53 protein-coding genes, 5 tRNA genes, 1 other RNA gene and 1 pseudogene (1 of these 60 cut by a window edge) are annotated in these 55162 nt (G+C 65.4%); 18 read left to right on the plus strand and 42 right to left on the minus strand.

Annotated features, from left to right (window positions below; translation table 11 throughout):
• Positions 1–374: 374 nt before the first annotated feature.
• The 3 genes from B0684_RS07865 to B0684_RS07875 are packed head-to-tail and all read right to left on the minus strand — an operon-like array spanning position 375 to position 4061.
• On the minus strand, positions 375–881 hold the full coding sequence (locus tag B0684_RS07865) for a transposase (RefSeq protein ID WP_018650043.1): 507 nt from the start codon (positions 879–881) through the stop codon (positions 375–377).
• A 46-nt stretch (positions 882–927) separates the two neighbouring features.
• The gene (locus B0684_RS07870) at positions 928–2298 is read right to left on the minus strand and encodes an ATP-binding protein (protein ID WP_018650044.1); all 1371 of its coding nucleotides are present in this window, start codon (positions 2296–2298) and stop codon (positions 928–930) included.
• Positions 2298–4061, minus strand: coding sequence for an EAL domain-containing protein (locus B0684_RS07875; protein WP_018650045.1), 1764 nt, complete (start codon positions 4059–4061; stop codon positions 2298–2300). Before B0684_RS07875 ends, B0684_RS07870 begins: the two co-directional genes overlap by 1 nt.
• 304 nt (positions 4062–4365) lie before the next feature.
• Here B0684_RS07875 and B0684_RS07880 point away from each other — a divergent pair, with 304 nt between their 5' ends.
• Positions 4366–5259 (plus strand): response regulator, encoded by an 894-nt coding sequence (locus B0684_RS07880; protein WP_018650046.1) that lies wholly within the window; start codon positions 4366–4368, stop codon positions 5257–5259.
• A 685-nt stretch (positions 5260–5944) separates the two neighbouring features.
• Here the strand turns inward: B0684_RS07880 and dinB are convergent.
• The 4 genes from dinB to B0684_RS07905 form a co-directional block, all read right to left on the minus strand.
• Positions 5945–7201, minus strand: coding sequence for a DNA polymerase IV (gene dinB / locus B0684_RS07885; RefSeq protein WP_018650047.1), 1257 nt, complete (start codon positions 7199–7201; stop codon positions 5945–5947).
• Between the two features lie 118 nt (positions 7202–7319).
• Positions 7320–7396: transfer RNA gene (locus B0684_RS07890), tRNA-Arg, on the minus strand.
• Positions 7397–7669: 273 nt separating this feature from the next.
• Positions 7670–8221 (minus strand): hypothetical protein, encoded by a 552-nt coding sequence (locus B0684_RS07895; RefSeq protein ID WP_018650048.1) that lies wholly within the window; start codon positions 8219–8221, stop codon positions 7670–7672.
• A 522-nt stretch (positions 8222–8743) separates the two neighbouring features.
• On the minus strand, positions 8744–9298 hold the full coding sequence (locus B0684_RS07905) for an outer membrane beta-barrel protein (RefSeq protein ID WP_026182098.1): 555 nt from the start codon (positions 9296–9298) through the stop codon (positions 8744–8746).
• 386 nt (positions 9299–9684) lie between these two features.
• Between B0684_RS07905 and B0684_RS13945 the strand changes: the two genes are divergently transcribed.
• Complete coding sequence (locus B0684_RS13945; protein ID WP_026304820.1) at positions 9685–9897, plus strand: CsbD family protein; 213 nt, start codon at positions 9685–9687, stop codon at positions 9895–9897.
• A 250-nt stretch (positions 9898–10147) separates the two neighbouring features.
• On the opposite strand, the gene B0684_RS07915 is transcribed toward B0684_RS13945, so the two are convergent.
• Both B0684_RS07915 and B0684_RS07920 read right to left on the minus strand, forming a co-directional pair.
• Positions 10148–10648, minus strand: coding sequence for a PRC-barrel domain-containing protein (locus tag B0684_RS07915; protein WP_018650050.1), 501 nt, complete (start codon positions 10646–10648; stop codon positions 10148–10150).
• 274 nt (positions 10649–10922) lie between these two features.
• Complete coding sequence (locus B0684_RS07920) at positions 10923–11630, minus strand: MBL fold metallo-hydrolase (protein WP_018169912.1); 708 nt, start codon at positions 11628–11630, stop codon at positions 10923–10925.
• A 72-nt stretch (positions 11631–11702) separates the two neighbouring features.
• On the opposite strand from B0684_RS07920, the gene B0684_RS07925 reads away from it, so the two are divergent.
• Together B0684_RS07925 and B0684_RS07930 are read left to right on the plus strand one after the other, a co-directional pair.
• Complete coding sequence (locus B0684_RS07925) at positions 11703–12323, plus strand: methyltransferase domain-containing protein (RefSeq protein WP_018650051.1); 621 nt, start codon at positions 11703–11705, stop codon at positions 12321–12323.
• A 182-nt stretch (positions 12324–12505) separates the two neighbouring features.
• Positions 12506–13027 carry a DUF302 domain-containing protein gene (locus B0684_RS07930; RefSeq protein ID WP_018176691.1) on the plus strand — a complete coding sequence of 174 codons (522 nt, stop codon included), beginning with the start codon at positions 12506–12508 and terminating at the stop codon, positions 13025–13027.
• 76 nt (positions 13028–13103) lie between these two features.
• On the opposite strand, the gene B0684_RS07935 is transcribed toward B0684_RS07930, so the two are convergent.
• Positions 13104–15059: a DEAD/DEAH box helicase gene (locus B0684_RS07935; protein ID WP_018650052.1), complete on the minus strand. Its 1956-nt coding sequence runs from the start codon at positions 15057–15059 to the stop codon at positions 13104–13106.
• 255 nt (positions 15060–15314) lie between these two features.
• Here B0684_RS07935 and B0684_RS07940 point away from each other — a divergent pair, with 255 nt between their 5' ends.
• Positions 15315–15668: a metalloregulator ArsR/SmtB family transcription factor gene (locus B0684_RS07940; protein ID WP_018650053.1), complete on the plus strand. Its 354-nt coding sequence runs from the start codon at positions 15315–15317 to the stop codon at positions 15666–15668.
• A gap of 103 nt (positions 15669–15771) precedes the next feature.
• Here B0684_RS07940 and B0684_RS07945 read toward each other — a convergent pair whose 3' ends face one another.
• Both B0684_RS07945 and B0684_RS07950 read right to left on the minus strand, forming a co-directional pair.
• Positions 15772–16851, minus strand: a complete 1080-nt coding sequence (locus tag B0684_RS07945; protein ID WP_018176693.1) for a lipoate--protein ligase — start codon at positions 16849–16851, stop codon at positions 15772–15774.
• A 44-nt stretch (positions 16852–16895) separates the two neighbouring features.
• Positions 16896–19034, minus strand: a complete 2139-nt coding sequence (locus B0684_RS07950; protein WP_018650054.1) for a TonB-dependent receptor plug domain-containing protein — start codon at positions 19032–19034, stop codon at positions 16896–16898.
• A 144-nt stretch (positions 19035–19178) separates the two neighbouring features.
• Between B0684_RS07950 and B0684_RS07955 the strand changes: the two genes are divergently transcribed.
• Entirely contained in the window at positions 19179–19811 is a 633-nt protein-coding gene (locus tag B0684_RS07955; protein WP_018650055.1) for a MarC family protein, read from the plus strand.
• A 70-nt stretch (positions 19812–19881) separates the two neighbouring features.
• Here B0684_RS07955 and B0684_RS07960 read toward each other — a convergent pair whose 3' ends face one another.
• Together B0684_RS07960 and B0684_RS07965 are read right to left on the minus strand one after the other, a co-directional pair.
• The gene (locus B0684_RS07960; protein WP_018176695.1) at positions 19882–20382 is read right to left on the minus strand and encodes a GlcG/HbpS family heme-binding protein; all 501 of its coding nucleotides are present in this window, start codon (positions 20380–20382) and stop codon (positions 19882–19884) included.
• 213 nt (positions 20383–20595) lie between these two features.
• A complete protein-coding gene (locus B0684_RS07965) occupies positions 20596–21366 on the minus strand; it encodes a hypothetical protein (protein WP_018650056.1) in 771 nt (256 codons plus the stop codon).
• Positions 21367–21667: 301 nt separating this feature from the next.
• Here B0684_RS07965 and B0684_RS07970 point away from each other — a divergent pair, with 301 nt between their 5' ends.
• A complete protein-coding gene (locus tag B0684_RS07970; protein WP_018650057.1) occupies positions 21668–22723 on the plus strand; it encodes an NAD(P)-dependent alcohol dehydrogenase in 1056 nt (351 codons plus the stop codon).
• Here B0684_RS07970 and B0684_RS07975 read toward each other — a convergent pair.
• The 8 genes from B0684_RS07975 to B0684_RS08010 all read right to left on the minus strand — a co-directional run bounded on the left by B0684_RS07975 (position 22713) and on the right by B0684_RS08010 (position 29925).
• Positions 22713–23360, minus strand: a complete 648-nt coding sequence (locus tag B0684_RS07975) for a dienelactone hydrolase family protein (protein WP_018650058.1) — start codon at positions 23358–23360, stop codon at positions 22713–22715. The genes B0684_RS07970 and B0684_RS07975 overlap by 11 nt on opposite strands.
• The gene (locus B0684_RS07980; RefSeq protein WP_018650059.1) at positions 23344–24000 is read right to left on the minus strand and encodes a phosphoribosyltransferase; all 657 of its coding nucleotides are present in this window, start codon (positions 23998–24000) and stop codon (positions 23344–23346) included. Before B0684_RS07980 ends, B0684_RS07975 begins: the two co-directional genes overlap by 17 nt.
• 131 nt (positions 24001–24131) lie before the next feature.
• Positions 24132–24335: a YgaP family membrane protein gene (locus B0684_RS07985; protein ID WP_018145532.1), complete on the minus strand. Its 204-nt coding sequence runs from the start codon at positions 24333–24335 to the stop codon at positions 24132–24134.
• 114 nt (positions 24336–24449) lie between these two features.
• Entirely contained in the window at positions 24450–24653 is a 204-nt protein-coding gene (locus tag B0684_RS07990) for a YgaP family membrane protein (protein WP_018169900.1), read from the minus strand.
• Positions 24654–24971: 318 nt separating this feature from the next.
• The gene (locus B0684_RS07995) at positions 24972–26276 is read right to left on the minus strand and encodes a citrate synthase (protein ID WP_018169899.1); all 1305 of its coding nucleotides are present in this window, start codon (positions 26274–26276) and stop codon (positions 24972–24974) included.
• Between the two features lie 138 nt (positions 26277–26414).
• Positions 26415–27386, minus strand: a complete 972-nt coding sequence (locus tag B0684_RS08000) for a GGDEF domain-containing protein (protein ID WP_018650060.1) — start codon at positions 27384–27386, stop codon at positions 26415–26417.
• 56 nt (positions 27387–27442) lie between these two features.
• On the minus strand, positions 27443–28393 hold the full coding sequence (locus B0684_RS08005; RefSeq protein WP_018650061.1) for a GGDEF domain-containing protein: 951 nt from the start codon (positions 28391–28393) through the stop codon (positions 27443–27445).
• A gap of 35 nt (positions 28394–28428) precedes the next feature.
• The gene (locus B0684_RS08010) at positions 28429–29925 is read right to left on the minus strand and encodes an FAD-linked oxidase C-terminal domain-containing protein (protein WP_018176702.1); all 1497 of its coding nucleotides are present in this window, start codon (positions 29923–29925) and stop codon (positions 28429–28431) included.
• A gap of 81 nt (positions 29926–30006) precedes the next feature.
• Between B0684_RS08010 and crcB the strand changes: the two genes are divergently transcribed.
• From crcB to B0684_RS08030, 4 genes are all read left to right on the plus strand, one after another.
• Entirely contained in the window at positions 30007–30417 is a 411-nt protein-coding gene (gene crcB / locus B0684_RS08015) for a fluoride efflux transporter CrcB (RefSeq protein ID WP_018145538.1), read from the plus strand.
• Between the two features lie 85 nt (positions 30418–30502).
• Positions 30503–31789, plus strand: a complete 1287-nt coding sequence (gene serS, locus B0684_RS08020) for a serine--tRNA ligase (RefSeq protein ID WP_018650062.1) — start codon at positions 30503–30505, stop codon at positions 31787–31789.
• A gap of 55 nt (positions 31790–31844) precedes the next feature.
• On the plus strand, positions 31845–32885 hold the full coding sequence (locus B0684_RS08025; RefSeq protein ID WP_018650063.1) for a thioredoxin family protein: 1041 nt from the start codon (positions 31845–31847) through the stop codon (positions 32883–32885).
• Positions 32886–32914: 29 nt separating this feature from the next.
• Positions 32915–33337 (plus strand): hypothetical protein, encoded by a 423-nt coding sequence (locus tag B0684_RS08030; RefSeq protein WP_018169893.1) that lies wholly within the window; start codon positions 32915–32917, stop codon positions 33335–33337.
• 21 nt (positions 33338–33358) lie between these two features.
• Here the strand turns inward: B0684_RS08030 and cyaY are convergent, their stop codons facing one another.
• Genes cyaY through B0684_RS08045 form a run of 3 tightly spaced genes read right to left on the minus strand, consistent with a single transcriptional unit; the run spans position 33359 to position 34456 of the window.
• Positions 33359–33682, minus strand: a complete 324-nt coding sequence (gene cyaY / locus B0684_RS08035) for an iron donor protein CyaY (RefSeq protein WP_018145542.1) — start codon at positions 33680–33682, stop codon at positions 33359–33361.
• Between the two features lie 52 nt (positions 33683–33734).
• Positions 33735–34121, minus strand: coding sequence for a DUF423 domain-containing protein (locus B0684_RS08040; RefSeq protein WP_018176707.1), 387 nt, complete (start codon positions 34119–34121; stop codon positions 33735–33737).
• Positions 34121–34456 carry a hypothetical protein gene (locus B0684_RS08045; RefSeq protein WP_018145544.1) on the minus strand — a complete coding sequence of 112 codons (336 nt, stop codon included), beginning with the start codon at positions 34454–34456 and terminating at the stop codon, positions 34121–34123. The genes B0684_RS08040 and B0684_RS08045 overlap by 1 nt, the downstream gene beginning before the upstream one ends.
• A gap of 386 nt (positions 34457–34842) precedes the next feature.
• Here B0684_RS08045 and B0684_RS08055 point away from each other — a divergent pair, with 386 nt between their 5' ends.
• Positions 34843–35403 carry a Rieske (2Fe-2S) protein gene (locus B0684_RS08055; RefSeq protein ID WP_018169891.1) on the plus strand — a complete coding sequence of 187 codons (561 nt, stop codon included), beginning with the start codon at positions 34843–34845 and terminating at the stop codon, positions 35401–35403.
• Between the two features lie 129 nt (positions 35404–35532).
• On the opposite strand, the gene B0684_RS08060 is transcribed toward B0684_RS08055, so the two are convergent.
• From B0684_RS08060 to B0684_RS13825, 7 genes are all read right to left on the minus strand, one after another.
• Positions 35533–36303, minus strand: a complete 771-nt coding sequence (locus tag B0684_RS08060) for a class I SAM-dependent methyltransferase (protein WP_018176708.1) — start codon at positions 36301–36303, stop codon at positions 35533–35535.
• A gap of 5 nt (positions 36304–36308) precedes the next feature.
• On the minus strand, positions 36309–36527 hold the full coding sequence (locus B0684_RS08065; RefSeq protein WP_018145547.1) for a SlyX family protein: 219 nt from the start codon (positions 36525–36527) through the stop codon (positions 36309–36311).
• 5 nt (positions 36528–36532) lie between these two features.
• Positions 36533–37504 (minus strand): D-2-hydroxyacid dehydrogenase, encoded by a 972-nt coding sequence (locus B0684_RS08070; RefSeq protein WP_018169889.1) that lies wholly within the window; start codon positions 37502–37504, stop codon positions 36533–36535.
• Between the two features lie 103 nt (positions 37505–37607).
• The gene (locus B0684_RS08075; RefSeq protein WP_018145549.1) at positions 37608–38297 is read right to left on the minus strand and encodes a Bax inhibitor-1/YccA family protein; all 690 of its coding nucleotides are present in this window, start codon (positions 38295–38297) and stop codon (positions 37608–37610) included.
• 122 nt (positions 38298–38419) lie between these two features.
• Positions 38420–40492, minus strand: coding sequence for a SulP family inorganic anion transporter (locus tag B0684_RS08080; protein WP_018169888.1), 2073 nt, complete (start codon positions 40490–40492; stop codon positions 38420–38422).
• A 489-nt stretch (positions 40493–40981) separates the two neighbouring features.
• Positions 40982–41071 (minus strand) — tRNA-Ser (locus B0684_RS08085).
• 60 nt (positions 41072–41131) lie between these two features.
• Positions 41132–41294, minus strand: a tRNA-Ser gene (locus B0684_RS13825).
• Positions 41295–41445: 151 nt separating this feature from the next.
• Here B0684_RS13825 and B0684_RS08090 point away from each other — a divergent pair.
• Positions 41446–41520: transfer RNA gene (locus B0684_RS08090), tRNA-Val, on the plus strand.
• A gap of 272 nt (positions 41521–41792) precedes the next feature.
• On the opposite strand, the gene B0684_RS08095 is transcribed toward B0684_RS08090, so the two are convergent.
• The 3 genes from B0684_RS08095 to pdxH all read right to left on the minus strand — a co-directional run bounded on the left by B0684_RS08095 (position 41793) and on the right by pdxH (position 42796).
• Positions 41793–41926: non-coding RNA, RtT sRNA (locus B0684_RS08095), on the minus strand.
• 53 nt (positions 41927–41979) lie between these two features.
• Positions 41980–42069: transfer RNA gene (locus B0684_RS08100), tRNA-Ser, on the minus strand.
• Between the two features lie 82 nt (positions 42070–42151).
• Complete coding sequence (gene pdxH / locus B0684_RS08105) at positions 42152–42796, minus strand: pyridoxamine 5'-phosphate oxidase (protein ID WP_018650064.1); 645 nt, start codon at positions 42794–42796, stop codon at positions 42152–42154.
• Between the two features lie 119 nt (positions 42797–42915).
• Between pdxH and B0684_RS08110 the strand changes: the two genes are divergently transcribed.
• The 3 genes from B0684_RS08110 (at position 42916) to B0684_RS08120 (ending at position 47442) form a co-directional block, all read left to right on the plus strand.
• A complete protein-coding gene (locus B0684_RS08110; protein ID WP_018650065.1) occupies positions 42916–44478 on the plus strand; it encodes a glutamate synthase-related protein in 1563 nt (520 codons plus the stop codon).
• A gap of 116 nt (positions 44479–44594) precedes the next feature.
• Positions 44595–44993: a globin gene (locus B0684_RS08115; RefSeq protein ID WP_018145553.1), complete on the plus strand. Its 399-nt coding sequence runs from the start codon at positions 44595–44597 to the stop codon at positions 44991–44993.
• A 139-nt stretch (positions 44994–45132) separates the two neighbouring features.
• Entirely contained in the window at positions 45133–47442 is a 2310-nt protein-coding gene (locus B0684_RS08120; RefSeq protein WP_018650066.1) for a YgiQ family radical SAM protein, read from the plus strand.
• Between the two features lie 12 nt (positions 47443–47454).
• On the opposite strand, the pseudogene B0684_RS08125 reads toward B0684_RS08120, so the two are convergent.
• From B0684_RS08125 to hpnD, 3 genes and pseudogenes are all read right to left on the minus strand, one after another.
• Positions 47455–48227, minus strand: a pseudogene (locus B0684_RS08125) (SDR family NAD(P)-dependent oxidoreductase).
• Positions 48224–49570, minus strand: a complete 1347-nt coding sequence (gene hpnE / locus B0684_RS08130; RefSeq protein WP_018650068.1) for a hydroxysqualene dehydroxylase HpnE — start codon at positions 49568–49570, stop codon at positions 48224–48226. Before hpnE ends, B0684_RS08125 begins: the two are co-directional and overlap by 4 nt.
• A 4-nt stretch (positions 49571–49574) precedes the next feature.
• A complete protein-coding gene (gene hpnD, locus B0684_RS08135) occupies positions 49575–50435 on the minus strand; it encodes a presqualene diphosphate synthase HpnD (protein WP_018169881.1) in 861 nt (286 codons plus the stop codon).
• 175 nt (positions 50436–50610) lie between these two features.
• Between hpnD and hemN the strand changes: the two genes are divergently transcribed.
• Positions 50611–51999, plus strand: coding sequence for an oxygen-independent coproporphyrinogen III oxidase (gene hemN / locus B0684_RS08140; protein WP_018650069.1), 1389 nt, complete (start codon positions 50611–50613; stop codon positions 51997–51999).
• A 301-nt stretch (positions 52000–52300) separates the two neighbouring features.
• Positions 52301–52498: a DUF2283 domain-containing protein gene (locus B0684_RS08150; protein ID WP_018145559.1), complete on the plus strand. Its 198-nt coding sequence runs from the start codon at positions 52301–52303 to the stop codon at positions 52496–52498.
• Positions 52499–52546: 48 nt separating this feature from the next.
• Here B0684_RS08150 and hpnC read toward each other — a convergent pair whose 3' ends face one another.
• The 4 genes in view from hpnC to B0684_RS08170 are tightly spaced (at most 49 nt apart) and all read right to left on the minus strand, a layout consistent with a single transcriptional unit that may run on beyond the window.
• A complete protein-coding gene (gene hpnC, locus B0684_RS08155) occupies positions 52547–53410 on the minus strand; it encodes a squalene synthase HpnC (RefSeq protein WP_018176716.1) in 864 nt (287 codons plus the stop codon).
• A 49-nt stretch (positions 53411–53459) separates the two neighbouring features.
• Positions 53460–54149, minus strand: a complete 690-nt coding sequence (locus B0684_RS08160) for an HAD hydrolase-like protein (protein WP_018650070.1) — start codon at positions 54147–54149, stop codon at positions 53460–53462.
• Positions 54146–54892, minus strand: coding sequence for a bifunctional 2-polyprenyl-6-hydroxyphenol methylase/3-demethylubiquinol 3-O-methyltransferase UbiG (gene ubiG, locus B0684_RS08165; protein WP_018145562.1), 747 nt, complete (start codon positions 54890–54892; stop codon positions 54146–54148). Before ubiG ends, B0684_RS08160 begins: the two co-directional genes overlap by 4 nt.
• Before the next feature lie 22 nt (positions 54893–54914).
• Positions 54915–55162 carry the 3' portion of a TRZ/ATZ family hydrolase gene (locus B0684_RS08170; protein ID WP_018169877.1) on the minus strand. Its footprint extends 1087 nt past the window's final position, so the window shows 248 of its 1335 coding nt (coding positions 1088–1335); the start codon falls outside the window, past its right edge; it ends in the stop codon at positions 54915–54917.

Consider the following 55162-nt stretch of genomic DNA (forward strand, 5'->3'; position numbering starts at 1 on the left):
AAATCACTTGACCACCACAGCAGGCGCTGGACAGGGCGTAGCCAGGGTTTCATCGCCGACATCCCGTTCCACGTGGGGTCGACTGCCGGAGAAAATCGACCCAAAGTGGAGCAAATAGGTGCTGCAGGGGGGCAGTCCGGTGGGCATGGCGCTTCGTGAACCATGCCGGCAGCCGACGCATGCCACCCAGCTGAGTGTGACCTGCCGGTGGTCTGGGCCTGACATGAGTGCGGTGGATGGCGCGTTTCCTCGAGTCGCGGCTAGGCATGTCGAGTCTCCGTGTTTCCGAATGCTCGTCCTGCTTCCAGCATGTTGCCGCCGCAGCCAATCATCCAGGCATGTTTGTCCCAGTCTGGTGGGATGCCCTTGGCGCATTAAGCACGGTCCATGGGGACGGAGGTTTGCGGACGCGGGGAGAGTGCGAGGGGATCGCCCAGCCCGGCTGCCACCGGGTCGCGCAAAAGGACCGGATCCTCGACCCGCCCGGGCTTGAGGGTCAGGCCGGCGCCTTGTAGCGTCTGGTTCACTCGATCATGCAGTGAGTCGAGCAGTCCAAGCCCGTCCAGGGTGTCTCTGAATTCGTTGATCCGTTTGCCTTCGACCGATGTTTCGGTCCCGCAGAAGGCACAGAAAAGGGGAATTTCGTACAGGGCTTCTTCGACTGCCGGGTCGGTATAGGTGAACCACTGTTGCAGGCAATGGATGCGCAGGTGGGTGTTCAGCCCTGCCGGGAAGTGATCCTCGGCAACGCCGGCATCGATCAGCTGCTGGATCAGCGTCTCCCACGGAAGCAGGCGTTCGATTCGGTCCAGAAAAAGCGCACGATGGGTCATGCAGGCCGGGTCATCGGTCAGCGGGCGGGGCCAAGTGAGCAAGGCCATCGGTTTGGGTTCCTCGAATGGTAGAAGGCGGACGGAAAGGATGTTTTTACGGTTGTGCGTTGGGGGGCAGCGGTAGATAAACCGAGACGCGGGCGCCACCGCTCGTGGATGCCAGTTCGACATGGCCACCGCGCGCCTGTGCGATCCCCTGGACGAGCGTGAGGCCCAGTCCGAGGCCCTGCTCCTTGGTCGTGTAGAACGGTTCGAACAGGCGCGCCGAAGGTCCCTCGGGGAGACCACAACCGGTGTCCTGGATCGCAAGCACCGCCCAGGGGGCACCGTTGTATATCTCGCGGGACGTGGTGATCCAGATGGTGTCCTGTCCATTGCGCATGCGGGAACCAGGCTTTGTCTCCAGCGCATCGCGGGCATTGAACACGAGGTTGGCCACAATGTGTTCGAGATCACCGCGTGCGGCGTGGACTGCGGGTAGCTCCGCGAACTGACACTGCACCCGGATGTCGCGCATCTCGAGTTGTTGCCCCATCAACGTGAGGACATGGTCAACCGCATCCCGCAACTGGATGGCTTGAAGGGCTGTCGCCTGCGGTCCGAACAACCGCAACAGGCGGATCAGTTCGGCCGCCCGCTCGGTCTGCTCCATGATCCGTTCGAGCCGTGCAACGGCGTAGGAGGGTGGCTGACCGCCACCGGGTTTGCGCAAGAATTCCTGGGCATTGTCCGCCGCTAGCTGGATGACCTGAAGCGGCTGGTTGAACTCGTGCGTCAATCCCAGTGCGATCTGGCCCATGGTGGCCATGCGAGCGTTTTCGAGCAGGCGTTGCGGACCGAGGCGGGCGCCCGTGACATCCAGGGCGAGCCCGGCGATGGTCCAGGGTCCGTCCGTTGTTTTGTCGCAAATGGCCAGTCGCTCGTGGATCCAGCGCAGGGTCCCGTCAGGAAGCTGGATACGATAGTCGACTTCACAGCGGCCCTGTGCGCGCAGGGTTTCCAGGGCGCACTCGATGTTCGATGCGTCCTCTTCCACGGCCGTCCCGAACCAGTCGTCCGGAGGTTCATTCAGTCCGGTGAGGCTGGTATAGCCATCGCTGACGGAGTCCACCCTGGGGCGCCCCTGCGGCTGCAGCGTCCCGCTCCACAGGGCGAGGGGGGCGGGGAGGCCGGTCAGGCACGCCAGTTGATGACGTTGCGTTGCCTCGACTGTGGAAGGCCGATCGGCGGACCCGGGCCTGTCACTCTCTTGCCCGGCGGTATGGGGGCTCGTTACGTCGAAGCCCAGAAACCCGATCAGCCAGGCTGTGGCAAGCCCCGCCACCAGGCCCCCAAGTACGTACCAGGGGCCCCCGGTCGATGGAGGCGAAGCCATGACGGTGTGGCCGGCCCAGGGGATCCCGAACATCACGATCGGGATCACAAGTGCGAGCAACAAGCCGATGCGTAGCAGGCGGGGGTTCATCAGTGGTGCAGCGCCGCGGTGGCAGAGGATCGACAGGTGTTTCGCGACGGCGAGCGCGCGCAGGCCTGCCTGAATGCCGTGCGGATCTGTTCTCGCGATACCGGTTTTTCAAGGTATTCGGCGTGGTGCTCGCGGGCCTGGTTGGCGGTCGTCTCGTTGCCATGCCCGGTCAGGATGATGGGAATGGGTGCGAGCTGACGGTCGAGAAAGACCGGATGCTGAAGTAACTGCAGCCCGTTGCCGTCGGGCAGGTCGATGTCGATGAACATGACCGCCACATCGTCGATGTTTGCCAGTTGCCACTCGGCATCGCTGACGCTGCCGGCCAGCCAGCACGTCACGCCTTCGCCGGTAAGAATCGCGGACATCTCTTCGCGAATATGGGGGTCGTCGTCGACGATCAGGCACCAGGCGGATGGTTCGTGGGTCGTCTCTGCATGCGATGAAACGAGGGCCTCGGGTTCCAGGGAGACCTCCGTCGTGCGGATGGTCCGGTTCGGGGCGTCGCTCTTCGTGGTGGATTCCGTGTTCAGGGCGAAGTGATCGGCGCACTCCATGGCGTGCTCGATCGGCACTGGATGCCCGAACAGGTATCCCTGTGCGACACCGAAGCCAAACCGCTGGGCCATCTGCAGCATTGCCTGGTCCTCGATCCCTTCGATGACACTCTCGATGGCCCGGTGGTTGCAAAGGATGGCGATATCCCGCAACAGGGCCTGACGGCGCCGGTCGCTGGTGGCGTTGCGGATGAACCAGCTATCCACCTTGGCTTCGGTCAAGGGCAACTGGGCCAGCCGTGTCAGACCTGCCGAGCCGGCACCGAAGTCATCCAGAGAGATCCCGAACCCCGCGATGCGTGCCTGGGCGAGACCCAGGCGCTGCTCGACGCTGAGTGACGGTGCGCTCTCGGTCAGTTCGATGGTGAGTGAATGAACGGGCAGCGCTGCCTCGGTGCATGCCCGAACCAGATCGCCCGGGAAGCGGGCGTGTCCAAAGATCGTTGCACCGGCGTTGACGGCAAAGCGCAGGTGAGCGCCGAACCGTTGTTGCAGGGCGGAGGCGTGGTGCAGGACCTGGCGGAAGATCTGTTCGAATACGGGCCATGCGAACTCAGGGTCATCCAGGTAGGCCGCAAATGTAACGGGCGTCAGCGTTTGGCCGAGTTCCCAATGCTCCCAGCGGGCAAGGCTCTCGAATCCGAGCAAACGCCCGCTGCGAAGACAGTATTGGGGTTGAAGGTAGGGGATCAGCCGCCTTTGTGCGAGCCCTTCGGTGAATTCACGCCGGCCAAGGACGGCTGGGAGCTTGACCCCGGGGCGGGAGCGAGGCTCTTGTTCCAGTTGCCGAAACAAAGCGGTCAGGGATGCGTGCCGGATGGGCTTGCCGAGTGGGGCGAGCACGTCCAGCCCGAGTTCGGCCGCCACGTCGCCCGCGGCACCCAGGATGTCCTCGTGGAGTCCGGACAGAAACGCCAGCGCGGGTGCCGCTGATTCCATCCGCGCGAGTTCGGGCAACAGGGCGAGCCCGTCCCCTTCCGAGAGCTTCAGGTCGAGCAGGATCAGGTCGTAGCGAGCCGTTCTCAGGCGGCGCCGTGCTTCCGCCAGATCGGGGGCTCCATGGGCCGCGATGCCATGAAGGCCGGCGCTGGCGATCAGTTCCTCCCGAATCTCGCGCACATCGTCCACAATCAGCATGAGTGGCGCGCTGGGCATGGTGGCAGGCTGCGTGTGGTCCACTGGCGTCATGCTGAGCCCCGGGGTCATTTCGACGATCGTTTCGTGTCGGCTCCAGCATACGGAACCAGCCGCCAAGCGGAAGCGAGCGACAATGAGACTTCTGCCAGAATGGGGCCATTGTGGCGATGCGATGCAAGGCACCTTCGTGGGATTGCCCCGCGCGGGTCCGCTTATCCAGTGGCTTTAGCCGGCAAATAGAGGCGGGTGCTGCTCGCGGTACCTTGTGAGCGTCTTTCCAGAATGAAAGAAGTGCTTTTGACGAGCCAATGCATTGATGATGCATTGAGCGCGCAGGTACAACACTTCAACTCGGCAATGGATAACGCTCCGCATGAACACGACGTCACTTGCCGAATCGGCGGTTGCCCCGATTGCGCTACTGGTCGATGACGACCCCGATGTCCTGGATGAACTCCAGGGCAGCCTGTCGCTTTCGGATATCCCGTGCGTTTCGGCGAGGGACGGACGTGAGGCCCTGCGATGGCTGCAGGGACACCCCGGCATTCTGGTCGTTGTCGTGGACCTTCGAATGCCGGGCATGGATGGCTTCGCGCTCATCCGCGCCATACATGACATCGCGGAGGATGGCGCGCGCCCTCGCATCGTCGTGATGAGCGGTCACCTGGATGCGGATGCGGCCGTGACGGCGCTGCGCCACGATGTTGAGGACGTGCTCAGCAAGCCGGTCAGTCGCGAAGTCCTGCACGGAGCGGTCACCCGGGCGATCCGCCGGGCACGCGAAGAGCGCGAGAGAAGTGGCTTTGTCGATAACGTGTCGTCCGCGATGGAGCATCTGCGCAAACAGATGCGCGATATGGACCGCCAGTTGAAGGCATTCGGATCGACCAGCCACAGGCGCGGGGCAGGCTCGACGCAACCGGACGAAGTCGAACTGTCGGACGGCGAGATGCTGGAGCGTGTCGGAGAGGTGTTGGCCCTGCAGCGACGACGGCTACAGCATTTTCCGTCCGATCTCTTTTCCGATCCGGCCTGGGACATGCTCCTCGATCTGACCCATAACCACCTGACTGGCCATGCGACTTATGTCTCCAGCCTCGCGGTAGGCGCGCGAGTGCCGTTGACGACCACCTCCCGCTACCTGGATACCCTCGAGCGTCTCGGTCTGACGAGTCGGTATCCCGATCCAGGAGATCGCCGGCGAATGCGAGTCGCTTTGACCGACAAGGGCCTGGCCTCGATGCGCGCCTACCTGGCATCGCTGTGACGTGACTCTCCCTGGCATCTCATTGGGTCTTGGCGTGAGTGGTTACAGATTCCCTGCAGCCCGAAGAAAGGAAAAAACGCACCGGATGTGGATGCCCTCTTTCGAAAATATGGCGCGCCCGACTTCGTTCGTAGCCAGAATTTTCCATACTTCGGGAAACAGGCTAAAGCGACCTCAAGTGGGATCGCGGTACCCTGGTAATAACGTAACCCCCGGAAAATCGGCGCGGCCTTGTTCTTGAGATGGGACAAACAAGAACGGAAGACGTCGACTACGGTGTCACAGGGGGTGTCCCGCCCAAACGAGTATCTAGCGCTCGTCGGACACGAGTCGGTCGACCATTATGTGGAACCGTCTGGACAGGGAGGTGAGCGGACTGAGAGCATCCCTTCCGGTCGCCCCAACGGGTTGGGGGCTACCCAAGCCATCCCTCGCCGAACCTCCAGGCCAAAAAGGTAACGCCGCCCGGATACCCACTGATGTGGCACGGCTACGCCAAACTCACCACGACGGCCTACGCCTACGCTTTGAGAGATGAAATCGGATGACATCGCCCTGCATTGATGGGTCTGCGCGACGTATGGGTAAAGGGCAGGACTAGCGCGGAACCGCGTCGATAGCGTGCATTCCCCGGCGCAACGCTTTTTGCGACTCGGCGTCCGCGCCTTGCCAGACGCCAAGCGCTTCACTCCTCGAAGGCCAACTCGCCCTGGGCCCAGGGTCCCGGATCTTCACCGCCCTTGCCAACCGGCACCAGGGCGCTGACATGTACGCCCAGCAGCCGCAGTGGCCGCTCCAGAGGCGCCCGGCGCAGGCACTCCCGGCTCGCGGCCAGCAGGCCTTCCGGTTCGTCGATTGGCTCGCGCAGCGTGTGGTCGCGGGTCAGCGTGCGGAAGTCCTCATAGCGGAGTTTGATGCCCACGGTCCGTCCGCGCACGCCCAGCGCCTGGAGATCCACGGCCACCCGTTCGCAGAGGGCCACAAGGGTTTCGGTGAGTTGCGCGCGGTCATGACGCGGATGCAGGTCGCGTTCGAACGTCGTTTCCCGGCTGACCGACTTGCGCCCGGCCTCTGTCACCACCGGCCGGTCGTCCCGCCCGCGTGCGGCCGCGTGTAGCAAGGTGGCGTAGTTGGACCCGAAGTGTTCTTGCAGAGACCCGAGCTCTGCTCGGGCGAGATCGCCGATGGTGTGAATGCCCAGACGCGCCAGGCGCTCTGAGGACTTCGGCCCGACCCCGTTGATCTTGCTCGCCTTCAACGGCCATATCCGGCCAGCCAAATCCGCCGGACCCACCAGCGTGAGACCATCCGGCTTGTCGAACTCCGAAGCCATCTTCGCCAGCAGCTTGTTCGGAGCGATTCCGATCGAGCAGGACAACCCCGTCGCGGCACGCACCGCCTCTTTGATCCGGCGGGCGATCCGCGCAGGGCCGCTGCGGTAGGACGTCAGGTCGATGTAGATCTCGTCGATCCCGCAGTCCTCGATCTGCGGCGCCAGGGACGCGACGGCCATCTTGAATCGCCCCGAGTAGTGCCGGTAGGCCGTGAAATCGGCCGGCAGCAGGAACGCATCCGGCGCGCGACGGGCAGCGGTCATCAATCCCATGCCGGAATGCACGCCGAGGGCCCGCGCCTCGTAGGTCGCGGTGGTCACCACGCCCCGGCCGCGGTAGTCGCGCAGGCGGGTGAACTGAACCCCGCCGTCGTCGCCCACAACCGGGGCTTCGATACGGCGCCCACCGACCACGAGCGGCTGGCCCCGCAGTTGCGGGTAGCGCAGCAACTCCACGGAAGCGAAAAAGGCGTCCATGTCGAGATGTGCAATGCAGCGGTCCAGAACACTCAGAGCGGTCTCCTCCCGTTGACGGTATTTTCCATCAACCGAAAAGGCCTGGCGTGTTTCGCGTTCCGCTTTCACCACAGTGCAGCCAATATCCTTCATGTTGTGTTTGATTTTCGGGGGGGCACAGAAGTGGCACGAGAGTGTCACGGGGCGTGACCTGGCCCAAAACGAAAAAAGGACCAGCGACGGTAAGTCACTGATCCTTTTCTCTGGAATATGGCGCGCCCGGAAGGATTCGAACCTCCGACCACCTGGTTCGTAGCCAGGTACTCTATCCAGCTGAGCTACGGGCGCATCGACTGAAGGCGCGCATTATCGCGATTGGTCCCGAAGGATGCAAGTCGTCGCGGGGTATTCTTTGCGTTCGGCTTGGTCTGCCTGGCTCTCCCAGCCGTGCACGATCGGGCGATATAGCGTACTTCGCACTCCGTCGCGTTCACGAATGCGGACGTGGGCGAAATTCTGCATGTCGCCGAAGCCCACGGAGGCATGGCCGGTGCGCCGTTGTTCCGGTGTGGATTTCACGATTCGAGCGTGCGCCTGAAAAGCCCCGGTCCCGGACGCGAATCAGAAGTTGTAGCCAAGTCCGACAGTGTACGAAAAGTCACTATCGAGGAGCGCATTCTCTGCGTCATTCGAGCCGCTGAAGAACCACTGGTATTCAATGCGACCCAGGGCGTAGGTGTCCTCCAGGAGGTAGTACTTCAAGCCCCCATCCAATCCGGCGAACCCGCTGTTGTTGACCCCGTCGCCGTAGACTGCGCCCAGGCTCCCGCCAGCGAAGGGACGGATCCGGCCGTCTGTGTCTTGAAGGTTGAGATAGCCTCGCGTGGCGCCGCTCCAGAAGTCATTGGTCAGGAAGTCGCCCTCGAGGTCGGCGTAGTGGATGCTCTGGCGGACGCCGAGGACCAAGTGACCACGCAGATACCAGCCTATATCACCCGTGATGCCGAGGTTGGTGTTGTCGAACCTCCGGTCACTGCTGCCACTTCCGGAAAGCGAGAATTCGCGGTCGCCTATGGAGGGGCCAAAGTTGGCGGCTGATCCTTGTTGAGCCTGGACGGAAAGGGTGAACGGTCCAGCCAGGCAGAGCATGACTGCGGCTACCTTTTTCATCATTACCTGCCTCCTGAAACGTTACCCGCCGCGTTGGCATGGCGCAGAGCACTTTGGAGTGCGACCGCGACCGGGAGGGCCCGCTTTGCATCCGAAACGGCAGATTGCGGTCGCAACCGAGAGGGCATCTGTACGTTGCCGCACATTCGCCCCCGGGCGCGTTGGGTTTCAGGTAACGGGAGACAGAAAAAATACGAGGGATCAATGGCGTAACGATGATTTCGATACGTCATATGAGGTGTTGAAAAGGATCTTCAGCGAGACGCTGATTGAAGCGCGTTTGCGTGTTCTCGCGGTGTCGCCCCATGTCGTCCGAGATAAGGGCGCTGTGCATTGGGTAGTGAACGAAAGGGGCCTGATCGAGGACGCACAGAAGTCTCTGTCAACCTGCTCTTCGAGCAGTTATGAAGCGACTTTGCGGCCCGATTGGATGGTGGCGGGCGGCGGCTGCCCCCTGACCGTGGTGTGCCTCGGGGCAGGGCAGCAGGCGTTCTTTCGAACTGCCCCTACCCCGGGCAAGAAGGCTCAGAAGTTGTAGCCGAGGCCTACGGTGTAGGCGAACGCACCATCGCGGAAGGCATCTTCTGCATCGCTGGAGCGGCTGAAGAACCACTGGTATTCGACGCGGCCCAGGACGTAGGTGTTTTCCAGCACGTAATACTTCAGGCCGCCTTCCAGGCCGGCGAACGCGCTGTCCTTGACGCCGTCGCCGTAGATGAAGCCCAGGCTGCCACCACCAAAGGGACGCAGACGGCCGTCCGTCGTCTGGAAGTTGAGGTAGCCGCGCGTGGCGCCATTCCAGAAGTCATTGGTTATGTTCTCGCCCTCGATGTCGGCGTAGTTGATGCTCTGGCGGACCCCGACGATCAAATGATCGCGCAGGTACCAGCCCATATCGCCCGAGATACCGAAGTTGGTGCTGTCGAACTTGCGGTCACTGCTGCCGCTTCCGGAAAGCGAGAACTCGCGGTCGCCCATGGAAGGTCCAAAGTTCGCCGTTGATCCTGCTTGCTGGGCCTGGACGGCGAGGGGGAGTGTTCCGGCCAGACAGAGCGTGAGCGCGATTAGCCTTTTGGTCATTAGGTTTCTCCTGATTGGTTCCCATCCGGGGCGGGATAGGGTGGTTGTCTCGGTGGGTTCTGGGCGTGGCCGGGATGGTCCCGGTCGATACTCGGGATCAGATTACTTTTCCAGAGATCGGGTATCTGTACGTTGCCGCACATAGACATCCGGACGCGCTGTGTTCTGGTTGGCGAAAATCAACAGAGCCCTGGGTTCTGCGGAACCGTGGATCGAAATCGTGCTTTTCAAGATGGGAAGGACCCTTGATGGGTAGAACGGAGGCGGACGTTGCGCGTGAAGTTCGGGCGGGTTTGTGCGGTCGCGCACAGACGGGGACGGGTGTGCTCCGCAGGGTTCTGGATCGGGCGGCAATCAGGCCGACCAGCCATTCGGAGGAGTGCGAGATGAACTGGAATATCGCGAAAGATCACTGGAAGCAGTTCAAGGGCAAGGTCAAGGCGCGTTGGGACAAGCTGACCGACGATGAACTGGAAACCGTGGCGGGGGAACGCGACGAGTTGGTGGGCTGCATCCAGGAGCGGTATGGCGTGAGCCGGGCCGCGGCCGAGGGGCAGCTCGTAGAGTTCGAGAGGAAAGTGAGTCGGGTCCACCACTGAACCGCCAGCCGTGGGTGGGGCCTGGCCCGCCGGGGCTCACCTCCAGGGTTCGGTGATTGGCGTGTGTCCGGGGCGGTGGCGTAGTGGTGGGCGGCCCTGCTAGCCGGAAACTGGCTACGCGGTTTGGGTGGCGCACTGGGTTTGCGCAAGCGCAGGGCCCCACCCGGACGCGCGAGATAACCAATGGCTGCGTAGCGAGTCGGTGGCCCCGAGGAGTGTGGTACCCCTCGGGGCGAGGATAACCAACGCGTTAGTCGCGTTCGTATTCCGGTATTTCCTGCAGCGTGTCTTCATTCATGTCGATGTAAAGCTTGACCTCTCCGTCTTCGGACGTACGCTCGATACGGTCCCAGGCGATCGCCACGTCCTTTCCGCCGAGGCCGAGAACGCCGCTGCCCGTGCCGATCACGACCGCGACGATACGGCCGTCCTGATCGACGACCAGGTCATGGACTTCCCCGATCTCGTCCTGGCTTTCACGGCTATGGATCTTCTGGTCCATCAGGTCCGAGACGTGCAGCCCCTGGTCCGGCATGCGCTGGATATGGGGGGCATCGTCACGGGCATCCGCACGTGGTTGTTCCATGGCGTCGCGGTCGTGGCCTTCGGCGCCACGTTCTTCCATCATCTCGTGGTCGTCCGAGTCCTTCTCGTGTTCGCCGGCCATCGCGCCGGTCATGACACCGCCCAGGCCAAAGACGAAGATGGGGACCGTGGCCGCGGCGAGTTTGAGTGAGGCAAGTTTTTTCATGGTGTCGCTCCTTGATGGGTCCGGCGTTCAATCCGGAAGTCGATGTCGCGTGCATCACGCGGGCACTTGGACCCAGCGATGCGAACGCACCAACGATGTTGCGGAGCGCTGTCACCCACGTCTGTACGTTGAGGCACACACCTGGTTCGTAGCCAGGAAGTCTATTCAGCTGCGCTCGCATCGACGGGATGCACGGTGGACCCGATGGGCCCCGAGGCAGCAAGCAAGCCGTCGCGGTGAGTGTGTTGTGGCTTTCCGGCCCCGTCCGCCGTCCTTATCCCCTCGGGATGGGGTGATAGGGCGTACTGCGTACTCGGTCGTGTTCATGCATGCGGTAATGGACGAAGGCGTCCTTGTCGTCAAAGTGCAGGAAGGGGTTGCCCGCATCCTCCTCCGCCAGTGTGGATTCCGCCTTTTCCGCGTAGTTGTGGCCCGGGTGGATGCAGGTATGGGCCGGAAGCCCCTCGCGCAGGCCGTTGAGGGTGTGAAACATCTGTTCCGGATCGCCGCCGGCCAGGTCGCAGCGGCCGCAGCCGAAGACGAACAGGGTGTCGCCGGTGATCAGGTCGTCGCCCGCCGGCATGTGGAAGCAGGCGGAGCCGGGGGTGTGGCCGGGTGTATGCAGGAAGCGGATCTCGGTGTCGCCCAGACGCATCTCGTCGCCACCGTGGTGCAGTTCCGGACGTTCCAGCTCCTTGCCCCAGAACTCGGCCTCGGGCTTGAGCAGGTGCAGTCGCGCATTTGGATACTGTTCAAGGATTGCCTCGACCCCGTTGATGTGGTCGTGGTGGCTGTGCGTCAGCAGGATGTCGGAGATGTCGACTTCATTTTCGCGGGCCTGACGGATGATCGCCTCCGGATCCCAGGCTGGATCGACCACCGCACCACGATGGCTGGCGCGGTCCTCGATCAGATAGACGAAGTTCTCCATCGGGCCGAGTTCCTGGCGGTGGATGCGATAGGGCAGTTGGGTACGGTCCATCGAGGTCTCCGGGAGTTATTCGTGGTTTGGTAGGGTCTATGCATTTCCTATCCTGTGCCGAGAAGGGGAGTGATGCCAATTTCCGAAGGTTCGCCAGTTGATTCCGAAGTTCTGGATGCCGAGACCGACTGGGAGGCGCGCTATCAGGCGGGTTCGACCCGTTGGGATCGCGGCACGCCCAGCCCTTCGCTGGAGCGTTGGTTGGAGGTCACCGCGCTGGGGCCCGGCGCGCGGATCGTGGTGCCCGGTTGTGGCTTTGGTCACGAGGTGCCGGCTCTCGCTGCGCGGGGTTTCCGTGTGACCGGGCTGGATGTGGCGCCAACGCCGGTAGAACAGTTGCGCCGCGATCTGGCGCAGGCCGGGCTGGAAGCGGAGGTGGTGCAGGCGGACATGCTCGCCTGGCAACCCGAGGTGCCAGTGGACGGGATCTACGAGCAGACGTCTCTTTGTGCCCTGCCGCCCGAGCAGTGGTCGGCCTACGAGGCGAAGCTGCATGGCTGGCTGCGTGAAGGCGGTGAACTGTTTGCGTGTTTCATGCAGACCGGTCGCGAGGGCGGGCCGCCCTACCATTGCGCAGTGCCAACGATGCGTCAGCTGTTTCCTGCCGATCGTTGGGGTTGGCAGGACGAGGTGGGCCGGACCGACCACACCAATGGCAAGTACGAGCAGCTCTACTGTTTGATCCGGCGTTAAGGCGCTACTGTGGCTCGTATCGGCCGGGCCGGTGCAGGGGCCCGGCGCCGATGGCGAATCTCCCGCGTCCAGGCGCGGTAGATGCGGTGAAGTGCATGCGCATGATCTAGATTCGCACTAGGGAGGGCCGCAAGGGCTTTCGGCCGGCGGGCTCTCCCGTCCACCCGAACCAGGAGTGCGCGATGAAAGTCTGGATGCTCGTGTTGTCGTTATTGCTGCTGCCGCTTCCGCTGGCCGCGTCCGAATCGACGGAGGGGGACGAGGCGCTGGATCCTGAAACGTTGCAACAGATGGTTCGGCAGAGTGCCGAGGTTTTCAAGATCGAAGATGGTGTCACCATCGACGAGGCCATCGAGTCGATGAAATTGCGGGCCAATCTGCGCAATTTCCAGGAGGTCGCCGATTTGCCGCTGTCGGATCAGGTGCAGGCAATGGGCGGCGAGGGCAATTACATGCGTATTCTCGCCTTCTGTGATGCCCTGATCGCCAACCAGATGGTGAAGCACGACATCATCTATGCGAGCTTTCTGCCCTGTCGTATCGCAGTGGTGGAGGATGACGAGGGGCAGGGCTGGATCGTCACCACCAACATGGACATGATGCTGCATGCGACGGATCTCCCCGAGGATCTCGAGGTCGTGGCCCGCGAGGTGCGCGACACGATCTACAGCATCGTCGAGGCGGGGCGCACCGGAGATTTCTGAACGTCCAAATGAAACGCCCGCGGCTCCTTTCGGAGGCCGCGGGCGTTGTCTGGCACGCGCCTTTGAGTTGCCGCGCTTAGCCGTTGGCGGCCTTGCGCTTGATCATCAGCGTGCCGTCCGCGCGCGAGCCGGTGTTCTTGGGCCCACTGGTACCCTTGCGCACGGGGCGTTTGCCGGGTGCGGCGGCATAGGCCGGGCGCTTGCCGTTGCCCGGGGCCGGGCCGCGCTTGGCCGGTGTGGGCTTGCTGGTCGGCTTGGACCTGCCGCTGGTCTCCGGCTTGTCACTGCGCGGCTTGGCGGTCTTGCGCGGCGCAGGCTTGCGAGCGTCGTCCTGGTTCGCGGCCTGGCCCGGGCGCGGGGCCTGAAGGGTCAGTTCCAGCTTGCGGTTGGCAATATGGATGTTGCCCAGGCGACGAATCGCGGCTTCGTCCAGCGACGCCGGAAGATCCACATGGCTGTGGTCGTCACGCAGGCCAATGCGGCCGATGTCGCGGCCGTTCAGGCCGCCCTCGTTGGCCAGCGCGCCAACGATGGCACCCGGCGCCACGCCGTTGTTGCGGCCGACCGGCATGTAGTAGCGCACCATGTCGGCTTCCGGTTCGCGATCCTTGCCGCGCGACGGACGCTCGCCCCGGGGCTTGCTGTCCCGGCGGTTGTCGCCGCGCTCGGAATAGGGGGCACGGGCGGCCGCCAGCAGCGGATCGGCGCCCTTCGTGGCGTTGGCATCCAGCGGGCTGCCGGCGGTGGCCAGTGCGACCAGGGCTGTGGCGAGTTCGCGCTCGGATACGCCACTGTCGGCCAGCAGGCGATCGACCAGGGCTTCGTGTCCGGAGTTCTGTTCGCTGCCCAGGAGGGCCTGAACGCGCTCGGCGAAGCGCGTCTCGCGGCGGGCCTGTACGGCCTGGCGGTCGGGCACCGGCTGTTCGCGCACCGGCTTGCCGGTGAGGCGTTCGATGTCTTTCAGCATGCGGCGCTTGCGCGGCTCCAGGAACAAGATGGCGCGGCCCTTGCGGCCGGCGCGACCGGTACGGCCGATGCGGTGGACGTAGACCTCGGCATCGCCGGGGGCGTCGAAGTTGAAGACGTGGCTGATGCGCGGCACATCGATGCCGCGGGCGGCAACGTCGGTGGCGACGATGACATCCAGACGGCCGTCGCGCAGGTCACTGACCACACGCTCGCGCTCGCCTTGTTCCATGTCGCCGTTCAGCGCGGACGCGGCGATGCCGGCCTGGCCGAGTGAATCGGCGATCTCGACCGTAGAGGCCTTGGTGCGGGCAAAGACGACCGCGCCGTCCAGGTCTTCCTCGGTCTCCATCAGGCGGGTCAGGGCCTCCACCTTGTGGCGGGCATCGACCAGGCAATAGCTCTGGTCGATGTCGGTGCCAGCCTCGTTGCCGGCGCCGATGCGGATCTCTTCCGGTTCGCGCATGTGGCGGTGCGCGATACGACGGATGGGCGCCGGCATGGTGGCGGAGAACAGGGTGGTCTGGCGCGCTTCGGGGGTCTGTTCCAGGATCCACTCGATCTCTTCGACAAAGCCCATGCGCAGCATTTCGTCGGCTTCGTCCAGCACCACGACGCGCAGGGCATCCAGGTTCAGGGTGCCGCGCTTGATGTGGTCCACCACGCGGCCGGGCGTACCGACCACGATCTGCGGGCCCTTGCGCAGGGCGCGCAGCTGTTCGCCCATCGGCTGGCCGCCGTAGACGGGCAGCACATCGATGCCGGAGAACTCGCGGGCGAATTCAGTCAGGGCGCCGGCGACCTGGTTGGCCAGCTCGCGCGTCGGGGCCAGCACCAGTGCCTGGGGCGCGCGCTTTCCGGCGTCCATCAGGTCAATCAGCGGCAGGCCGAAGGCCCCGGTCTTGCCGGTGCCGGTCTGGGCTTCGCCCAGAACGTCGCGGCCTTTCAGCAGCGCGGGGATGCAGGCGGCCTGGACCGGGGTCGGGGTCGTGAAGCCCATGTTCGACAGGGCATGAACCAGCGACTCGGAAAGCCCGAGCTGGGAGAAGGAGGGGGAATCAGACATTGAGGGTACTCACACAGGCCGGAAACGAAGGCCCGGCGAAAATCGGATGGCAACTGCCAACCCCGCATCATACACGAATCGAAGACGTAACGAGCGAAAACGTCGGACATCTTCCAGGGAGATGCGGCCGGATGTTCGAAATGCCGCAACCGGCTTGCTCGTCCTGGACTGGGGCGGAATCGTGGGGACGCCTATTCGTTGTTCCACTTGAGCTGTCGGGATATAGTTCGTCCAAGGATTTTTGCTGGATACGGTATGTCGCTTACCCCTACGGACCTGTTCAACTTGCTGGCCGACGAGACACGGCTTCGCTCGCTCTTGCTGATGCAGGCGGAAGGGGAGCTGTGTGTCTGCGAGCTGACCCACGCGCTGGAGATGTCCCAGCCGAAGGTATCGCGTCACCTGGCCGCTCTGCGCCATTATCAGGTGGTGCGGACCCGGCGCGAGAGCAACTGGATCTATTATCGGCTCTCGCCGGAGCTTCCTGAATGGGCCGCGGAGATCCTGAAGACTGCGGATGGTGCCGCCTCCCGAACGGAGCCGTACACAAGTGATCGCGACCGGCTCAACACCGCGCCCAGTCGTGCGGAGTGCCTGGATTCGGCCTAAGGGTCGTCGTACTCAGAAAGCTGCAATAACGTCAAAACGGCCGGACCACCAAGAGGGTGGTCCGGCCGTTTCTGTTTGGATGCGAAGCCTTGCGCGTGACCGCTCAATGAGGCTCGCGGTGGACGCAGGCGAGGATCGCCGTCGCGATGTCGCTGGCTTCGATGCCCGGGGCGTCCAGGCCGATCTCCTGCATGCAGGTGGTCGCAGCAGTCCGCAGGGCTTCTTCTTCCAGTGGCTGGCCGTGCAGGGCGTCGGCGATGCGGTCCATGCCGTCTTCCGGGAAGACCGTGAAATCGCCGGACAGCAGGAGATCGGCGATGTGGTCGTCCTTCTCCATCAGCTGGGCCCGGATCAGCCCGCCGGGGGCCTTGTGGGCACCTTCGGTCAGGTGGGTTCCGGCGGCGATCTTGACGCCCATCTCGACGAATTTGCGGCCCTTTCGGTAGGTCCATTCGGGGTCGGTCAGCTCGGCCATCTGTTCCTCGATGGCGGCGGTTTCCTCGGCGGTGGGTTCGCTCATCGCGACCTCGATGGCGAGGTCACTGGCTACGCGTTTCAGGAAGGCATCGCGCACGGTCTCGCGGGCAGGCATCTCGCCGAGTTCGCGTGACAATGTGGTGATGTAGTCCTCCATGCCGGCGCGCAGCTTGTCGCGGAACTTCTCCGAAGGGACCTTGAGGCAACGCGCCATGGTCGCGGTGTCGAAGTCGAACATGAAGCTGCCGACCATCACGGTGGCGTTGCCAATGCTGGCGGCACCCGTGCCACCGATCTTGCGTCCGTCCACGTGGATGTCGTTCACCGGGCGGAAGGTCGCGTTCACGCCCAGGTCCTGGTAGGTGTTGATCACCGGGTCGATGAACTTCTTGTAGATCTCGGAGACGATCCGCGGGGCCTTGGACGACGGATAGATGAAGTGGAAGAACATCTGGTTGTGGTCCAGATACACCGCACCGCCACCGACGTGGCGGCGGATGATCGGCAGGTCCTGTTCCTTGCAGAAGTCTTCGTCGGCCTCCAGGGCGATCTCCTGATGCAACCCGACGCAGACATACGGGTCGTCGGGGTTGACCAGGGTGAGCACCGGATCATCGTCCTTGCCCATGGCCTCGGCGATGCCGTGGTAGACCGCCTGGGAGCGCACGGCGGGCTGCTGGCCGAAATCGATTACGCGTAAACGCATGGTGTTGTCCTTGTCTTGTCTTGGGGGCGATGTCTGCGGCCGGTCTAGAACTCGGCGTTCCAGGTGAGCCCGAAGCTGCGGCCGGGGGCCCAGATGTCCTGTACGCCATTGGCCGGGTCCAGGCGTGCCTCGGTCATCTCGTTGACGTGCTCGCGGTAGGTCTTGTTGGCGATGTTGGTCACGCTAAAGGTGATCTCGTTGGAACGAAAGCCGGCGCTGGGCCCGAAGCGGTAGCCGACCGCGAGGTCGGCGGTGGCGAATCCGGAGGTGTTGCGTTCGCTGTTCTCCGTGAAGGTGTCGGCCGTCCGGCTCTGGCTCGCCACGGCCCGGATGCGGGCATCCCACTGCCAGCCCTGCGGGACAGAATGGCTGAGCCCGACGCTGGCCTCCGGCGGCGGCATCTGGGTCAGCGGCTCGTCAAAGCGGCTGTCGCGGTTCTCGCCGCGAATCCACGTGCCGCTCGCGTAGCCGGTGATCGCAGCGGTAAACGCGTGCTCCACCAGGGCTTCGATGCCGTGTATGCGGGCCTCGTCGAGGTTGATCGTCTGCTTGGTTTCGGAGCCGATTACTTCGCCACCTATGTAGTCGCGGATCCGGCTTTCGTAAGCGGATACGGTGTAGGAGGTCGCGCCGATCTGGCCGCGTGCGCCCACCTCGAACGTGCGGTTCCGTTCCGGGTCCAGCTGCGGATTGCTGAGCCAGGTGTAACCGTCGCTGTAGGGATAGGTGAGATAGCGTTCCAGCAGACTGGCAGAGCGATAGCCCTCGGAGAGGCTGAAGTAGGGGTTGAAGGCCTCATCCAGGTGCCAGGTCAACCCGGCCGACCAGCTGAGGTTACGGTCGGTCTTGTCGAGTGGGGGGGCGACCATGAACGCATCATCCGCTTTCCCGGAAATCTCGTCGTACCGAACACCAAGATTGACCGTGGCCCAGTCCAGGTAGGTCTCGTGCTGCGCGAATATCCCAACCGACTCAATGCGTCCGTTCTCTACCAAAGGCTGAGGCGTATCGATAAACGGATTGACATACTCGCCTGGTTGGAACTCATTGCTCTCGGTCCCGAAATACGATTCGGGGCTTGCACGAAGACGCCAGGCCTCGGCTCCGACCAGCAGGATCTGGTCGTCGGCGGGGACCAGTTCCGTCTGCACGCGAAGCCCGTCCGTAGTGAAGTCGGTATCCGACGTGCGGTAATCGCGGCCGAGTTCCGCGTTCCAATCGTAGTTGCCACGCGAGAGTTCGTGTCGGTACACCGAGGCTTCAACGCGAGGTGCCCAGTCGCCGGATAGCTCGCCCTCGTAACGAAGTTCGAAGAGATCGCGTGTCTGACGCGGGGTGTAGTGGGTATTAAGCCCCAGGGGCGGAGCAATGGGATTCGGTGAGGCGCTGGGTGGGGTTTCATTGAAGTTGCGCGAGGCGAGGTACCAGACGTCCTTGCGCTGGTCGCGCTGGGCGCGGAACTGGACCTCGTGGCCTGGTGCGAGCTTGCCGCGGTAGCGCAGGTGGTAGGCGTTCTGTTCGGTGCCGGAGTCGCGCAGACGGTCGCCGTCGCCGTTCTTGTAGTCGTCGGTGTTCAGGTAGGCGGTGGAGAGGTCCAGCACGTTGCGGTCGTTGGAGACGGTGACGCCGACCGCCCCGCGGATGCCTTCGTCGACCGAGGTGACGCCCAGGCGGGAGAAGCCGCGGGTCTCGGGTTCGTCGGTGAAATCGCCGCCGCGGGTGATGATGTTGATCACGCCGCCCATGGCACCGGCGCCGTAGAGCACGGAGCCCGGGCCGCGCACGATCTCGATGCGTTCGATCAGGTCGACGTTGACATAGGAAGCCAGCGAGCCGCGGGCCGGCGGCTGCATCGCATTGATGCGCACGCCATCGACCAGAACCAGCACCTGGTCGCGCTTCAGGCCACGAATGATCGGATCGGAGCCCACCGATCCGTCCACGGCCGTAGCGACACCCGGCTGGCCGCGCAGGAGGTCGCCCAGGGTGCGGGCCTCGCGGTTGCGGATTTCGCTGGCCTCGATCACGGTGACGGAGGACGGCGTCTCGTCGATCAGGGTCTCGTATCCGGTGGCCGTAACCGATACGGTGCCCAGTGTCTGAGCGGCCTCCTGGGCATGAGCGAGGGCGGGTGATGCAAGCAGACTGGCCAGCGTCAGATGACCGACAACACGACGTTTCATGACTCGATGGCTCCCCAATAAGCGTTTCAGAACGCGCTAAAGTAGGTTCGTCGATCACGAAGGGCAACTTAAACCCCGGATGGCCAGGCCCATTCCGGGCGTGTCATGGCCGTTGGAGAACAGCCGCCAGAGGAGGGATCCGCCATGCTGGAACTGGGAATCGTCGCGCTGGCCACGTTTTTCGTGACCATCGGGCCGGTGGATGTCGCGGTGGTATTCGCGGTCCTCAGTCGGGGCGTGGACCCAGCCCAGCGCCGTGCCATGGCCATCCGCGGGGCGGCGGTCGCGGGCGGCATCCTGTTGCTGTTCGCGCTGGTCGGGGAGGCGCTGCTGTCGCTGCTGGGGATCTCGCTGGCGGCGCTGTACACCGCGGGCGGGATCCTGCTTCTGTTGATTGGCATCGACATGGTGTTTGCCCGCAGCTCGGGCGCGGTGTCGGCCACGGCGGCCGAGACGCAGGAGGCGCGCACCCGCAAGGACTTGTCGATCTTTCCGTTGGCCACGCCCTTGCTGGCCGGCCCCGGCGCGATGGGGGCCGCGATCCTGATGATGAGCCGGGCCGAGGGCGACTGGGTGGCCCAGGCCGTGGTACTCGGGGCGTTGGTGGCCGTTATGGTACTTGCGCTGGTGTGCCTGCTGGTGGCGTCACGTCTGCAGCACTGGCTGGGCGTGACCGGCGCGCATGTGCTCACGCGCATTCTGGGCGTGCTGCTGAGCGCGCTCGCGATGCAGTTTATCTTCGACGGGCTTCAGCGAAGCGGTTTGCTCGGCGCCTGAACCGGCTCGCGTGGTCATGCGATGAACGGGGCCCCCCGCTCACGCGGGAAGGCCCCGGCAGATGGTGGGTTCAGAGCAGGTCTTCGGTGATGGCGTCGATGCCGGCTGCCGCGCACTCGTCATCGACCTGTCCGCTAGGGGCGCCGGAGATGCCGATGCCGCCGACAATCCGACCACCGGTGGTGATCTGCTTGCCGCCGCCCAGAGTGCTGACGCCCGGCAGGTGCTGGATGCCATAGCCGGCTGCCCCCGGTTCCGTCATCTCGCGAAGCTCCAGGGTGTCGGTGCGGAAGCTGACGGCAGTCCAGGCCTTGCGGATGGCGGTATCCACCGTGTGCGGACCGGCAAAGCGGTCGCGCTTCAGGGCCTGGGGGGTGCCATGTCGGTCGACCACGGCCGCAGTGACCTGGGTGTCGCGTTCGCGGCAGGCCTCGACCGCGGCCTCTGCGGCCTTGACCGCAAGCTCGGGGATCAGCGTTGGGGTGTCGAAGGTACCCTCGCTGGCGTGCAGGGGCGCGGCGGCAAACGCAAGGAAGATCGGGGCAGCAAGGCAGTAACGCAGGGTGGTCATGATGGGCCTCCAGAAAGCTGTGGTTTCGCAACTCTGATAACTAGATGCCCGGGCACCGCTCTTCAATGCGCCGAGACCCCGCGCTAAGTGGTATCCACTTTCGATCAGGTAAATCTGACTATTCGACAGTAAGGTACGGAAGAAGTCTTATAAAACGGATTGAATAACGCCACGCCTGGCGGGTGTGCAGCTGGGGCCCGTAGGACGGGCCGATCAGGCGGCGCCGCTCGCGGCTTCACGCTCGCGACGGGCGAGATCGCGCAATGCGTGGCGCAGGGCCGGGCGCAACGGGGTATTCAGGTGAGCCCTCGCTCGCGACGGCGGGATGGTGTGCCGCCGGCAGAACAACCCCAGGGCGTAGGCAAGGTCGTCGCGCGAGAGTGCGGTTTCGCGTTCGGCGCTCGGCCCCTTGCAGGCACCGCACTGATTCACGCGGACCTGGAAGGCGGTATTGGCCAGCATGACCCCGAAGCCCATTTGGGTGGCGAGGAGTTCCGCGATATGGGCCTCGTTACCCTCCAGGGCGGGTGGGGGCTCGCCAGCCGTGGCGAGCAGGCGCAAGGCGATCTCGCGCGCGAAGTGGGCAATCAGCGCCTGGGAATGGGCGACGAGCTCCGGGTCGTAGCGGATGCCGACGCCCCCGGAGTGGGGTTCCGCCGGGTTGCGGCTGGGTCGGGCCGTATTCATCGAATCCCAGGGGATGGGATCGTCCATCAGGTTTCCAGGGTGCACGAGCCGGAACGGGCTGTCTGCGAGCCCGGCATGTTCCAGCACGCGATCGAACACCAGTTGAGCCATGGCCTGGCGATTGTCGGCTTGCCCGGGGAAGTGCTCGGCCGTGGGCAGAACGAGGTGGGCCTTGCGCAGCATCGATCCCAGGTGTGGTTCGTTCCCGGCCCAATCGAAGATGGCGTGGATCCAGGCCCGGCTTTCGGGATCGAGGGCCGGGGCGCGTTGAAACAGGCGGGGAATGAGCGAGATCACAGGCGATCCTGAACAGCAGATGTAGGCTCATTGTAAGGGAGGCGAGCGGGGCGTCGCGATCAATCGGTGCCCGGGCGGGAAGATCGCGTGGCTGGCCTGCTATGTTTGATGAACAGGGTGTGCATGACGGCATGCCGCCCCTTGGGGAAAACGCTGGATGAGCCGGGCTTGCGGGTAGCACAGCGGCGAAGCAATCCATGAACAGCGGATGGCCAGGCCCGATTGATTGGCTCGCTGCGCTCGAAATCATGGAAAGCGGGTGGTTCAGTGTTTTTCCGGGAACGCTACAAAGGAGGTTGGTATGAGCACGATGAAGGCGGCAGTTTTTGTCGAACCCGGGCGGATCGAGTTGCAGGAGCGTCCAATCCCGGAGATCGGGCCGACGGACGCCCTGCTGCGGGTGACGACCACGACCATCTGCGGGACCGATGTGCACATCCTCAAGGGCGAATACCCGGTGGAGGCGGGCCGCATCGTGGGGCACGAACCGGTTGGGGTGATCGAACGCCTCGGGGACGCAGTGACCGGCTACGAGGTCGGCCAGCGGGTCATCGCGGGGGCGATCACGCCCTGCGGGCAATGCCATTCCTGCCAGGAGGGCATCTCCAGCCAGTGTGGTGGCAAGGCCATGGGTGGCTGGCAGCTGGGAAACACGATCGATGGCTGCCAGGCGGAGTACGTGCGTATCCCCAATGCGCAGGCGAATCTGACCCCGGTGCCGGATGGCCTGAGCGATGAGCAGGTTCTGATGTGTCCCGACATCATGAGCACGGGTTTCGGCGGCGCCGAGCATGGGCATATCCACATCGGCGATACCGTGGCCGTGTTCGCCCAGGGCCCCATCGGCCTTTGTGCCACGGCGGGTGCCAAGCTCATGGGGGCCACCCGGATCATCGTGGTGGACGGTGTGCCGGAACGCCTGGAGACCGCCCGCAAGCTGGGCGCGGATGTGGCGATCAACTTCCGCGAGCAGGACCCGGTCGAGACGATCATGGAGCTGACTGGCGGGCGCGGGGTCGATGTGGCCATCGAGGCCCTGGGGCAGCAGCAGACCTTCGAGGCCTGTCTGCGCATCCTGAAACCGGGCGGGACCCTTTCCAGTCTCGGGGTGTATTCGGGCAAGCTTTCCATGCCGCTGGATGCGATTGCAGCCGGGCTGGGCGATCACACCATCGTGACCACCCTGTGCCCCGGCGGGAAAGAACGCATGCGGCGGTTGATGGAGGTCGTCGCCTCGGGGCGCGTGGACCTGACGCCGATGGTGACGCACCGTTACAAGCTGGCGGATATCGAGACGGCTTACGAACTGTTCTCGCATCAACGCGACGGCGTGCTGAAGGTCGCCATTACGCCGTAGGCAAGCACTCGCTGAACCAGGCGGCCGCGAGTTCGGCTGCCTGTTCCAGCGTGCCCGGTTCCTCGAACAGGTGGCTGGCGCCGGGTACGATCTGGAGCTCGCAGCGCGCGTGCATAAGCGCCTGCGCCTGGCGATTCAGCTGAATCACCATGGTGTCGTCACCGCCCACGATCAGGAGGGTAGGGCTCTCGACTCGGGGCAGGGCGGCGCCCGCCAGATCCGGGCGCCCGCCGCGCGAGACAACGGCCCGGATGGTCTCCGGAGCTGCTGCAGCGGCCTGCAACGCTGCGGCGGCGCCGGTGCTGGCGCCAAACAGCCCGAGCGGCAGGGTTGCCAGGCGAGGCTGGACGGACGCCCATTGGCAGGCCTGCACCAGCCGCCGGCCGAGGAGTTCGATATCGAAGCGGTTGGCGTAGGTGCGATCTTCCTCTTCGGTGAGAAGATCGAACATCAGGGTGGCGATGCGGCTGGCCTGCAGTGTCCGCGCCACTTGATGATTGCGCGGGCTCAGGCGGCTGCTACCGCTGCCGTGTGCGAAAACGACGAGCCCAATGGGTCTCTCGGGCACGCCGAGAATCCCCTGGTGGACCTGGCCGTCCAGGGCGAGGTCGACGGACTGTTCATTCGCGCGAGACATCGGGGTTTTCCGCACGGTGGACGGAGGCCATCATCGCGATGACCGCGTCGTCGGAGACTTGTTCGAAATCGTCGTAGTACGCCCCCACCGAGCCGCGGTAGTACTCGGGGATGTCCAGGGTGACCAGTTCATCGACCTCGTTTTCCAGGAGCGCCGCGGTCTCCTCTGGTGCCACCGGGATCGCCACGACCAGATGGCGAGGCTGGCGCTGACGTGCGTCGCGGATCGCGGCGCGCATGGTGAGTCCGGTGGCGATCCCGTCGTCGACAATGATCGCCAGCTTGCCGCCAACGTCCGGGGAAGGCGTCGTGCAGTACAGTTGGCGCCTGCGCCGGGCTTCGGCGCGTTCGCGTGCCTCGGCCTGGTCCAGCCAGCCTGGATCGACGCGTTCCGCCTCGCGTGGATTGCAGACCGGTTCGCCCTGCTCGGGCACGGCACAGATCGCGTACTCGGGATGGAACGGGTGGCCGATCTTGCGCGGGATCAGGAGATCCAGGGGCATGCCCAGGTGCCGGGCGACGGCGATCCCCAGGGGGACTCCGCCGCGCGGCAAGGCATACACAACGCCGGGTTGGCCGCGATAGCGGTCCAGGGCATGTGCGAGTTGCTCGCCGGCTTCCTTTCGGTCTCGAAATCGCATTGGGCCTACCCTCAGCGTGAGTGGGTATCACCTGAAGTGTAGACAGGCGTTGATCACTCGCGGGCGGCGCAAACAAAAAGGCCCGGGACTAGCGGTGCCCGGGCCTTGGAAGGGGTGGGGACCCCTCGGTATTAGTTGAAGGCTTCCCCGGGCTTCACGCCCATCGCCTTCAGGATCATGGCCAGCGGGCAGAAGCCGGTGAAGGCGGACTGCAACAGGTTCGCGCCGACGAACAGGGTCAGGATCAGCCACATCGGGGTGAAGACCCACCCGAGGATGGCGCTGATGATCACGACGGTGCCGGCAAAGGCGAGGACAATGCGGTCAATGCTCATGGATGGTGTCTCCTGATTAAGTATTAGCGAAGTCTAATATGCAGTCTGACGCTCACGAACACAAGGGGCGCGCAGTCGATGGGGTTTCCTCGCCACCCACCGCGCGGGCCGGGTTCAGGGGAAGATTTCGCCGGGCTTGAGCCCCATGGATTTCAGGATCATCACCAGCGGGCAGAAGCCGGTAAACGAGGCCTGAATCAGGTGGATGCCCATGAAGACGGCGAGCAGCAGCCACCAGGGGCTGGCCAGCCAGGTGAGCAGTACGCTGATCAGGACGACAATACCGGCAAACAACATGAAGAAACGGTCGGTGGACATGAGCACTCCCTCCCTTGTTACTACCCAGTAGATAGCACCGGCGCGGGAGTTCGGCAAGCATCGGATCGGATGCCCGCCTGGGGTGGATGCGGATCAACGCACGCGTTCGCGCTCGCGCGGCAACACCGTCGGTGGGCAGAATCGGCCAAGCCCCGGCGTTCCATCGGTCGTGGGGTGGGTACTCCACGCTCCCCGATCTGCGTTGCGACCTCCAATGAGAGGACACAGGCCGGTAGCGCGTCTACCCGTCTGCGTGCCGTATCGGGTCGCGGAAAACACGGGGTGCCAACGCGGACCTGCGCATGGATCCGTGTCTCTCTAGCGTTCCTCGATGGAGGTGTAGTCGCGCGAGCGGTAGCCGGTGTAGAGCTGGCGCGGGCGGCCGATGCGGGATTCGGGATCCTGCATCATTTCGTTCCAGTGCGAGATCCAGCCGACGGTGCGGGCGAGGGCAAAGATCACGGTGAACATGTTCAACGGGATGCCCATCGCGCGCAGGATGATGCCGGAGTAGAAGTCCACGTTGGGGTAGAGCTTGCGCTCGATGAAGTAGTCGTCCTCCATCGCGATACGTTCCAGCTCCATGGCGACGTCGAACAGGGGCTGGTTATCGGCGCCCATGTCGCCCATCTCCGCCAGCAGGTCGTGGCACATCTTGCGGATGATCTTGGCGCGCGGATCGTAGTTCTTGTACACGCGATGGCCGAAGCCCATCAGGCGGAAGGAGTCGTTCTTGTCCTTCGCGCGGGCCACGAAGTCCTCCACGCTCTTGTCGGAGTGCACGATCTCCTCGAGCATGCGGATGACCTTCTCGTTCGCACCCCCATGCAGTGGACCCCAAAGCGAGGCGATGCCGGCGGAGATCGCGGCGAACGGGTTGGCCTCGGAGGAGCCGGACAGGCGCACGGTGGAGGTCGATGCGTTCTGCTCATGGTCGGCGTGCAGGATCAGGATCAGGTCGAGCGCGCGCACGAACACCGGGTTCGGCTGGTAGGGCTCGCTGGGCACGCCGAACATCATCGCCAGGAAGTTGGCGGTGTAGGACAGGTTGTTGTCCGGGTACATGAACGGCTGGCCGTTGGCGTACTTGTACGACCATGCGGCAATGGTGGGCATCTTGGAGATCAGCCGGTGCGCGGCGATGCGCCGATGTTCCGGGTTATGCACGTCCACGTTGTCGTGATAGAAGGCCGACAGCGCGCCAACCACGCCGACCATGATCGCCATCGGGTGCGCGTCGTGGCGGAAGCCGTCGAAGAAGCGGCGCACCGCCTCGTGCAGCATCGAATGCTCCTTGATGATGCGCGAGAAGTCGTGCAGATCGTCGGCGGCGGGCAGGTCGCCGTTCAGCAGCAGGTAGCAGACCTCGAGATAGGTGCTTTCCTCCGCCAGCTGCTCAATTGGGTAGCCACGGTAGAGCAGGGTGCCCTCGTCGCCGTCGATAAAGGTGACGTCCGAACGACAGCTGGCCGTGGACATGAACCCCGGGTCATAGGTGAAGTAGCCGAGCTCCTTGTACAGGGTGCGGACGTCCAGGCAGTTGGGGCCGTGCGAGCCCTCCTGGATCGGCAGCTCGATGCTCTTGCCGGTGGTGTTGTCGGTCAGCGTGACGGTTTTGCTCATGAAACGGCCTCGTAGCGAAGGGGTCGTCCGGATGCGGATTAGGTGAATGGTAAACCATCGACCGGCCCGCGGCAGAGGGGTGCGTGAAGTGTGTTGAGCTCGGAGGAAAAGGGCGATCGCGCTTGCCGCGCGAGGGCGTCAGGGCCCGGGGGTTCCGCGGCGCTGGCGCTTGTCGGCGTACATCGCGGCATCGGCGCTGGTCTGGGCCTCGGGCAGGGACCCGCTGACGGAGCGGCAGGCGTAACCGATGGACGCCGACACACCGGCCTCCTGCAGCACCGCCCGCAGCCGGTTCGCGATCCCGGGGAGGTGGTCGGCCGGCGTCTCCGGAAGCAGCACGCCAAATTCGTCTCCACCCAGGCGGGCAATGATGTCGATTTCGCGACTGGCATCCCGCAGGGCCTGGCCAGCCGCCTTGATCAATCGGTCGCCGGCGTCATGGCCTTCCTGGTCGTTGACGGTCTTCAGGTTGTCGAGGTCGATGGCGACGAGACCCGCCGGGAGGCTGTGATCCTGGCAGCGCTGTTCCTCGGCGCTCAACGCGAGTAGCCAGCCGCGCCGGTTGCAGGTGCCGGTGAGGGCGTCGTTGTAGGCCTCCAGTCGCAGGGCCTCGCGCTCGCGTTCCAGTTCGTCGATCTGGCGGCGCTGGCGGATCAGTGACTCGATGACGGTGACGGCGGCCTGGATCTGGTCGGATTGCGCTTCGATGTCGGCCGATATGGGCTCCGGATTCATCGCGCAAAGTACGCCATACATCTCGTATTCGTGGTCCTGTACCGGAAACCCGATGTAGCTGCCGATGGCGGGGGGATCGGGTTGTGCGGCGAGGGCTTCCTGGTAGGCGGGAACCTGTTGTACGTCCGGCGTGATTCGCGGGCCGCGTTCGGCGAGCATGCGGATGCAGAAGGAGTTGCTCCAGTCAAAGGCCGTGCCGGCCTGAATGCCGTACCCGTGGTCGTCGGCGCGCACCACGATCTGCTCGTTGCCCTCGATGCGGGTTAGCATCCAGACGTCCAGGGGGGCGATCCGGCGGAGCAGTTTCAGGACGTGATCGACCCCGAGGTTGAACGGCGAGGGCGCGGTATCGGGGGGATCGAAGATTCGGGCCATGGGGCATTCCGTCGAGACGGTGGGGGCGGCTGTTCGCCGCGCAGGATGGAAAAAGTCTAGGAGATCGCAGGTCGCGCTGCCGGTCGCAGTTCGCGTTCCGCGCGCTTCAGGGCGTGTTCCAGGCTTCCAGCACCGGGTTCGCGCATGGCGTGGCCAATGGCCGCGGGGATGGCCTTTGCGGACAGGGCCTGTCGGATGTGTTGCGCCCGCGCCGCCAGGGGTTGCGCCCTCAGGTCGATCGCGAGCAGGCCGAAGCGGGTGCCACCGAGTCGACCGATCAGGTCGCTGGGGCCTGCCAGGCCCTGCAGGGCGAGGATCGCGCGAACCAGTTCGGTGTCATCCTGAATGCCAGTGCTGTCCACGCTCGAGTCCCCGGGGAAGAGATCGAACAGGATGATGCCGGCGGGTTGGCCGCTCTGTTGGCAGCGGGTCTCCTCTGCGTCTACCGCGAGCTCCCAGCCGTGGCGGTTGAGCACGCCGGTCAGGGGATCACCGTGGGCGGCCAGGGCCGCGTGCTGTCGCAACCGGTCCAGCCCCTCGGCGCGCTGGCTGAGGCGCAGCAGGTGCCCCAGCGATCCTGCCAGGGCACGAACGACCGGCTCATGGTGTTCGATCGCGGGGTCCATGGGTTCGGGATGCAATCCGCAAAGCGTGCCGAAGAGTTCGCCATCGGCATCGTACAGCGGGAACCCGATGTAGCAGCCAATCGTTGCGATGTCATTGATCGGGGCACTGGCATAGGCTGGAACCGTGCGTGCGTCGGCGGCGATGTTCGGTCCGTCTCCGGCGTTCATGTGCACGCAGTAGGAGTGCTGCCAGCTGAATGCCGCCCCGGGACGGATGCGCGGTGCGTGGCCGTGGGTGTGCAATACCACCCAGTCGTCGGATTCGACCCGCGTGAGCATCCACATGTCCAGCGGGATCAACGCCTGCAGCGCCCTCAGGGTGGCGTCGACGGCTCCGGAGAAGTCGTCGGCCAGTGCGGTAGCAAGGGTGGCCCGGGGCATTGGAGGTTTAGCTCGGTTCGGTCGAGCCGGTCATCCTACAGGCGCGGGAGTTCTGGGTGCGACAGCTGCCCACCGTGGACGTGTTGGCGTCCGAACTCGGCGCAGCGGGCGAGGGTGGGGATGGCCTTGCCGGGGTTGAGCAGCCCGAGCGGGTCGAACGCGCGGCGCAGGTGGTGAAACTGCTCCAGTTCCGGCGCGGCGAACTGCACGCACATGCCGTCCAGCTTTTCCACGCCTACGCCGTGTTCCCCGGTGACGGTGCCACCCACCTCCACGCAGAGTTCGAGGATCTGCTGGCCGAAGGCCTCCGCCGTTTCCAGTTGCCCGGGCTGGTTGGCGTCGTAGAGGATCAGTGGATGCAGGTTGCCGTCGCCGGCGTGGAACACGTTGCACACGCCGAGGCCAACCTCGCGCGACAGGATGTTGATCCGTTCCAGCACCGTCCCGATCTGGTGGCGCGGGATGGTCCCGTCCATGCAGTAGTAGTCCGGCGAAATACGCCCGGCGGCAGGGAACGCGGCCTTGCGCCCGGCCCAGAACAATGCGCGTTCGGCGTCGTCGCGGGCGGTGTGCACCTCGGTGGCCCCCAGATCCAGGAGCTTCTGGCGTACCACCATGACGTCCTCGGAGACCTCGGCGTTGGTCCCGTCGAGTTCGCACAAGAGGATCGCGGCCGCCTCCACCGGGTAGCCGGCGTGGACGAAGTCCTCCGCAGCGCGGATGGCAGCGTTGTCCATCATTTCCAGCCCGGCGGGAATCAGTCCGGCGGCGATGATGCCTGCCACTGCGCGTCCGGCGGCCTCGGCCTGGTCAAAGCTGGCCAGCAGGACCTGGGTGCGCTCGGGGCGGGGCAGCAGCCGCACGGTGACTTCGGTGACGATGCCCAGCATGCCCTCCGAGCCAACCATGAAGGCGAGCAGGTCCAGTCCGGCACTATCCAGCGTCTTGCCGCCGAGGCGGATGATCTCGCCCTCGAGGGTGACCAGTTCCAGCCCGATCACGTTGTGCACGGTGAGTCCGTACTTCAGGCAATGCACGCCTCCCGCGTTCTCGGCCACGTTGCCGCCGATGGAACACGCGATCTGCGAGGACGGGTCGGGTGCGTAGTAGAGCCCCTGCGGGGCCGCCGCCTCGGAGATCGCGAGGTTGCGCACGCCGGGCTGGACGACCGCGCAGCGGTTGTCGGCATCGATCTCCAGGATGCGATTGAAGCGCGCCAGGGATAGCAGCAGCCCAGTCTCGCTGGGCAGGGCGCCGCCGGACAGCCCGGTGCCAGCCCCGCGTGGCACGATCGGGACCCCGTGCTCGCGACAAAGCCGGAGGCAGGTCAGCAGTTCCTCGTGGGTCCGTGGCAGGGCCACGGCCCCGGGGATCTGGCGGTAGGCGGAGAGACCGTCGCACTCATAGGCTCGGCGTTCCGCGGCCTCGACCACCAGGGCGTCCGAGGGCAGCTCGGTGGTCAGACCCTCAATGACCGCAGCCAGCGCCTGTGCGGCGGCCTCGGTCGGCGGTGTGGCGGGATGGGCGCTCATGACCTCGATGGTAGGGGTCTGCTGGGTCCGTGTGAGGTGATCGCATAAACTGTGGGTCTTTTCCGCAAGCGGGACGTGATGATGGGCATTGGGCTGGGCTCGTATCTGGCAGTGGCGGCAGGCGGTGCGCTGGGCTCGGCACTGCGGCTGGGGATGCAGGAGTGGATGGTGGCGCACTTCGGGCGTGCCTTCCCCTGGGGGACATTGAGCATCAACATCCTTGGCTCGTTCCTGATCGGTGTGCTGGCCGTGGTGCTGGTGGAGCGCCTGGAACTGCACCCGGCCTGGCGCTTGTTGCTGGTCGTCGGGGTGCTGGGTGGCTTTACGACATTCTCCACCTTCTCCCTGGAAGTCGTTCACATGGTGGATGTAGGCGCCTGGGCGCGTGCACTGGGCTACATGCTCGCGAGCCTGCTGGTCTGCGTGCTGGCTGCGGCAGCGGGGCTCCACGGAACTCGATTCCTGCTGGGGGTCGGGCCGGTCGCCTCGTGAGGGCATTGGCCGCGACCGTGGACGCCACGGGGCGGCAACCGTAGACTTCCCCGTCGTTCTTTCCACCCCTTGCCGGAAATCCGTCATGCTTGATATCCACAGCCTGCGCCAGGACCTGGATGCGACTGCCACCGCTCTGGAACGCCGTGGCTATACCCTGGACCGCGAACGCTTCAAGGCCCTGGAGGCCCGCCGCAAGGCGTTGCAGATGCGCACCCAGGAGCTGCAGGCCGACCGCAACACTCGCTCCAAGGGTATCGGGCAGGCGAAGGCGCGGGGCGAGGACATCGAGCCGCTGAAGGCCGAGGTCGGGCGCCTGGGCGACGAGCTCAAGCAGTGCGAGACCGATCTGCACGGGGTCCAGCAGGAGCTGGATGCGATGCTGATGCAGATCCCGAATCTGCCGCAGGCGGACGTGCCCGACGGACTGGACGAGAAAGACAACGTCGAGGTCCGCCGCGAGGGAACCCCGCGGACCTTTGATTTCACGCCGCGCGATCACGTGGACCTGGGCCTGCCCGGTGGCTGGCTGGACTTCGAGGCCGCGGTGCGGGTGGCCGGTTCGCGTTTCGTGGTGATGCGCGGTCAGATGGCGCGCCTTCACCGGGCACTGACCCAGTTCATGCTGGATCTGCACACCGGCGAACACGGCTACCAGGAGACCTACGTCCCCTACCTGGCGAATCCCGAATCGCTGGAGGGGACCGGGCAGTTGCCGAAGTTCGACGATGACCTGTTCTCGGTCGACTGTGACCAGCGCTACCGTCTGATCCCCACCGCCGAGGTCACCCTGACCAACCTGGTGCGCGAGCAGATCCTCGATGCCGAGGCCTTGCCGCTGAAGATGGTGGCCCACACCCCGTGTTTTCGTTCCGAGGCGGGCAGCTATGGGCGCGATGTGCGCGGCCTGATCCGGCAGCACCAGTTCGAGAAGGTGGAACTGGTGCAGATCGTGCAGCCGGAGAGCTCGGATGCCGCACTGGAGGAACTCCTGGGCCATGCCGAGCGGGTCTTGCAGGCGTTGGAACTGCCCTACCGCGTGATGCTCCTGAGCGCCGGGGACATGGGCTTTGCCGCGGCGCGCACCTATGACCTGGAAGTCTGGCTGCCGGCCCAGGATGCCTACCGCGAGATCTCCTCTTGCTCGAACTTCCAGGCCTTCCAGGCGCGCCGCATGCAGGCGCGCTTCCGACCGAAGGCGGGCGAACGCCCGGAGCTGGTGCATACCATCAACGGCTCCGGGGTTGCGGTGGGCCGGGCCCTGGTCGCGCTGCTGGAGAATCACCAGCAGGCAGACGGCTCGATCCACATCCCGGAAAAACTGCGCCCGTATCTCGGGGGAACCTCGGTGATGGAGCCGCCGTCCGAATAGGAGGTCCACCGGGAGTCTTCTCGACGTGAATAACGCCCTTGGCAGGAAGAATTGGTTGGGTTGGCTGGCGAGCGTCGTCTCGCTGGTGGGCATGGTGGTGTTGTTCGCGACCGCCTCTGTGGCGGACGAATCCGTCGAATCCGACGAGGGGATCGTGTTCGATGACACCCCGCGCCCGATTGGGCTGCATACGCCCGACTGGTTCGAGCTGAGCTTCCTCGATCTGCGCGAGGACCTGGAAGACGCGGTGGAGCAGGGAAAGATGGGGCTGGCCGTCTACTTCGGCATGGATGACTGCCCCTATTGCGAGGCGCTGTTTGACAAGAACTTCGCACAGGACGATATCCGCGAGTACCTCGCGTCACACTTCAACGTGGTGGCGATCGACGCGCTGGGCACACGTGAAGTCACGGACCTGGAGGGCGAGACCTGGCTTGAACGGCGCTACGCCGCCGAACAACGGCTGAACTTTACCCCTTCGATTGCCTTTTACGACGAGGATGGCGAGCGCATCCATCAGATGCGCGGTTACTACCCGCCATACCGGTTCCGCGCGCTGCTGGAATACGTGATTGACCGGCATGACCGCGAGGAGAGTTTTCGCGACTATCTGGAGCGCGCCGACCCACCGCCAAAGTTCGATCTCGACGACATCAACCAGCGGGAGTTCTTCATCAACCAGCCGTATGCGCTGGATCGGAGCCGAATCCCCGCCGAACGCCCACTGGTGGTGTTCTTTGAGCGCGAGGCCTGCCATGCCTGCGATATCATGCACTCCGAGCCGCTGCAGCAGGACGAGGTGCTGGAGCGCATCGGCCTGATGGATGCGGTGCAGCTGGATGCCGACGATGCCGATACGCCGGTGCTGACGCCGGGTGGCGACCGCACCAACGCAAAAGACTGGGCCGCGGAACTGGGTGTGCACTGGGCGCCCACGCTCATTTTCTTCGACGAGCGTGGCGAAGAGATTATCCGCATCGATTCGGTCGTCCACCAGAATCGGCTGCGCAACGTGCTGGACTTTGTCCTGACCCGTGGCTACGAGGAGTATCCGACCTTCGAACGCTGGCGTGCCCAGCAGCCGCCGCGCCCCTGACCACGCCGCTGACTCAAGGAATCATCCCTTTGCATTTCGACCGTGACTTCGTAATCCGCAACCGTGAAGTGCTGGAAGGTATCGTTGCCCGTTCCCACCGCGTGGCGCTGGGAATCTTCGCGCTGACCTTCGGGGGCTACGGGGCGGCGGTATGGCTCTGGTTCCAGGACAACGTGTGGGCCGCCCTGGTGGTGGCGACGCTCAGCTATCTGGTGTTCCGCCAGTTCCGCATGCTGGCGCTGGGCGTAGCGCGCATGCCGCTACGCGGCGATGCGGAGGCGGTGGAGGCGCTCAAGGCGATCGATATGGCGCTGGAACAGGACAAGCCCCACCCGGTACTGGCCGAGGTCGAGGCGCATCTGCGGGCGCTAGAAGAGGCGCCCGCAACGCAGGAGGAACGCGAGGCCGCGGGCCCGGACGATTCGAAGAAGGGGGCCGGCAAGGGCGACTGACAGCGACCTGTGATCTCCGGATCAGAGCTCGACGGGTACGCCCAGTTTCTGTTCGATGACCCGCACCAGGGTCGCGTGCAGCTCTTCGCCGTTGCGATCGTCGATCCAGGTGCCTTCCTCGTCGGAATAGCCGAAATGGGCCGGTCCTTCGGGCGAGGAGAGCCAGATCTGCTGTGCGGCCTCCTGGCGGTTCAGGATCATCTGGGCGCCATCGTCGAATTCGATCGTCATCACGCCGTCGATCAGGTCAATGTCCAGGTCGTCCAGCGCGCTTTGCTCGGTGAGGCGGGTCTGGATGTCGTCCAGGGTGTTTTCGGCGAATACGGCGAAGGAGGTCTGGCTCATGGGGATCTCGATACGGTCGGGAAGAGGGGGTTGGCTGCGCCGCGATTATAGGTCAGCCGCGCCAGGCGGCAATGGCCAACCCGGCCCAGCCGAGGATAAACGCCGTGCCGCCCAGCGGTGCAATCGCGCCGAGGATACGGGGTGCGCCGAGCGCCAGGGCATACAGGCTCCCAGAGAACAGCAGGATGCCGATCACGAACGCCACAGCACTGGCAGCGGCCCAGCCGTTGGCCAGGTGGGCCCACAACGCCGCGACCAGCAGCAGGGCCAGGGCATGGATGAAGTGATACTGGACGCCGGTATGCCAGGTCGCGAGGGCCTGTTCCGTCAGGCGTTCCTGCAGGGCGTGGGCGCCGAAGGCGCCGAGGACGACGGCAATCCCTGCCAACAGGGCAGCGATGACAACAAGGGGGCGAATCAGCGGTTCGCTGGCCCCCATCAGGCGTCGTCGCCCATCTCGCTGTCGATGTCCTGGCCGGCGACCCAGCCGTGCTCACGGGCGCGCTCGATGGCTTCGTTATGGATGCGCTCATGGCGCTCGCGCAGCTCGGGCGGGAGGTTGCTGATGCGCAGGCTGTATTTGTCCCACTCGGCGTTGACCTGGTCATGCAGCATCTGGATGCGCGAGACATCCCAGCCATCGCAGGTTTCGTCCTCCGGGAGGATGCCGAATACCCAGGCATCGCGGATGAAATTGCCGATGGGGGTCATGCCGGCGTACATGTCGTTGTACAGGCCGACGTAGGTGCGACTGGAGCGTTTGGGTTCATTCATGCTGCATAGTCTAGGGAAATACTGATGAATGTACACACTCGCGTTGGCACCCCAGGTTTTCCGAGACAAGGCGCGTCGTGCAGCGGGTAGTGGTTCTACCCGCCCGTTTTTGATGGATTCGGGGCGCAACGCAGGATCGGGGAACCTGGGGTGCCAACCCCATAAACCATTGAATGCAGGGGCTCGGCCGCTTTTGCGTGCGCCCAGCGTTGCGGCTCGCTTATGTAGCTCGGCTACACTTCGCTCACCGCGCCTTGTTCGCACGCAAAAGCGACTCGAGCGCGAGGGTGTACATTCATCAGTATGTCCCTCGGCGTGCGTCCGTCTCAGGCAAAGCGATTTCGACGCGGGTTCCGGGGGCTTCCGGACGCGAACGGGGATACCAGGTGCACGCAACAAACGACTCGCTGACTCGGGTACGCATCCGCGCCCTGATCAAACTGATGGTTCTCGGGGCCGCCCTGCTGCTGGTTGGGGTGATGCTCCGGTACGCCTTTTCCGGACCGGGCGATACCCGTGGCGAGACGCTGCGGGTGGATCTTGCCGAGATTGCCCCGGGCGAGGCCCTGCGTGTGATTCACGGTAGCCGCCACGTGCTTGTGGTCCATCGCGATGCGGCGTGGCAGGCCGCCCTGGCCGGTGATGACGAGCTGGTCGACCCGGAGGCCCGCCGCGGCCAGCAACCGGACGGGCTGGATCGGCCATTGCGCAGCTTCCGGCCCGAGTGGCTGGTGGTGATCGGCGAAAGTGCGGATCTGGGTTGCGAGCTGGACCTGGTCCACCCGGACGAGGCCGACGGCTGGAGCGGTGGCTTTGTCGACCGCTGCCGGGGCGGACGTTACGACGGCGCCGGCCGCGTATATGCGGATCAATCGGCCCGGCGCAACCTGCCCATCCCCGACTATCGCTTCGCCGGGGATGACCAACTGATCCTGGGCAGACCGTGAAGGTCACCTCCCAAGCGGCCCCGGCTCTTTCACAGGGCCCCAGGGGTGACGTGGTTCCGGGAGGCGCCAACCCGGTATGCGGGTGTCTCTGCGGACGCGGAAAACCGTGTCCGGCCTGGACGGTCTGAGTCAGCCGTCCTCCACCTTCGCGAGGGTGATGGCAGGGTAGAGGTCAAAGCGCACGCTCTTGCCCTTGATGCTCGCCTGGGGCGAGTCGGGACCGAGGGCGGGCGCATGCAGCGGGCGCTTGACGATGACGCGACGTCCCACGTTCTGGCGCAGGGTGGCCAGGGTTTGCTCTGCGTCGGGGTCGGCCGCCTCGGGCATCAGCGCCTGCATCAGCTGCATGTCCTTTTTCACCGCGGCCCGCTTGGCCCGTTCCGGGAACATGGGATCGAAGACCGCGGCCATTGCCGGGACGGCGAGATGCGCCGGATCGGCCTTTCCCTCGTGCAGGGTGATGCGTCCGATGATGGGCGCGAGTTCCGGACTGGCCGCCGCGCGTTCCAGCGCGTCGGCGAGCAGGTGGTACACCACGGGATGCCGCTCCCAGGCCGTGACCCGGAAGCCGTGCGCGGCCAGCAGGAGGGTGTCGCGGCCCAGGCCGGCGGAGGCATCCAGCACATGGCCGTCACGCGGGAGTCTGCCGAAGGCGCGGATCAGGCCCTCGCGCTGGTGACCGGCATGGGCGAGGCGATAGCCCTGGCGCCCGGCGGCAAAGTCCAGCTGCAGTCGCAGCGGCGGGTGTACGTCCTCGCGGACCAGTTCGAGCCCGCGGTCTCCCGTCTCCAGCACGAGCGTGGCTTCCCCGGCATGGGCGTAGCCGCGCGCCGCCAAGGCCTGGCGCAGTGCGTTGGCGGCGGACTCGTGGCCGGGGGCCGCGCGTACGGTGAGTGGCATGGGCGTCAGTAGTGCGGCGGGGGTGGTTCGGCGCCCTCCGGCCCGCCGCCGTGCTCCTCGAGGTCGCGCATGCGATCGCGCAGCCACTGGACCTGCTGGCGCAGCTCGGTATTGGCCTGTTGCAGCTCCAGTTGCACGCGGGCCTGCTCCTCCTGGGTGTATTCCTGATGGGCCAGGCGGATCTCCAGATCCTCGATGCGTTTTTGCAGGGCTTCCGAATCCATGTGAGTTACTCCACCACGTTGCGCGGCTGGTCGCTCGCGAAGCCGTGGATATTGGCCGTAACCTCGTCGATCACCCGCTGTCGGGCGGTTCGCGCGGCCCAGGCGGTGTGGGGCGTGAGGACGAGGTTGGGGATATCGTCGGCCAGCAGGGGGTGATCCGCCGGTGGGGGTTCCGGTTCCAGTACGTCGATGCCGGCGCCGCCGAGATGCCCGCTGCGCAGGTACCTGGCCAGGGCCTCGGGATCGACCAGGCCACCCCGGGCGGTGTTCAGCAGCAGGGCCCCCGGACGCATCTGGCGCAGGGCGGCATCATCGATGAGGTGCCGGGTCGTCGCGGTCAGGGGGCAGTGCAGGCTGATGACGTCGCATTGTCCCAGCAACCGTTCCAGCGGCACGCGATCCTCTTGTGCTGCGCGGTCCGGATTCAGGCTCTCGGCGACCAGCACCTCCATGCCAAAGGCCTCGGCGACGCGCGCGGTGGCCCGGCCCAGTACGCCCCAGCCGATGATGCCGAGGCGCATTCCGGCCACGGTGCCGATGGGGTGGTCGAGGAGACAGAACTGATCGGAGGCGCTCCAGCGACCGGCGCGAATGTCCGCGCGGTAGGCGTCCAGTTGGGTGACCAGCGTCAGCAGCAGGGCGAAGACGTGCTGCACCACGGAGTCGGTGGCGTAGTCGCGCGCATTGCTGACGACGATACCCAGGCGGCGGGCTGCCTCCACGTCGATATTGTTGGTGCCGGTAGCGGCGGCGCAGACGAGTCGCAGGCGGGGTGCGGCGGCCAGTGCCTCCGCATTCAGCTCGACCTTGTTGGTGACGATCACCTCGGCATCGCCGATCCGGCCCAGCCGCTGATCCGGCTCGGTGTGCTCGTGGAAGGACCACACGGGAAGGCTGGCCCGGAGTTCGGTCAGGTCAAGATCGTCGCGGTCGACCGTGGCGAGATCGAGAAAGACGCCGCGTTGAAGGTGGCTCATGATCGGCGTGTATCCGTATTCAATGAAGATGGTGTCCAATGAAAAGGGCCCCGCTGTGCGGGGCCCTGGAACGCATTCCTGCCGTGCTGTGCAGCGCGGAACCCTAGTTGTCGCCCATGAAGGCGTGGAACAGGTTCAGCAGGTGCAGGAACATCACATAGAGGTTCGCGTACAGCGAGACCGTCATCACGATGTAGTTGGCCTCGGGATCGTGAATCATCCGGCTGGTGTCGAACAGGATGGCGGCCGACAGCAGCAGGACAACCGCGGCCGAGATGGCCAGCGACAGAGCCGGGATCGCCAGGAACAGGTTGGCAACGATGGCCAGCAGGGCGACGATCAGGCCGACGACCAGGAAGCCGCCGAGGAAGCTGAAGTCCTTCTTGGTAGCCAGGGCGTAGCCGGAAAGCGTGACAAACGCGACCGCAGTGGCGGCGAAGGCGTTGCCGACGATCTGTGGCCCGTTCGGCAGACCCAGGTACATGCTCAGGATCGGGCCGAGGAAGAAGCCCAGCACGCCGGTGAAGGCGAAGGTCAGCACGATGCCCAGCGCCGAGTTGCGCGCGGCGTGGATGGCGAACGGGCCGCCGATCAGCACCCCCAGCATGATGATCCAGTGCACCGGCGGCGCGTTGACCGCCATGGCGATGAACGCGGTGATCGCGCTGAACGCCAGGGTGAGCGACAGCAGCATGTAGGTCTGCCGGATCACCTTGTTGGTGGAGATGGTCTCGCTGATGGAACCAGTGCTGGACGGATTGCGACTCGAGCGGACGATCTGGTCTCGGGACACGGGTCAACTCCTCATTGGATTCGAAACAAGCACAGTGTAGCGACAAGCGTTCCCGGTTGCAGCGTTTCCCTTGCGGTTTCAGGGCATGCGGGCCGATCACGCGGTGATCGGCCCGGCGCGGGTTACTTGATCGGCTCGCCGACCTTTTCCGAGATGGTCTTCACCGCATGGTCGGTGGACTTGAAGATGTTGTCCTTGCCGATGATGTCGTCCAGCCCCGTGCGCTGCATGACCTCCATGATCTGGGCCTTGACGCCGGCGAACACGAGCGTGATGCCGCGCGCCTTGAGGCGGTGAACCAGTTGATGGATGACCTCTTCGCCGGAGGCGTCGATCTCGTTGATGCCCTTGCCGACGACGATCAGATATTTGGATTGTGGGTGGCGGGCCAGCAGGTCCAGTACGGCATCTTCGAAGTAGGGCACGTTGGCGAAGTACAACGACCCATCGAAGCGCATGATGCCGACCTTCTCGTTGGTCTCCAGGCCGTAGCGCTGGGCCTCGCGCAGGGTGCCGTCCTCATAGCGTGCCAGTTCCGAGACACGCGGCTTCATGGTGCGATACAGATACAGCACGATGGCCAGACCGGCACCGGTGAGGATGCCGTAGTCCAGGTTCGGAGCCATTGCGAGGGTCGCAACGAAGGTCACGGCCGCGGCAGCGCCATCGTGCTTGTTGGCCACCCATGCGTGCTTGATGGCCTTGAAGTTCACGAGCCCGGCAACCGCCATCATGATGATCGCAGCGAGGACCGCCTGTGGCAGGTGATAGATCAGCGGCGTCAGGAACAGCAGGGCCAGGCCGATGAGTACCGCAGTAAAGACCGAGGAGAGGCCGGTCTTGGCGCCGGAGTTCAGGTTGACCGCTGATCGCGAGAACGAGCCGCTGACCGGGTAGCCCTGGGTGAAGCCGCCGGCGATGTTCGCCAGACCCTGACCCATCAACTCCTTGCTGGGGTCCAGGCGCTGGCCGGTCCGTGCTGCCATGGCCTTGGCGATCGCGATGGCCTCGGTGAAGCCCACCAGCGCGATGACGAAGGCGGTGGTCAGCAGCGTGGTGAAGGTGCCGAAGGTGATATCCGGGATCGAGAACCCGGGGAGGCCCTGGGGCACATTGCCCACCACGGCGCCGCCGCCATTCAGATGCACGGTATCTTCACCGACCCGTTCGATACGCCATGCGGCGCGATCGGCGCGTGCACGTTCGGCATCAGTCAGGTGATCGTCTGCAATGAACCGCGCAGGCTGATCGTTCTCGCCGGGGACGCGACGCAGCGTGATGTCGCGGATCTCCTCGCGCATGCCGGCAAGTTCGGGGCGCAGTTCATCGCGCTGCAGACGCAGCTGGTCGGCCTCGTGGCGCAGGCGCACGGCCTCGGCGCCTTCCTGTTCCTGGAGCTCTGCTTCCAGCCGACGGATCTGCTCGTCGAGATCGGCGAGGCGCCTGCCATCGCTCTCGATGGACTGCGCGAGAGTCAGAACCTGGGCCGGGGCGATCTGCTGAAGGGACGTCTCGGCCTTCTGCTCGTAGCCGATTGCCCAGCTCACCAGGATCGCCACGACCACGGCGACAAGTACCCCCGGGATCTTCGGTACGAACCGTTTCATCAGCACCATCAGGCCAATGGCGCCGACGCCGAACGCCAGCGTGGGCCAGTGGACGCTGCCCAGTTCCGTCATCACGCCCCAGAGACCCAGCATGAAGTGGCCGCTGGTATCAATCGGGACGCCGAGGATCTTGTTCAGCTGCGACAGGGCGATGATGATGGCCGCGGCATTGGTGAAGCCGACGATGACCGGATGCGAGATAAAGCTGACCAGCGCGCCAAGCTTGAACAACCCCAGCATCAACTGGACCAGGCCCACGATGAATGCCAGGGCAATGGCCAGCATGACAAATTCGGAAGAGCCCTCGGCGGCCAGCGGTATCAGCGCCGAGGCGGTAAGTAGAGAGACCACGGCGACCGGGCCGGTGGCGAGCTGGTTCGATGAACCCCACAGCGCGGCGACCATGACGGGCAGCAGGGAGGCGTAAAGCCCGTACACCGGCGGCAGCCCGGCCAGCTGGGCATAGGCCATGGACTGCGGGATCAGGACCAGGGCGACCGAGATCCCGGCGATGAGGTCCGCGTTGAGGGTTTGCTTCGTCGGGCGCCAGCTGAGGAAGGGGAACACTCGCAGCAGAATCGAATTCATCGGGTCGCTCGCTTGGCCAGTTCGTGAGGGTTGACGACGGCCGGAACCGATGCAATGGGCCCAAGGGCAGTCCGGGCCGGGGCTTGCCAGGGCCGTCGTCACAATACTGGCAGCCGGTGCTGGGCCCGGTCGGATGCACGGGCGCAGTCGCGAAAGTAGCGCCAGATTATAGGCGGTCAGTCCATTTTCTTCTATCTAACTTGTTCTATATGACACATACCATTTCGGCTATGTATTGCGAGCAAGCTGCGAAGGGGATTCGTCTGGCGGAGCCGGGAGATGACTGCGGCCGGGAGGCTGGAAATGGCGGAGAGGGAGGGATTACGGCCAGCCCCGCTGGCCGCCCTTCGGGTCGCCTTCGCGTTGCTACGGCGTTCCGGTGTCGCGTTGCGCCACCGGTCGAACCCGCTTTCTGGAATCTCGGGTTCGAATCGCGGAACGCTGGGGCTTGGCGGCACAGTGCTTTGGGTGAATCCTGAGGATTGGGAATGGCGGAGAGGGAGGGATTCGAACCCTCGAGGGGCTTTCACCCCTGCCGGTTTTCAAGACCGGTGCAATCGACCACTCTGCCACCTCTCCGGGGCTGGGCATTGTCTGGCAAGGAGGGCGGGCTGGCAACCGGGGGTGGCCCGCGTGGCCTGGCGGCCACGATAGGGAGGGATAGATTCGGACCTGCGGTCCTCACCCTCCGGGCGTTGCCTGGCGGCAACGTCCTGCGGCGGCTGCGCCGCCTTGTCGAACCCTCGAGGGGCTTTCACCCCTGCCGGTTTTCAAGACCGGTGCAATCGACCACTCTGCCACCTCTCCGAGGCTGGGCATTGTCTGGCAAGGGCGGCGGGCTGGCAACCGGGGGGCGGTGCCGGGTCTCCCGGCGAAGGGCTCGATGGGAGCGGGATATTCGGCATGCAACGCTTGACGTTCGCTCGCTTGAACCCTAATCTTGTCCGCGCTCCGGGCGGTTAGCTCAGCGGTAGAGCACTGCCTTCACACGGCAGGGGTCACTAGTTCGAACCTAGTACCGCCCACCAGCTTTGAATAACAAGAAAGCGGCCTCGGGAAACCGGGCCGCTTTTTTTGTGCCTGTGAGACGGTCGCATGTGACATGAGAGGCGCTTGCGGAATCTGGCGGAGCGGGAGGGATTACGGCCAGCGCGGCTGGCCGCTTTCGCTTTGCTGCGGCGTTCTGGTGTCGCGTGCGCGCCACCGGTCGAACCATCGTTTCCGATTCCTCGGGTTCGAATCTCCAGGCATCTGTGGCCAAGAACGCGAAAGGGGCCACTAGGGCCCCCTTGCTTGAATCTGGCGGAGAGGGAGGGATTACTCGGCACTTCTTCGCGCCTCGCCCTTCGGGTCGTCGCCTGCGGCGACGTTCTGGCATCGCTGCGCGCTGCCAGTCGAACCGTCATTTTCGATTCCTCGGGTTCGAATCCCGAAACCGAAGAGGCCAGACATGCGAAAGGGGCCGCTCGGGCCCCTTTGCTAGTGTTTGGCGGAGAGGGAGGGATTCGAACCCTCGGTACTCGCGAGAGTACAACGGTTTTCGAGACCGCCCCGTTCGACCACTCCGGCACCTCTCCGAATCTTCTTGCCGCGCGGGGTCGAGCCGCTACGACGGAGCGAATCCTAGCAGATTCGGTTGGCCGAGCGGTAGCGTCTCCCTTAGGGCATCAGACGGGTGATCTCCCAGTCGCTGCCCACGCGGTGGTATTGGAACCGGTCGTGCAGCCGATTGGGGCGGCCCTGCCAGAATTCGAACAGTTCGGGCTGCAGGCGGTAGCCGATCCAGGCGGGATCGCGCGGAATGTCGCCCTCCGGGTATTGCTGCTCCAGCGAACGCACACGCTGCTCGAGTTCGTCGCGGCCGGCGACCGGGTGGCTTTGGGTCGAGGCCGCCGCGGCAATCTGGCTGCCGCGCGGGCGCTGGTGGAAGTAGGTATCGGCCAGTTCGCCCGGGAGGGCGGTGACCGGGCCTTCGACCCGGATCTGGCGCTCGGTCTCGGGCCAGTAGAACAATAGGGCGGCCTGCGGGTTTTCGCTCAGGTCCTGGCCCTTGCGGCTGCGCGAGTCGGTGTACCAGGCCAGGCCCTCGGGATCGACGTGCTTGAGCAGAACGGTGCGAGCGGAGGGCTGGCCGTCGGCGCCGGCGGTGGCCAGGATCATGGCGGTGGGGTCCGGGTTGCCGGCTTCACGGGCGGCCTCGAGCCAGTCATTCAGCAGGCCGAGCGGGTTTTCGTGCAGGTCGCCGCGGCGAAGTTCGGCGTGGGTGTAATCGCGGCGGGTATGGCGGTGGTCGGCGGTGCTCATGGGGCCCCCTGGGCTGGATGCGACGACGTCATCATACGGCGCCGGCGGGGATTCGGAAATTTGTGCGACTTTCACTGTCACAGATGAGGACGATTCAATTCGAGCGCAAGGAGCATCTGATGGCTGAACCGATTATCGCCGCAGTGGAACCCCGGGGAGTGGAACTGACAAAGGGCGAGGAGTACGCGTTCTGTCGCTGCGGGCGCTCGAAGGATCAGCCATTCTGCGACGGCTCGCACGAGGGCACAGGTATCGAGCCGCTGATTTTCACGGCGGAAGAGGACGGCGAGGCGTACCTGTGTCAGTGCAAGCAGTCCGGCAATCTGCCGTACTGCGACGGGACGCATGCGCAGTTCGATCAGGACGCGGTGGGTCAGCCCGCGAGCGCGGCGGAAGGGGATTCCGAGGCATCGGATCAGGGCGGTCAGGCCCCGAGCCCCCGTAACAGCGCGGTTGAACCGCATGTCGAGTGGATTCACGCCCTGGCACGCGATGGCTTGGAGGGTGTGGGCCGCCATGGCACAACGGTGGCCATGGGTGTCCCGCGCGATCGATTGCCCGCGTGGGACGGGCTGCAGCTCCTGGCGGCGCAACTGGCCACACGCCCGCTCGACGAAGATGCCGACGTGGGCACCTCGCTGGTGATCGGGCCCGAGGCGAAGCGCCCGCTGGAACTGGCGATTCCGCTGCTGGTGTCGGACATGAGCTTTGGTGCGCTTTCGCGCGAGGCAAAGATCGCCCTGGCGCGCGGGGCAGAGCGGGCCGGGACCGGTATCTGCTCCGGCGAGGGGGGCATGCTGGACGCCGAGCAGGCAGAGAATTCGCGCTACCTGTTCGAGTTGGGGCCGGCGCAGTTTGGCTATTCGGACGAGGTGCTGGACCAGATTCAGGCGTTTCACTTCAAGGCCGGGCAAGCCGCGAAGACCGGGCTGGGCGGGGTTCTTCCGGGCAGCAAGGTGAGTGACGAGATTGCGCGGGTGCGTGGGATCGAGGCGGGGCAGGATGCCCATTCACCCGCTGCCCATGCCGATCTGCAAAGCCCGGACGATTTCCGCCGGTTTGCCGACGCGGTGCGCGAGAAGACCGGTGGTGTGCCGGTCGGATTCAAGCTGTCGGCCAACCACATCGAGGCGGACCTGGCCTTTGCCCTGGAGGCTGGCGCCGACTACCTGATCCTGGATGGCCGAGGCGGCGGCACGGGAGCCGCGCCGGCCCTGCTGCGCGATCACATCAGCGTGCCTAGCATCCCGGCGCTGGCACGGGCGCGGCGCTTTCTCGATGCCAACGGCGCCACTGGACGGGTGACGCTGCTGGTTACCGGTGGGCTGCGCACGCCCGCGGACTTCGTGAAGGCCCTGGCCCTCGGTGCGGACGGGATTGCCCTCGCCAATTCGGCGATCCAGGCCGTGGGCTGCGTGAGCGCGCGGATGTGCCATACCAATCAGTGCCCCAGTGGTGTAGCGACCCAGGATCCGAAACTGCGCAGCCGGCTGGACCCGCAGGAGGGGAGCGAGCGGCTGGAGCGCTTCCTGAATGGTTCCACCGAGTTGATGAAAGTACTGGCGCGGGCCTGTGGGCATTCCAGTCTGGAGGACTTCGGGCCGAATGATCTGACCACGTTCGATCGCGATCTCGCACGTCTCGCCGGTATCCAGTACGCAGGGGTTCTCGAGGGACGTTGATGGCCGTCCTCTGGAGCCGGGTAACCCCGATGTGTTCCTGCTCCCGGGGGGATCTGGATTAGCCCGCCTCGGAGCAATCCCGGTAGAATCGCGCTTTTTCGGGAATGGGGGTTTTGATGAGCTACTCCGATGTCCACCAGAGCTACGGGCGTTGTCGGCGGGCCGGCAACTTCGTGGATCGCTTCTACGAACGCTTTCTCGCCGCCGACGAGCGGGTGGCGCAGGCGTTCACGACCACCAACTGGTCGCAGCAGAAGCGGGCCCTCGGGCAGGCAATCTCCACTGCGATCAGTTACGCCGAGGGCGAGAGCTTCGTGGCCCCGACCATGGAGAAGATGGCCGAGGTGCACAGCCGCCATGGCCGCGTACCGGTCGCGCCGGAGCTGTACGGGGTGTGGCTGAACTGCATGGTGGAGACGGCCCGCGAGGTGGATCCGCGCTGGGACGAGTCCCTGGCGCAGCGCTGGCGCGGCGCGCTGAGTCCTGCGATCGATCTGTTCATCGAGCGCTACTGACGCGAGCCGGGCCGTTTCCGGCGGCCCGGTTACCCACTGCGAAGTCCCGCCCGCGGGCGTGCCCTGTTGATCTTGGGGCGCCCCCGGCGTGTAATGCGCGCATTTCCTGTTGCCGGCGTCCGCCGGAAGAAGCCTGGTCATGTCCGCAGCACCCGATTCCCTGTTCGCCCGCAAGCCCTACTGGGCCAAGCGCTTTGGCACGGCGCCGTTTCTGCCAACCACGCGCGAGGAAATGGACGATCTCGGCTGGGACAGCTGCGACATCGTGCTGGTGACCGGCGATGCCTATGTGGACCACCCGAGCTTCGGCATGGCGATCATCGGCCGGCTGCTGGAGGCCCAGGGGTTCCGCGTGGGCATTCTGGCGCAGCCGGACTGGACCTCGGCCGAGCCGTTCCGGGCCCTGGGGCGGCCGAACCTGTTCTTCGGCGTGACCGCCGGGAACATGGACTCGATGGTCAACCACTACACCGCGGAGCGGAAGATCCGCTCCAACGATGCCTATACCCCGGGCGACGTGCACGGTAAGCGCCCGGACCGGGCGGTGATCGTGTACGCCCAGCGCGCCCGCGAGGCCTACAAGGATGTTCCGGTCGTCGCCGGGGGGATCGAGGCCAGCCTGCGGCGGATTGCGCACTACGACTACTGGCAGGACAAGGTGCGTCGCTCCGTCTTGCTGGATTCGCGCGCCGACATCCTGCTGTTCGGCAATGCCGAGCGCGCCCTAGTGGAACTCGCCCATCGCGTCGCGGCGGGCGAGCACCCGCGCGAGATCACGGACCTGCGCGGGACGGCCCTGCTGCGGGATGCCGTGCCGGCCGGCTACGTCGAGCTGGATTCCAGCGAGGTCGATACCCCTGGACCGGTGGATGCCAACCCCGATCCCTACGCCATGGTCTCGCCCGAGACCTGCGCCGATGCCGAGGCACAGGATGCGCAGGCGGCTGAAGCGGAGGCGGGCGCGAAGGTCGTGCGTTTTCACCGGGATATCCCGCGCGGCACCCCGCGCGACCAAACGGTCATCCGTATTCCGGCCTTCGAGCAGGTGAAGGGCGACGCGGTGCTCTACGCGCATGCCTCGCGGGTGCTGCACCTGGAGACCAATCCGGGCAATGCCCGCGCGATCGTGCAGCGCCACGGGGACAAGGAGGTCTGGCTCAACCCGCCACCGATCCCGTTGTCGACGCCCGAAATGGACGCGGTGTTCGATCTGCCCTATGCGCGGGCCCCGCATCCGTCCTACGGGAATGCACGCATCCCGGCTTGGGAGATGATCCGCTTCTCGGTGAACATCATGCGCGGCTGCTTCGGCGGCTGTACGTTCTGTTCCATCACCGAACACGAAGGGCGGATCATCCAGAGCCGTTCCGAGGACAGCGTGCTGCGCGAGATCGAGGAGATCCGCGACAAGGTGGACGGGTTCACCGGCGTGATCTCGGATCTGGGCGGCCCGACCGCCAACATGTACCGCCTGGCCTGCAAGGACCCGAAGATCGAGCAGAGCTGCCGGCGACTGTCCTGCGTGTACCCGGGCATCTGCAGCAACCTGGACACCGACCACGCGCCGCTCATTCGCCTGTACCGCAAGGCACGGGCGCTGCCGGGCATCAAGAAGATACTGATCGCCTCCGGGCTGCGCTACGACCTGGCGATCGAGTCACCGGAGTATGTGAAGGAACTGGTGACCCATCACGTGGGGGGTTACCTGAAGATTGCGCCGGAACATACGGAAACCGGACCGCTTTCGCGCATGATGAAGCCGGGCATGGGGACCTATGACCGGTTCAAGGCCATGTTCGAGAAATACTCGAAGGCGGCCGGGAAGGAGCAGTACCTGATCCCGTATTTCATCGCCGCGCATCCCGGCACCACCGACCAGGACATGCTGCAGCTCGCGCTCTGGCTCAAGCGCAACGACTTTCGCGCGGATCAGGTGCAGGCATTTCTGCCCAGTCCCATGGCCCTGGCCACCGCCATGTGGCATTCCGGGCGCGACCCGCTGCGCGGCATCCGGCGCACGACCAGCGAACGCGTCCCGGTGCCTCGCGGGGCGCGCGCGCGGCGTCTGCACAAGGCGTTCCTGCGCTATCACGATCCGAACAACTGGCCGCTACTGCGCGATGCCCTGCAACGCATGGGGCGTGCGGACCTGATCGGCAATGGCAAGCATCAGCTGGTGCCGACCTGGCAGCCGGCCGGGACCGGTCAGGGTGCGGCACGTCCGTCCACCGGCGGGCGCATCACCCGAGGCGGCAAGGCGCTGAAAAAGCGCGGCCAGACCTTCCAGACGCAGCACAACGGCGTCGAGGCTGCGGCGCGTCCCGGTGGCAAGCCAGCGCCAGCGGGCAAGGCCGGGGCACACTCTGCCGCGCCCAAGGGCGGCAAGCCGCGCGCGGGTGGTGGGAAGGTGCGCAAAGGGCGCCCGGCCGGAAAACGACCGCGCGCCTGACGCCGCTGCGGTTCAGGACGCCGCGTCGGGCACCGGGACCTGGCCTTCCAGACTGATGTTCAGACCGGTGGTGGTGCGGTCGCCGGGGTCCAGGAAGTACAGATAGGGGCCGACCACGGCCTCGGGCTCGGGCAGGAGGTCGGGGTTTTCCCCGGGATAATGGCCGGCGCGGAAGCGGGTGCGCACCGGGCCGGTGTCGATACCGTTCACGTGCAGGAAGCGCGGTTCGTTGCGATGCTCGTGCGACAGGATGTCGATCAGGCCGTCCTGGGCCGCCTTGGCCATGCCGAAGGCGCCCCAGAAGGCCTTGCGGGCGTTCTGAGTGGACACGACCAGGCTCCCGGTGGGACTGGCCTCCAGCAGCGGCAGGACGGCCTGCGTGAGGAAGAACGGGCCGTGCAGGTTACTGTTGATGACCTTGAACCACAGCTCCGGGTCGTAGTTCTTCATCGGCATCAGGGCGCCGGCCCAGCCCGCGTTCAGTACCAACCCGTCGAGGCGGCCGAGGGAGTCGCGGATGTTCTCCGCCAGGTCACCATAGTCCTTGACCGTCGCGCCTTCGAGATTCAGTGGGTAGATCGCGGGCTGCGGGTGACCGGCCTGTTCGATCCGGTCATAGACCGCTTCGAGGCCCTTCAGGTCCTTGTCCAGCAGCACCACGATCGCGCCGGCCGCGTGCCGCGGCCGATGCCGTCGGCGGCCCCGGTGACCAGGATCACGCGTTCATCGAAGGCGCCGGGTTCCGGGCGGTAGGCGAGCAGGCGGGGAATATCGAGATCGGTCAAGGATGGTCCTCCAGATACAGGTGCGCCGATTCTAGTCCAGATTGTACGGCCGCTTCGAGCGTGGACGGCAGTGCAGGCGTCAGGTAATCCCCGGCCAGATAACACCCCGGCCAGGGCGTGCGGGCCGGCGGGCGACGTGCATCCAGACCGGCTTGCGCGTCCAGCGTCGCGCGGCGTTCGCAAATGCTGTGGCCGGTCTCGGGTTCGCCCAGTTCGGGGAAGGTTTGGGCCAGGGAGCGGGTGACGGTGCGCCATCGCGCATCCGCCGTCAACGGTTCGAGGTCGTCGGCCGCCGAGATCACGACCGCCAGCCAGTGTGGTGCCCCGGCGACATGCCGCGCGATCAGCCATTGGCCATGCTGGTCCAGCAGCCCCTGTAGTGGCGGAAGATCATCAAGGCGCCGCGCATAGCGCAGGTAGACCGTGCAGATGCTGCGGGCGCCCATGGCATTCAGGCCCTGGTGCGTGGCCTCCCAGCCGGTTTCGTGTGGCAGCAGGGCAGCGGCGGCGGCTGGAGGGGTCGCCATGATCACGCCGCGCGCCGGGCTCGCCACGCCCTGGCGGTCGCGCAGGCGGAAGGGGGCGGCGTCGTGAGTCGTGCTGCGCTCAATGGCGGTGATGCGGCGGCCCAGATCCACGCTGGCGCCACGCTCCCGGAGTTCCTGGACAGCCGGTTCCGGGAACAGCTCGCCGAGTGGCCGCGCGGGGACGAGAAGGCGCGCGGCCTCCGGGCCATGGTTGAGCGCCAGGCGCAGGACGTTCTGGAAGATGCGGGCCGAGGCGGTTCGGGTCGGGGTGTTCATCACCGCCAGGCACAACGGGTCCCACAGGCTCCGAATGAGGGCGTCGGGCTGACGGCGCTGGCGCAGCCAGTCGAGGACGGGGAGATCGTCGCGCAGGGGCCGGTGCAACATGGCGGCGGCGCCGGACAGGGCACGCAGGCGTGTACCAAGGGAGTGCTTCGCAAGCGCCCGGTAAAGCGCGGCGGCCAGGGCGGGCAACCGGGGCGAACGCGGTTCCAGCAGGAACGCCGGGGCCTGCGGCCGGCCGGTAGGCTCGAACATGCGCAGGCCGAAGGGCAGGGCCTGAAACGCCTGCTCGGGGTTGATGCCGACCGAACGGATCTGCTGCAGGGTCTGCTGGCAGGCCCCGACCAGGATGTGCTGGCCGTTGTCGAGCGGGGTGCCGTCCAGGTCGAGGTTGCGGGCACGGCCACCGGGGGTCTTGCCGGCCTCGATCAGGTGCACGGATTGCCCGGCGCGAGCAAGCGCCAGCGCAGCGGTCAGGCCGGCCCAGCCCGCGCCGACCACGACCGCCGGGGCCGGGGGGGAGCTGGAGGTCATGGCATCAGGCCGCGCGGCGGCGTTGTTCGCGCTTCAGGCGGCGCGCGGTGCGCCACGCGATCCACAGCTTGCGGATCGGGGTCAGGCGTACGCGGTGTTCCAGCACGCGATAGCCATCGTCCGCGATCTCGTCGAGCAGGGTGCGGTAGATGGCTGCCATGATCAGGCCCGGGCGCTGGGCGTAGCGGTCGGCGTCCGGGAGGTGTTCCTCGGCGCGTTCGTAGTAGCGTCGCGCCCGTTCCGCCTGCTCCGCGAACAGGGCGCGGTGGCGGTCGTCGGTGATGTTGATCTGGAATTCCTCCGGCTTGACCCCGTGCTTGCTGAGCTCGTCCATGGGGATGTACACGCGGCCGCGCATGGCGTCCTCGTGCACGTCGCGCAGGATGTTGGTGAGCTGCAACGCCATGCCGAGGTCGTGGGCGTACTTGAGAGTGCGCCGATCGGTGTAGCCGAAGATGTGAGCGGACAGGATGCCCACGACGCTGGCCGCGCGGTAGCAGTACAGCGACAGCGTGGTGAAGTCCGGATAGCTGTCGTAGTCGAGATCCATCTGCATGCCGTCGATGATCTCGTCGAAATACTCGCGCCCGAGGTCAAAGGCGGCGATATGCGGCTGCAGTGCCTGGGTGATGGGGTGGCGGGGTTCGCCGGCGAACAGGCGCTCGATCTCCTGGCGCCACCAGTCGAGCTTGGTGCGCGCAATGCTCTCCTCGCTCACCTCGTCGACGATGTCGTCGACTTCCCGGCAGAAGGCGTACAGCGCCGTGATGGCGCGACGGCGATCCGGTTCCAGAAAGCGGAACGCGTAGTAGAAGCTGGAGCCGCTTTGCGCGGCCTTCTCCTCGCAATACTCGTCGGGGGACATGCGCTCTCGCGTGGCGGGTGTCGAACAGGGAGGAGAAGGCTAGCACAGGCAGCACAGGGGGCGGGAGAGGGCGCCGAAGGCGGATTGTTGACCTGTATCAAGCTCGGGCCTGGCGTGCGGCCGTAGTCTGCAGAACCAAGGTCGCGAGTGCGCGGCGACGGCTGTGGAGCTCCCAATGGAACAACGCCTGGTGTTTGATCCCGAAATCCTGCGCCGCTACGACGTGAGTGGGCCGCGGTACACGTCGTATCCCACCGCGCCACAGTTTCACGAGGGCTTCGACGACCGCGCCTATGCCGAGGCGGCGCAGGCGACCAACGGGGCCGATCCGGCGCGCCCCCTGTCGCTGTACGTGCATGTCCCGTTCTGCGACACGGTGTGCTTCTACTGCGCCTGCAACAAGGTCATCACCGGAAATTACCAGCGCGCCCAGCGCTACCTGCAGTATCTGGAGCGCGAGGCCGAATTGCAGGGCGAGCTGTTCGATCGGGAACGCACTGTCGGGCAGCTGCACTTCGGGGGCGGCACGCCGACCTATCTTGGCGATGACGATCTGCGCCGGGTGATGGCGACGCTGGCGAGGCACTTCCGCCTGGACGAAAGCGATGCCCGCGAGTTCTCCATCGAGATTGATCCGCGCGCGGTGCGGCCCGGGACCATCCCGCTGCTGGGCGAGCTGGGTTTTAACCGGATCAGCCTCGGGGTGCAGGATTTCGACCCGAACGTGCAGCGGGCGGTGAACCGCATCCAGCCGTTCGAGGTGACCGCGCAGGCGGTGGAGAAGGCGCGGGCCAACGGCTTCGAATCTACCAACCTGGACCTGATCTACGGCCTTCCCTTGCAGACGGTGGAGACCTATACCGCAACCCTGGAACGCGCGCTGGAGCTGCGCCCGGAGCGCCTGGCGATCTACAACTACGCGCACCTGCCGCAGATGTTCAAGACTCAGCGCCAGATCCGCGAGGCCGACCTGCCGGACGCCGCGGAGAAGCTGGCGATCCTCGAGACCACCATCGCTCGCCTGACCGATGCCGGCTATGTATACATCGGCATGGACCACTTTGCCCTGCCGGACGACGAACTGGCCACGGCCCAGCGCGCCGGGACGCTGCAGCGCAATTTCCAGGGCTACTCCACACGGGCGGAGTACGACCTGGTGGCACTGGGGCCGACGGCTATCGGCAAGGTGGGCGCCACCTACAGCCAGAACCTGCGCGAACTGGATGCCTATTACGCGCGGCTGGATGCCGGGCGCCTGCCGGTCTTTCGCGGACTCGAACTGAGTGCCGACGATCGGCTGCGCCGGGACGTGATTACCGAACTCATGTGCCACTCGCGCATCGATTTCGCCGCGATCGAGGCGCGCCACGGGATCGTGTTCGGCGAGGTCCTTGGGGATGCACTGGAGCGGCTGCAGGGCATGGAGGCCGATGGACTGGTACGGATCGGCGCGGGGCGCCTGGAAATCCTGCCGCGCGGGCGGTTGCTGCTGCGCAACGTCGCCATGGCCTTCGACGCCTACCTGAAGACGGAGAGCGCGCAGCGCTACAGCAAGGTAGTGTGAGCGGCTTGACGGCGATCCGTTCTCGGCGGAAGCTTTGAACAATAGCAACCGGTAACAGGGACGTTCCGGTGAAGACGACACGTTACTTCGAGACTGTACGCGAGAGGCCGGATCGGCGAATGATCCGGGATCACTGGATCAGTAGTGCAATCGACCAACCGTTGTGCGAAGAAGTCCAAGGCGATGGGCGTATCCGCAGATGGGCTCGTGTCGAGGAGGCTGAAGGACGCTACCTTCGCGTTGTTCTGCTGCCGGATGGAGAAACCGTTCACAACGCCTTTTTCGATCGAGGGTTCCAGCCATGAAACTCCAGTACTTCGGGGATACGGATACGCTTTATATCGAATTCCGAGGCGATAGCGTGGCCGAAACCCGCTCGCTTGACGAGAACACTACCCTGGATGTCGATGCCAGTGGTGGTGTTTGCGCCATTACCTTTGAGCACGCTAGCGAACGAACTGACCTCCAGCACCTTACGGTCGAGGGCATTGCCGCTTGATGCCTTTTAAGCTCTCAGCTTAACCAGGGGTTCTCGGCGGCTCGATCCCTACGGTCTTCGGCGGCGCGGCCGAAGGCTGTGGCTCAGGATGATCCAGGCGTCGCGGGTACGCAGGCGCGGGCGGGCAAAGACGTCGTCCTGCTGGCGCAGCCGCCATAGGATGCGCGCCCCGCCGTTGATGATCGCCCGGATCTCCAGCCCCATGCGCCCGCGCAGCAGGCCGCCCAGCGGCGCCCCGGCGCGCAGCAGCCGGTCGGCGCGGGCGTATTGAAACTGCATCAGGTTGCGTAGCTGGAAGGTGGTCTGCCCGGTGGCCAGCATCGCTTCGGTCACGCCGTACTGGTCCATCTCTTCCTGCGGCAGGTAGATGCGGTTGTTCTCCTGCAGGTCCTGCTGCAGGTCCTGGTAGAAGTTGATCAGCTGCAGCGCCGAGCAGATGGCGTCCGAGTACCCCAGCATCTCGTCGGTCGGGTTGCCGTTCAGGTGCAGCATCAGCCGGCCAACCGGGTTGGCCGAGCGGCGGCAGTAGTCCATGACCTCGCCGAAGGTCGCATAGCGGGTCTGTTCCAGATCCTGCAGGAAGGCGTCGATCAGGTCGGAGAACGGCGCGGCCGGGAGGTCGAAGCGGGCGCGGGCGTCGGCAAGGGCAATCCATTCGGGTTCGTGTTCGGCGGCGGGGTCTTCCAGGATCTGCACCCGTTCCTGCATCGTCAGCAGCGCCTGGCGCCGCTCGGCGACCGGACGCGGGTCCTCGTCGGCCAGGTCGTCGGCATCGCGTGCGAAGCAGTAGATCGCCGCCACGGGGCCGCGCAGGCGACTGGGCAGCAGCCAGGAGGCCACGGGGAAGTTCTCGTAATGCGCCTTGGCACGCTGGCGACAGTGGCGGTAGGCCGAACGGATACGGGGCGACATGGGTGCTCAGGCCCTGTTTCCGGCGTGCGGGGCGCCGGGGTGGGCGGATTCAGCGCGCAAGCCCGGGCTCCGTGGCGGCTCCGTCGGCGTACCAGGCCCAGAAGTCGTTCGGCTGTTCCAGGGCGGCATCGGCGCCCCATTGATCCGGACGCTGGTTGGCGTCGATGTAGCCCCAGTTGGCGATCAGGGTGGGCATGCCGGCGGCCCGTCCGGCCGCGATGTCGCGTTCTGCATCGCCCCAGTAGCAGTGGCGTTCCGGCGGCAGGCCAGTCTGCCGGGCGGCCAGCCACATGGGTTCCGGGGCGGGTTTGCGCTGGGGCAGGGTATCGCCGCTGACGACGGCTGCCATGCGCGCATGCAGCCCGAGGGCCTCCAGCAGTGGATCGGTCAGCCAGCCCGGCTTGTTGGTCACCACGCCGACGGACCAGCCGCGGGCCTCGCAGGCGTCCAGCAGCTCTGCGAGTCTGGGAAACAGGGCGGTGGTCCGGCACAGGTCGCGGGCGTAGATCTCCAGGTAGCGCTTCTTGAGATGCTCCGCGAAGGCGGGATCGGCGTCCGGGAAGGCGAGATCCACCAGGGCCCGGGACCCGTGGGAGACAAAGTTACGCACGACCTCGAACGCCAGCGGCGCACGGTCGTGTTCGGCCATCAGGGTGACCAGGGCCGCATGCATGTCGGGAGCGGTGTCCAGCAGGGTCCCGTCGAGGTCGAACAGGACCGATCCGAGTTCGTGGGTCATTCGTCGGGGCCGGCTTCGTCGCGGCGGGCGGCCATCAGGTAGTTCACGTCGGTGCGGGCGACCAGGCGATAACGCCCGCTCAGGGGCGAATAGGTCAGGCCGGTCATCGCGGTGACCTCGAACCCGTGGCGGCGCAGGGCGGTGCCCAGTTCGGAGGGACGGATGAAGCGGCCGTACTCATGGGTGCCGGTGGGCAGCATGTGCAACACGTATTCGGCCCCCACGATGGCCTCGGCAAAGGCGCGCGGAGTTCGGTTGATGGTGGACAGGAACAGCCAGCCGCCGGGGCGCACGAGCTTTGCAAGGGCGTCGATGACGGCATCCGGATCGGGCACGTGTTCCAGCATCTCCAGGCAGGTCACCACGTCGTAGTCGCCGGCGTGACGTTCGGCGTGCGCCTCGGCGGTGGTGTGCAGGTAGTGGATCTCAAGCCCTGCCTCCACCGCATGTTCGCGCGCCACCTCCAGGTGTTCGGCGCCGGCGTCCAGCGCGGTGACCTGAGCGCCGCGAACCGCCATTGCCTCGGAGAGGATGCCGGCGCCGCAGCCTACATCCAGCACCTTCTTGCCGGCGAGATCGGCCTGGCCGTCGATCCATTCGAGGCGCAACGGGTTGATCGCGTGCAACGTGGCGAAGGGGCCCTTCGGGTCCCACCATTCGTGGGCCCGATGGGTGAATTTGTGGATCTCGGCGCTATCGACGTTTGCGTGCGCAGAAGTTTGGGAGAGGGGTTCGGGGCTCATGGCGTCTGTCTCGCTCAGGCAGTCAGGCAGTGGGCTGCTGGGTTTCCAGCACCCGGATGCGCCAGTACTCGGCTTCGGCGTGGAGATCCTGCGAGTTCAGCGTAAGCAGTTCGCGGTCGCGTAGCAACGGCCGTCCGGCCACGTAGACATCGCGCACGGCATCGCGGGTGGCGGCGTAAACGATCTGTGCACTGGGGTCGTGCGCCGGTTGCAGTTCCAGCGCCTGCAGGTCTACTGCGACCACATCGGCCTGCTTGCCGGGCTCCAGGG

The organism is Thioalkalivibrio versutus, from assembly GCF_001999325.1.
GTDB classification, from domain to species: Bacteria; Pseudomonadota; Gammaproteobacteria; order Ectothiorhodospirales; family Ectothiorhodospiraceae; genus Thioalkalivibrio; species Thioalkalivibrio versutus.

Coding starts and splice junctions, on each gene's coding strand:
- B0684_RS07865 (WP_018650043.1), bottom strand. CDS start 881: ATGGCCTTGCTCACTTGGCCCCGCCCGCTGACCGATGACCCGGCCTGC.
- B0684_RS07870 (WP_018650044.1), bottom strand. CDS start 2,298: ATGAACCCCCGCCTGCTACGCATCGGCTTGTTGCTCGCACTTGTGATC.
- B0684_RS07875 (WP_018650045.1), bottom strand. CDS start 4,061: ATGACCCCGGGGCTCAGCATGACGCCAGTGGACCACACGCAGCCTGCC.
- B0684_RS07880 (WP_018650046.1), top strand. CDS start 4,366: ATGAACACGACGTCACTTGCCGAATCGGCGGTTGCCCCGATTGCGCTA.
- dinB (WP_018650047.1), bottom strand. CDS start 7,201: ATGAAGGATATTGGCTGCACTGTGGTGAAAGCGGAACGCGAAACACGC.
- B0684_RS07895 (WP_018650048.1), bottom strand. CDS start 8,221: ATGATGAAAAAGGTAGCCGCAGTCATGCTCTGCCTGGCTGGACCGTTC.
- B0684_RS07905 (WP_026182098.1), bottom strand. CDS start 9,298: ATGACCAAAAGGCTAATCGCGCTCACGCTCTGTCTGGCCGGAACACTC.
- B0684_RS13945 (WP_026304820.1), top strand. CDS start 9,685: ATGAACTGGAATATCGCGAAAGATCACTGGAAGCAGTTCAAGGGCAAG.
- B0684_RS07915 (WP_018650050.1), bottom strand. CDS start 10,648: ATGAAAAAACTTGCCTCACTCAAACTCGCCGCGGCCACGGTCCCCATC.
- B0684_RS07920 (WP_018169912.1), bottom strand. CDS start 11,630: ATGGACCGTACCCAACTGCCCTATCGCATCCACCGCCAGGAACTCGGC.
- B0684_RS07925 (WP_018650051.1), top strand. CDS start 11,703: ATGCCAATTTCCGAAGGTTCGCCAGTTGATTCCGAAGTTCTGGATGCC.
- B0684_RS07930 (WP_018176691.1), top strand. CDS start 12,506: ATGAAAGTCTGGATGCTCGTGTTGTCGTTATTGCTGCTGCCGCTTCCG.
- B0684_RS07935 (WP_018650052.1), bottom strand. CDS start 15,059: ATGTCTGATTCCCCCTCCTTCTCCCAGCTCGGGCTTTCCGAGTCGCTG.
- B0684_RS07940 (WP_018650053.1), top strand. CDS start 15,315: ATGTCGCTTACCCCTACGGACCTGTTCAACTTGCTGGCCGACGAGACA.
- B0684_RS07945 (WP_018176693.1), bottom strand. CDS start 16,851: ATGCGTTTACGCGTAATCGATTTCGGCCAGCAGCCCGCCGTGCGCTCC.
- B0684_RS07950 (WP_018650054.1), bottom strand. CDS start 19,034: ATGAAACGTCGTGTTGTCGGTCATCTGACGCTGGCCAGTCTGCTTGCA.
- B0684_RS07955 (WP_018650055.1), top strand. CDS start 19,179: ATGCTGGAACTGGGAATCGTCGCGCTGGCCACGTTTTTCGTGACCATC.
- B0684_RS07960 (WP_018176695.1), bottom strand. CDS start 20,382: ATGACCACCCTGCGTTACTGCCTTGCTGCCCCGATCTTCCTTGCGTTT.
- B0684_RS07970 (WP_018650057.1), top strand. CDS start 21,668: ATGAGCACGATGAAGGCGGCAGTTTTTGTCGAACCCGGGCGGATCGAG.
- B0684_RS07975 (WP_018650058.1), bottom strand. CDS start 23,360: ATGTCTCGCGCGAATGAACAGTCCGTCGACCTCGCCCTGGACGGCCAG.
- B0684_RS07980 (WP_018650059.1), bottom strand. CDS start 24,000: ATGCGATTTCGAGACCGAAAGGAAGCCGGCGAGCAACTCGCACATGCC.
- B0684_RS07985 (WP_018145532.1), bottom strand. CDS start 24,335: ATGAGCATTGACCGCATTGTCCTCGCCTTTGCCGGCACCGTCGTGATC.
- B0684_RS07990 (WP_018169900.1), bottom strand. CDS start 24,653: ATGTCCACCGACCGTTTCTTCATGTTGTTTGCCGGTATTGTCGTCCTG.
- B0684_RS07995 (WP_018169899.1), bottom strand. CDS start 26,276: ATGAGCAAAACCGTCACGCTGACCGACAACACCACCGGCAAGAGCATC.
- B0684_RS08000 (WP_018650060.1), bottom strand. CDS start 27,386: ATGGCCCGAATCTTCGATCCCCCCGATACCGCGCCCTCGCCGTTCAAC.
- B0684_RS08005 (WP_018650061.1), bottom strand. CDS start 28,393: ATGCCCCGGGCCACCCTTGCTACCGCACTGGCCGACGACTTCTCCGGA.
- B0684_RS08010 (WP_018176702.1), bottom strand. CDS start 29,925: ATGAGCGCCCATCCCGCCACACCGCCGACCGAGGCCGCCGCACAGGCG.
- crcB (WP_018145538.1), top strand. CDS start 30,007: ATGGGCATTGGGCTGGGCTCGTATCTGGCAGTGGCGGCAGGCGGTGCG.
- serS (WP_018650062.1), top strand. CDS start 30,503: ATGCTTGATATCCACAGCCTGCGCCAGGACCTGGATGCGACTGCCACC.
- cyaY (WP_018145542.1), bottom strand. CDS start 33,682: ATGAGCCAGACCTCCTTCGCCGTATTCGCCGAAAACACCCTGGACGAC.
- B0684_RS08040 (WP_018176707.1), bottom strand. CDS start 34,121: ATGGGGGCCAGCGAACCGCTGATTCGCCCCCTTGTTGTCATCGCTGCC.
- B0684_RS08045 (WP_018145544.1), bottom strand. CDS start 34,456: ATGAATGAACCCAAACGCTCCAGTCGCACCTACGTCGGCCTGTACAAC.
- B0684_RS08060 (WP_018176708.1), bottom strand. CDS start 36,303: ATGCCACTCACCGTACGCGCGGCCCCCGGCCACGAGTCCGCCGCCAAC.
- B0684_RS08065 (WP_018145547.1), bottom strand. CDS start 36,527: ATGGATTCGGAAGCCCTGCAAAAACGCATCGAGGATCTGGAGATCCGC.
- B0684_RS08070 (WP_018169889.1), bottom strand. CDS start 37,504: ATGAGCCACCTTCAACGCGGCGTCTTTCTCGATCTCGCCACGGTCGAC.
- B0684_RS08080 (WP_018169888.1), bottom strand. CDS start 40,492: ATGAATTCGATTCTGCTGCGAGTGTTCCCCTTCCTCAGCTGGCGCCCG.
- pdxH (WP_018650064.1), bottom strand. CDS start 42,796: ATGAGCACCGCCGACCACCGCCATACCCGCCGCGATTACACCCACGCC.
- B0684_RS08110 (WP_018650065.1), top strand. CDS start 42,916: ATGGCTGAACCGATTATCGCCGCAGTGGAACCCCGGGGAGTGGAACTG.
- B0684_RS08115 (WP_018145553.1), top strand. CDS start 44,595: ATGAGCTACTCCGATGTCCACCAGAGCTACGGGCGTTGTCGGCGGGCC.
- B0684_RS08120 (WP_018650066.1), top strand. CDS start 45,133: ATGTCCGCAGCACCCGATTCCCTGTTCGCCCGCAAGCCCTACTGGGCC.
- hpnE (WP_018650068.1), bottom strand. CDS start 49,570: ATGACCTCCAGCTCCCCCCCGGCCCCGGCGGTCGTGGTCGGCGCGGGC.
- hpnD (WP_018169881.1), bottom strand. CDS start 50,435: ATGTCCCCCGACGAGTATTGCGAGGAGAAGGCCGCGCAAAGCGGCTCC.
- hemN (WP_018650069.1), top strand. CDS start 50,611: ATGGAACAACGCCTGGTGTTTGATCCCGAAATCCTGCGCCGCTACGAC.
- B0684_RS08150 (WP_018145559.1), top strand. CDS start 52,301: ATGAAACTCCAGTACTTCGGGGATACGGATACGCTTTATATCGAATTC.
- hpnC (WP_018176716.1), bottom strand. CDS start 53,410: ATGTCGCCCCGTATCCGTTCGGCCTACCGCCACTGTCGCCAGCGTGCC.
- B0684_RS08160 (WP_018650070.1), bottom strand. CDS start 54,149: ATGACCCACGAACTCGGATCGGTCCTGTTCGACCTCGACGGGACCCTG.
- ubiG (WP_018145562.1), bottom strand. CDS start 54,892: ATGAGCCCCGAACCCCTCTCCCAAACTTCTGCGCACGCAAACGTCGAT.